At 42.3% G+C, this 55333-nt stretch carries 71 protein-coding genes, 1 rRNA gene, 1 pseudogene and 2 other annotated features (1 of these 75 cut by a window edge); all 73 genes and pseudogenes read right to left on the bottom strand.

The genetic code is table 11. From position 1 onward, the window contains the following. Positions 1-112: the beginning of a GNAT family N-acetyltransferase gene (locus tag ACP7A0_RS17910; RefSeq protein ID WP_106039700.1), read on the bottom strand. 359 nt of this gene lie to the left of the window's left edge; the window shows 112 of its 471 coding nt (coding positions 1-112); the start codon lies at positions 110-112; its stop codon lies off the left edge, out of view. Positions 113-143: 31 nt separating this feature from the next. Beyond that, the gene (locus ACP7A0_RS17905; RefSeq protein WP_106039699.1) at positions 144-890 is read right to left on the bottom strand and encodes an amidohydrolase family protein; all 747 of its coding nucleotides are present in this window, start codon (positions 888-890) and stop codon (positions 144-146) included. A 97-nt stretch (positions 891-987) separates the two neighbouring features. Continuing rightward, positions 988-1503 carry a GNAT family N-acetyltransferase gene (locus ACP7A0_RS17900; protein WP_106031901.1) on the bottom strand — a complete coding sequence of 172 codons (516 nt, stop codon included), beginning with the start codon at positions 1501-1503 and terminating at the stop codon, positions 988-990. A 199-nt stretch (positions 1504-1702) separates the two neighbouring features. Next, entirely contained in the window at positions 1703-2095 is a 393-nt protein-coding gene (gene rpsI / locus ACP7A0_RS17895; protein WP_003217273.1) for a 30S ribosomal protein S9, read from the bottom strand. A gap of 20 nt (positions 2096-2115) precedes the next feature. Beyond that, positions 2116-2553, bottom strand: a complete 438-nt coding sequence (gene rplM, locus ACP7A0_RS17890; protein ID WP_003217042.1) for a 50S ribosomal protein L13 — start codon at positions 2551-2553, stop codon at positions 2116-2118. A 166-nt stretch (positions 2554-2719) separates the two neighbouring features. Further along, positions 2720-3463, bottom strand: coding sequence for a tRNA pseudouridine(38-40) synthase TruA (truA, locus tag ACP7A0_RS17885; protein ID WP_106061949.1), 744 nt, complete (start codon positions 3461-3463; stop codon positions 2720-2722). An 11-nt stretch (positions 3464-3474) separates the two neighbouring features. Next, the gene (locus tag ACP7A0_RS17880) at positions 3475-4272 is read right to left on the bottom strand and encodes an energy-coupling factor transporter transmembrane component T family protein (RefSeq protein WP_106039697.1); all 798 of its coding nucleotides are present in this window, start codon (positions 4270-4272) and stop codon (positions 3475-3477) included. Continuing rightward, positions 4269-5138 (bottom strand): energy-coupling factor ABC transporter ATP-binding protein, encoded by an 870-nt coding sequence (locus ACP7A0_RS17875; RefSeq protein ID WP_044139648.1) that lies wholly within the window; start codon positions 5136-5138, stop codon positions 4269-4271. Before ACP7A0_RS17875 ends, ACP7A0_RS17880 begins: the two co-directional genes overlap by 4 nt. Next, entirely contained in the window at positions 5114-5956 is an 843-nt protein-coding gene (locus ACP7A0_RS17870) for an energy-coupling factor ABC transporter ATP-binding protein (RefSeq protein ID WP_106039696.1), read from the bottom strand. The genes ACP7A0_RS17875 and ACP7A0_RS17870 overlap by 25 nt, the downstream gene beginning before the upstream one ends. A 124-nt stretch (positions 5957-6080) precedes the next feature. Further along, positions 6081-6443: a 50S ribosomal protein L17 gene (gene rplQ, locus ACP7A0_RS17865; protein ID WP_003216944.1), complete on the bottom strand. Its 363-nt coding sequence runs from the start codon at positions 6441-6443 to the stop codon at positions 6081-6083. Positions 6444-6519: 76 nt separating this feature from the next. Beyond that, on the bottom strand, positions 6520-7464 hold the full coding sequence (locus ACP7A0_RS17860; protein WP_003217009.1) for a DNA-directed RNA polymerase subunit alpha: 945 nt from the start codon (positions 7462-7464) through the stop codon (positions 6520-6522). A 175-nt stretch (positions 7465-7639) separates the two neighbouring features. Further along, positions 7640-8035 (bottom strand): 30S ribosomal protein S11, encoded by a 396-nt coding sequence (gene rpsK, locus ACP7A0_RS17855; RefSeq protein WP_003217231.1) that lies wholly within the window; start codon positions 8033-8035, stop codon positions 7640-7642. 20 nt (positions 8036-8055) lie between these two features. Beyond that, complete coding sequence (rpsM, locus tag ACP7A0_RS17850) at positions 8056-8421, bottom strand: 30S ribosomal protein S13 (protein ID WP_003217023.1); 366 nt, start codon at positions 8419-8421, stop codon at positions 8056-8058. Between the two features lie 21 nt (positions 8422-8442). Next, positions 8443-8556 carry a 50S ribosomal protein L36 gene (gene rpmJ, locus ACP7A0_RS17845; RefSeq protein WP_003156543.1) on the bottom strand — a complete coding sequence of 38 codons (114 nt, stop codon included), beginning with the start codon at positions 8554-8556 and terminating at the stop codon, positions 8443-8445. A 31-nt stretch (positions 8557-8587) separates the two neighbouring features. Then, positions 8588-8806 carry a translation initiation factor IF-1 gene (infA, locus tag ACP7A0_RS17840; protein ID WP_003217190.1) on the bottom strand — a complete coding sequence of 73 codons (219 nt, stop codon included), beginning with the start codon at positions 8804-8806 and terminating at the stop codon, positions 8588-8590. Beyond that, positions 8784-9091 (bottom strand): annotated as a pseudogene (locus ACP7A0_RS17835) (KOW domain-containing RNA-binding protein). The gene infA and the pseudogene ACP7A0_RS17835 overlap by 23 nt, the downstream one beginning before the upstream one ends. A gap of 27 nt (positions 9092-9118) precedes the next feature. Next, entirely contained in the window at positions 9119-9865 is a 747-nt protein-coding gene (gene map / locus ACP7A0_RS17830; protein ID WP_375566763.1) for a type I methionyl aminopeptidase, read from the bottom strand. Further along, the gene (locus ACP7A0_RS17825; protein ID WP_034665602.1) at positions 9862-10515 is read right to left on the bottom strand and encodes an adenylate kinase; all 654 of its coding nucleotides are present in this window, start codon (positions 10513-10515) and stop codon (positions 9862-9864) included. The genes map and ACP7A0_RS17825 overlap by 4 nt, the downstream gene beginning before the upstream one ends. Positions 10516-10570: 55 nt before the next feature. Continuing rightward, a complete protein-coding gene (gene secY, locus ACP7A0_RS17820; protein ID WP_012008710.1) occupies positions 10571-11863 on the bottom strand; it encodes a preprotein translocase subunit SecY in 1293 nt (430 codons plus the stop codon). A 1-nt stretch (position 11864) separates the two neighbouring features. Next, positions 11865-12305 (bottom strand): 50S ribosomal protein L15, encoded by a 441-nt coding sequence (gene rplO / locus ACP7A0_RS17815; RefSeq protein ID WP_003216888.1) that lies wholly within the window; start codon positions 12303-12305, stop codon positions 11865-11867. Positions 12306-12335: 30 nt separating this feature from the next. Further along, a complete protein-coding gene (gene rpmD / locus ACP7A0_RS17810; protein WP_003217067.1) occupies positions 12336-12518 on the bottom strand; it encodes a 50S ribosomal protein L30 in 183 nt (60 codons plus the stop codon). 13 nt (positions 12519-12531) lie between these two features. Continuing rightward, positions 12532-13032 carry a 30S ribosomal protein S5 gene (rpsE, locus tag ACP7A0_RS17805; RefSeq protein WP_003217179.1) on the bottom strand — a complete coding sequence of 167 codons (501 nt, stop codon included), beginning with the start codon at positions 13030-13032 and terminating at the stop codon, positions 12532-12534. A gap of 24 nt (positions 13033-13056) precedes the next feature. Then, on the bottom strand, positions 13057-13419 hold the full coding sequence (gene rplR / locus ACP7A0_RS17800) for a 50S ribosomal protein L18 (protein ID WP_003216951.1): 363 nt from the start codon (positions 13417-13419) through the stop codon (positions 13057-13059). 32 nt (positions 13420-13451) lie between these two features. Then, on the bottom strand, positions 13452-13988 hold the full coding sequence (rplF, locus tag ACP7A0_RS17795; RefSeq protein ID WP_003217186.1) for a 50S ribosomal protein L6: 537 nt from the start codon (positions 13986-13988) through the stop codon (positions 13452-13454). A gap of 31 nt (positions 13989-14019) precedes the next feature. After that, positions 14020-14418 (bottom strand): 30S ribosomal protein S8, encoded by a 399-nt coding sequence (gene rpsH, locus ACP7A0_RS17790; RefSeq protein ID WP_003217040.1) that lies wholly within the window; start codon positions 14416-14418, stop codon positions 14020-14022. Positions 14419-14449: 31 nt separating this feature from the next. Further along, entirely contained in the window at positions 14450-14635 is a 186-nt protein-coding gene (rpsN, locus tag ACP7A0_RS17785) for a 30S ribosomal protein S14 (RefSeq protein WP_008356542.1), read from the bottom strand. Between the two features lie 22 nt (positions 14636-14657). Next, positions 14658-15197, bottom strand: coding sequence for a 50S ribosomal protein L5 (gene rplE, locus ACP7A0_RS17780; protein WP_003217159.1), 540 nt, complete (start codon positions 15195-15197; stop codon positions 14658-14660). Between the two features lie 25 nt (positions 15198-15222). Next, a complete protein-coding gene (gene rplX, locus ACP7A0_RS17775) occupies positions 15223-15534 on the bottom strand; it encodes a 50S ribosomal protein L24 (protein WP_003217151.1) in 312 nt (103 codons plus the stop codon). Between the two features lie 35 nt (positions 15535-15569). Next, complete coding sequence (gene rplN / locus ACP7A0_RS17770; protein ID WP_003216882.1) at positions 15570-15938, bottom strand: 50S ribosomal protein L14; 369 nt, start codon at positions 15936-15938, stop codon at positions 15570-15572. Positions 15939-15977: 39 nt separating this feature from the next. Further along, the gene (gene rpsQ, locus ACP7A0_RS17765; protein WP_003216906.1) at positions 15978-16241 is read right to left on the bottom strand and encodes a 30S ribosomal protein S17; all 264 of its coding nucleotides are present in this window, start codon (positions 16239-16241) and stop codon (positions 15978-15980) included. A 25-nt stretch (positions 16242-16266) separates the two neighbouring features. Beyond that, complete coding sequence (rpmC, locus tag ACP7A0_RS17760; protein ID WP_003217155.1) at positions 16267-16467, bottom strand: 50S ribosomal protein L29; 201 nt, start codon at positions 16465-16467, stop codon at positions 16267-16269. Then, complete coding sequence (gene rplP / locus ACP7A0_RS17755) at positions 16457-16891, bottom strand: 50S ribosomal protein L16 (protein WP_003156478.1); 435 nt, start codon at positions 16889-16891, stop codon at positions 16457-16459. Before rplP ends, rpmC begins: the two co-directional genes overlap by 11 nt. 1 nt (position 16892) lies before the next feature. Next, positions 16893-17549: a 30S ribosomal protein S3 gene (rpsC, locus tag ACP7A0_RS17750; protein WP_003217241.1), complete on the bottom strand. Its 657-nt coding sequence runs from the start codon at positions 17547-17549 to the stop codon at positions 16893-16895. A gap of 3 nt (positions 17550-17552) precedes the next feature. Then, complete coding sequence (rplV, locus tag ACP7A0_RS17745; protein ID WP_007496316.1) at positions 17553-17894, bottom strand: 50S ribosomal protein L22; 342 nt, start codon at positions 17892-17894, stop codon at positions 17553-17555. Between the two features lie 17 nt (positions 17895-17911). Beyond that, complete coding sequence (rpsS, locus tag ACP7A0_RS17740; protein ID WP_003216920.1) at positions 17912-18190, bottom strand: 30S ribosomal protein S19; 279 nt, start codon at positions 18188-18190, stop codon at positions 17912-17914. A 57-nt stretch (positions 18191-18247) separates the two neighbouring features. Next, entirely contained in the window at positions 18248-19081 is an 834-nt protein-coding gene (gene rplB, locus ACP7A0_RS17735; protein WP_007496314.1) for a 50S ribosomal protein L2, read from the bottom strand. A gap of 28 nt (positions 19082-19109) precedes the next feature. After that, entirely contained in the window at positions 19110-19397 is a 288-nt protein-coding gene (gene rplW / locus ACP7A0_RS17730; RefSeq protein ID WP_003217016.1) for a 50S ribosomal protein L23, read from the bottom strand. Then, positions 19397-20020: a 50S ribosomal protein L4 gene (rplD, locus tag ACP7A0_RS17725; RefSeq protein WP_007496312.1), complete on the bottom strand. Its 624-nt coding sequence runs from the start codon at positions 20018-20020 to the stop codon at positions 19397-19399. Before rplD ends, rplW begins: the two co-directional genes overlap by 1 nt. 27 nt (positions 20021-20047) lie before the next feature. Then, on the bottom strand, positions 20048-20677 hold the full coding sequence (gene rplC / locus ACP7A0_RS17720; protein WP_012008703.1) for a 50S ribosomal protein L3: 630 nt from the start codon (positions 20675-20677) through the stop codon (positions 20048-20050). 37 nt (positions 20678-20714) lie between these two features. Continuing rightward, positions 20715-21023 (bottom strand): 30S ribosomal protein S10, encoded by a 309-nt coding sequence (rpsJ, locus tag ACP7A0_RS17715; RefSeq protein WP_003156464.1) that lies wholly within the window; start codon positions 21021-21023, stop codon positions 20715-20717. A 218-nt stretch (positions 21024-21241) separates the two neighbouring features. Continuing rightward, entirely contained in the window at positions 21242-22201 is a 960-nt protein-coding gene (locus ACP7A0_RS17710; RefSeq protein ID WP_106039695.1) for an alpha/beta fold hydrolase, read from the bottom strand. 110 nt (positions 22202-22311) lie between these two features. Then, positions 22312-23502 carry an elongation factor Tu gene (gene tuf, locus ACP7A0_RS17705; RefSeq protein WP_034283892.1) on the bottom strand — a complete coding sequence of 397 codons (1191 nt, stop codon included), beginning with the start codon at positions 23500-23502 and terminating at the stop codon, positions 22312-22314. Positions 23503-23620: 118 nt separating this feature from the next. Further along, positions 23621-25699 (bottom strand): elongation factor G, encoded by a 2079-nt coding sequence (gene fusA, locus ACP7A0_RS17700; RefSeq protein ID WP_034665610.1) that lies wholly within the window; start codon positions 25697-25699, stop codon positions 23621-23623. 54 nt (positions 25700-25753) lie between these two features. Further along, positions 25754-26224 carry a 30S ribosomal protein S7 gene (gene rpsG, locus ACP7A0_RS17695; protein WP_003216884.1) on the bottom strand — a complete coding sequence of 157 codons (471 nt, stop codon included), beginning with the start codon at positions 26222-26224 and terminating at the stop codon, positions 25754-25756. Positions 26225-26344: 120 nt separating this feature from the next. After that, positions 26345-26764, bottom strand: coding sequence for a 30S ribosomal protein S12 (gene rpsL, locus ACP7A0_RS17690; RefSeq protein ID WP_003216962.1), 420 nt, complete (start codon positions 26762-26764; stop codon positions 26345-26347). Between the two features lie 112 nt (positions 26765-26876). Then, entirely contained in the window at positions 26877-27125 is a 249-nt protein-coding gene (locus ACP7A0_RS17685; RefSeq protein WP_034665612.1) for a 50S ribosomal protein L7ae-like protein, read from the bottom strand. Between the two features lie 145 nt (positions 27126-27270). Continuing rightward, positions 27271-30870 carry a DNA-directed RNA polymerase subunit beta' gene (rpoC, locus tag ACP7A0_RS17680; protein WP_034665614.1) on the bottom strand — a complete coding sequence of 1200 codons (3600 nt, stop codon included), beginning with the start codon at positions 30868-30870 and terminating at the stop codon, positions 27271-27273. A gap of 61 nt (positions 30871-30931) precedes the next feature. Next, positions 30932-34513 (bottom strand): DNA-directed RNA polymerase subunit beta, encoded by a 3582-nt coding sequence (gene rpoB / locus ACP7A0_RS17675; RefSeq protein WP_003217223.1) that lies wholly within the window; start codon positions 34511-34513, stop codon positions 30932-30934. A 255-nt stretch (positions 34514-34768) separates the two neighbouring features. Continuing rightward, complete coding sequence (locus ACP7A0_RS17670) at positions 34769-35374, bottom strand: class I SAM-dependent methyltransferase (protein ID WP_044139657.1); 606 nt, start codon at positions 35372-35374, stop codon at positions 34769-34771. A 96-nt stretch (positions 35375-35470) separates the two neighbouring features. Next, positions 35471-35836, bottom strand: coding sequence for a 50S ribosomal protein L7/L12 (gene rplL, locus ACP7A0_RS17665; RefSeq protein ID WP_003216952.1), 366 nt, complete (start codon positions 35834-35836; stop codon positions 35471-35473). A 41-nt stretch (positions 35837-35877) separates the two neighbouring features. Further along, on the bottom strand, positions 35878-36378 hold the full coding sequence (rplJ, locus tag ACP7A0_RS17660) for a 50S ribosomal protein L10 (RefSeq protein WP_034665618.1): 501 nt from the start codon (positions 36376-36378) through the stop codon (positions 35878-35880). A gap of 69 nt (positions 36379-36447) precedes the next feature. Then, positions 36448-36588: a sequence feature (ribosomal protein L10 leader region), on the bottom strand. 48 nt (positions 36589-36636) lie between these two features. Further along, positions 36637-37335, bottom strand: a complete 699-nt coding sequence (gene rplA, locus ACP7A0_RS17655) for a 50S ribosomal protein L1 (protein WP_034665623.1) — start codon at positions 37333-37335, stop codon at positions 36637-36639. Between the two features lie 99 nt (positions 37336-37434). After that, a complete protein-coding gene (gene rplK / locus ACP7A0_RS17650) occupies positions 37435-37860 on the bottom strand; it encodes a 50S ribosomal protein L11 (RefSeq protein ID WP_003216956.1) in 426 nt (141 codons plus the stop codon). Between the two features lie 171 nt (positions 37861-38031). Next, on the bottom strand, positions 38032-38565 hold the full coding sequence (gene nusG / locus ACP7A0_RS17645) for a transcription termination/antitermination protein NusG (RefSeq protein WP_003217197.1): 534 nt from the start codon (positions 38563-38565) through the stop codon (positions 38032-38034). 170 nt (positions 38566-38735) lie between these two features. After that, positions 38736-38912, bottom strand: a complete 177-nt coding sequence (secE, locus tag ACP7A0_RS17640) for a preprotein translocase subunit SecE (protein ID WP_003216942.1) — start codon at positions 38910-38912, stop codon at positions 38736-38738. 34 nt (positions 38913-38946) lie between these two features. Beyond that, positions 38947-39096, bottom strand: coding sequence for a 50S ribosomal protein L33 (gene rpmG / locus ACP7A0_RS17635; RefSeq protein WP_012008694.1), 150 nt, complete (start codon positions 39094-39096; stop codon positions 38947-38949). A gap of 76 nt (positions 39097-39172) precedes the next feature. Further along, positions 39173-39829, bottom strand: coding sequence for an RNA polymerase sporulation sigma factor SigH (sigH, locus tag ACP7A0_RS17630; protein ID WP_003217132.1), 657 nt, complete (start codon positions 39827-39829; stop codon positions 39173-39175). 63 nt (positions 39830-39892) lie between these two features. Continuing rightward, positions 39893-40405: a ribosome-dependent mRNA decay endonuclease Rae1/YacP gene (gene rae1, locus ACP7A0_RS17625; protein WP_034665628.1), complete on the bottom strand. Its 513-nt coding sequence runs from the start codon at positions 40403-40405 to the stop codon at positions 39893-39895. Between the two features lie 2 nt (positions 40406-40407). Further along, positions 40408-41157 carry a 23S rRNA (guanosine(2251)-2'-O)-methyltransferase RlmB gene (rlmB, locus tag ACP7A0_RS17620; RefSeq protein WP_034665632.1) on the bottom strand — a complete coding sequence of 250 codons (750 nt, stop codon included), beginning with the start codon at positions 41155-41157 and terminating at the stop codon, positions 40408-40410. Beyond that, entirely contained in the window at positions 41141-41572 is a 432-nt protein-coding gene (locus ACP7A0_RS17615; RefSeq protein WP_034665636.1) for a Mini-ribonuclease 3, read from the bottom strand. Before ACP7A0_RS17615 ends, rlmB begins: the two co-directional genes overlap by 17 nt. Before the next feature lie 3 nt (positions 41573-41575). Next, the gene (cysS, locus tag ACP7A0_RS17610; protein WP_426005896.1) at positions 41576-42976 is read right to left on the bottom strand and encodes a cysteine--tRNA ligase; all 1401 of its coding nucleotides are present in this window, start codon (positions 42974-42976) and stop codon (positions 41576-41578) included. Further along, complete coding sequence (cysE, locus tag ACP7A0_RS17605; RefSeq protein WP_012008691.1) at positions 42973-43626, bottom strand: serine O-acetyltransferase; 654 nt, start codon at positions 43624-43626, stop codon at positions 42973-42975. Before cysE ends, cysS begins: the two co-directional genes overlap by 4 nt. Before the next feature lie 81 nt (positions 43627-43707). Beyond that, positions 43708-43939, bottom strand: a binding site (T-box leader). Beyond that, positions 43939-45390 (bottom strand): glutamate--tRNA ligase, encoded by a 1452-nt coding sequence (gene gltX, locus ACP7A0_RS17600; RefSeq protein ID WP_060595375.1) that lies wholly within the window; start codon positions 45388-45390, stop codon positions 43939-43941. (Overlaps the previous feature by 1 nt.) Before the next feature lie 94 nt (positions 45391-45484). Then, on the bottom strand, positions 45485-45961 hold the full coding sequence (gene ispF / locus ACP7A0_RS17595; RefSeq protein WP_003216928.1) for a 2-C-methyl-D-erythritol 2,4-cyclodiphosphate synthase: 477 nt from the start codon (positions 45959-45961) through the stop codon (positions 45485-45487). Positions 45962-45964: 3 nt separating this feature from the next. Further along, positions 45965-46654: a 2-C-methyl-D-erythritol 4-phosphate cytidylyltransferase gene (ispD, locus tag ACP7A0_RS17590; protein ID WP_106073168.1), complete on the bottom strand. Its 690-nt coding sequence runs from the start codon at positions 46652-46654 to the stop codon at positions 45965-45967. A gap of 13 nt (positions 46655-46667) precedes the next feature. Beyond that, the gene (locus ACP7A0_RS17585) at positions 46668-47768 is read right to left on the bottom strand and encodes a PIN/TRAM domain-containing protein (RefSeq protein WP_003217214.1); all 1101 of its coding nucleotides are present in this window, start codon (positions 47766-47768) and stop codon (positions 46668-46670) included. Between the two features lie 153 nt (positions 47769-47921). Further along, on the bottom strand, positions 47922-49001 hold the full coding sequence (disA, locus tag ACP7A0_RS17580) for a DNA integrity scanning diadenylate cyclase DisA (RefSeq protein ID WP_012008686.1): 1080 nt from the start codon (positions 48999-49001) through the stop codon (positions 47922-47924). A gap of 2 nt (positions 49002-49003) precedes the next feature. Beyond that, positions 49004-50383 (bottom strand): DNA repair protein RadA, encoded by a 1380-nt coding sequence (radA, locus tag ACP7A0_RS17575; RefSeq protein WP_034620767.1) that lies wholly within the window; start codon positions 50381-50383, stop codon positions 49004-49006. Between the two features lie 93 nt (positions 50384-50476). Then, entirely contained in the window at positions 50477-52912 is a 2436-nt protein-coding gene (clpC, locus tag ACP7A0_RS17570; RefSeq protein WP_034665649.1) for an ATP-dependent protease ATP-binding subunit ClpC, read from the bottom strand. Next, the gene (locus tag ACP7A0_RS17565) at positions 52909-54000 is read right to left on the bottom strand and encodes a protein arginine kinase (RefSeq protein ID WP_034665652.1); all 1092 of its coding nucleotides are present in this window, start codon (positions 53998-54000) and stop codon (positions 52909-52911) included. The genes clpC and ACP7A0_RS17565 overlap by 4 nt, the downstream gene beginning before the upstream one ends. A gap of 4 nt (positions 54001-54004) precedes the next feature. Further along, the gene (locus ACP7A0_RS17560) at positions 54005-54562 is read right to left on the bottom strand and encodes a UvrB/UvrC motif-containing protein (RefSeq protein WP_066031441.1); all 558 of its coding nucleotides are present in this window, start codon (positions 54560-54562) and stop codon (positions 54005-54007) included. Between the two features lie 14 nt (positions 54563-54576). Continuing rightward, positions 54577-55041, bottom strand: coding sequence for a CtsR family transcriptional regulator (locus ACP7A0_RS17555; protein ID WP_003217184.1), 465 nt, complete (start codon positions 55039-55041; stop codon positions 54577-54579). A 177-nt stretch (positions 55042-55218) separates the two neighbouring features. Beyond that, positions 55219-55333 (bottom strand): 5S ribosomal RNA (rrf, locus tag ACP7A0_RS17550).

Genomic DNA, 55333 nt, shown 5'->3' with positions numbered 1-55333 from the left:
GTTGCGTGTAACGCTCTCTTTTTTGACCTAACATATCATCCGCGAGCATGAAGACGATTTTATCGAGATCATCCAGCTTGGCTTCTCTGAACGTCAGTTGACTGAACCCCATTGAACACACCTCCTATGAAATGAAGTGGAACTTATTGACCAAAATACCATTGATGCGCGTTCTTATATAAGATGTGGTCAGCTGCTTTTTCCTCAAATAGCTGTTGAATCAACTCAACATCACCGTATTCAAATGGGCGCTTTGCCCTTGTCGATGGAAGGTCTGTACCAAACATCAGTGCATCAGGATTCGTTTGATAAATTGATGTCAATGCATGTTCAACGTTTAAATCGACTCGTCCAAAACCAGTTGCTTTTACCCGAACTCCTTTATCAACCAGCTTGAGCAAATGCGGCAAGCCTTCTTCCGATAAGCCTAAATGATCAATCGAAACGGCCGGCAGCTGTTCAAGCGTAGATGAGATGTCAGGGAGATGCTTAGCGTCTATGTAGAGCTCACTATGCCATCCCGCCAGCTCATACACCCTTCTCGCAAAATAATCGAGCTTCGAAATATCCTCCGAACCGCCCCGCTTCACATTAAAACGTAATGCCTTTACCCCATGTTGACCCAAATGAACAATTTCATCATCAGTTGCTGTAAAAGGTAATTGAGTCACACCGCAAAAAGCTGAGCCCAGTTCATCTAGCGCTTTCAACAAATAGCCTTGATCAAAGCCTTGAAATGACCCTGAGACGATTGCTCCACCTAAAATCCCAAAATCAGCCGTCTCTCTCCTATAATCATTCACCACATAACTAGGCGGTGTATATCCTTGGTTTTCTTGAATGGGAAAATCAAAATCAATGATATGAAAATGTGCATCAAAGATCCTCATGCGCGCGCCCCTCTTCTGCTTATTTGATCTGATTATATCAATAGCGAAAGCCAAGAGATATTTGAAATGACGAATCACTTCATATCATGAAAACTTATCAAGTTTTCCATTCCTCTCGTAAAATGGCATAGTAAAATTCATCCCACCACTCATTTCCTTGTGGTATACACTTTTTAAAATACCCTTCTCTTCTCATCCCCATTTTCTCCATCACTCTCCACGATGGCACATTTTCAGGCTGACAAGTTGCAATGATTCGATGTAAATTCATTGTGTGAAAGCCATAATGTAGTACAGCATAAGCCGCTTCTGATGCATAGCCTTTGTTTTGATATGCAGGATTGAAGACCCACCCAATTTCATATGTGTGCTCACCAAAGTACGGATGAAACGCGATATGCCCAATGCATGTATGATCTTCTTTTAATAGGACAGCGACATACTTAGCATTTTCATGACGATTATTTTTGATAAATTCCTTCGCATCTTCTTTAGAAAATACATCTTCCGGAATATACTTCATCACTGCCGGATCAGATGTATATGCATAAACATCCTGCCAATCATCATCAGTAAATGGTCGAATGAGACACCTTTCTGTCGTTAGATTCATAGGACAACCTCCATAAATAATCTTCTTTTAAACAGAAAACTTTCTATACTCATATTTTATACGTATCCAAAAGGAAGTGACCAGTCATTATTTATTAAATAAAAAGCACAAAAAAAAGCACCAGCAGGATGCTGATGCTTTTAATATATGGTTTGTCTGTAACAAACCTTTGTAAAACGTCCATACAATATAAAATTGATTAACGTTTTGAGAACTGAGGAGCTCTACGTGCGCCTTTAAGACCGTATTTCTTACGCTCTTTCATACGAGGGTCACGAGTAAGAAGTCCAGCACGTTTAAGTGATGTACGGTACTCAGGATCTACTTCTAGAAGAGCACGAGAGATACCGTGACGAATTGCTCCAGCTTGACCAGAGAATCCACCACCGTGAACAGTTACAAGAACATCGTAGCTGTTAGCTGTTTCTGTGATGTTCAAAGGTTGTTTCACGTCTTCGATTAAAGCAGCGAATGGAATGTATTCAGTAATTTCACGATTATTAACGACGATACGGCCTTCACCTGGAACTAAGCGAACGCGCGCTACAGAACTTTTACGACGACCTGTACCGTAATATTGAACCTGTGCCAAATTGTTAACCTCCCTTATAATTAACCGCGAAGTTCGTAAACTTCAGGTTGTTGTGCTTGATGTGGATGCTCAGAACCACGGTACACATTTAATTTTTTGAACATTTGACGGCCTAATGGACCCTTTGGAAGCATACCTTTGATAGCAAGCTCCAACATTTTTTCAGGGTAGTTTGTACGCATCTCAAGAGCAGTTCTTTGTTTCAAACCACCTGGGTGCATTGTGTGACGGTAGTAAATTTTGTCCGTCAATTTCTTACCTGTTAATTCGATTTTCTCAGCATTGATGATGATGACATGATCACCTGTATCAACGTGTGGTGTATAAGTTGGTTTGTGCTTACCGCGCAAAAGTGATGCTACTTCAGTAGATAGACGACCTAGAGTCTTGCCTGCCGCATCAACAACTAGCCATTTGCGCTCAATTGTGCTTGCGTTCGCCATTGGTGTTGTACGCATGAGTTTCCCTCCTAAATAAATCAATAATTTTTCCTTGAATCAAATGCTACGTTCTATTTCAAAACACAAGATAAGTCTTCCGGGGCTTATTTGTGGGGTTGAAATACATACCATATGATATCTTATAACTTTCTGCTTCCTGTGTCAAGAACATGTTACACCTGGTTTAGTTGTCATAGAAAACTTCCCATAAATACAGTCCGTGACTAGGCGCAGTCTTGCCTGCCGCTTCGCGATTTCGGGCGGCAAGCATGGCTTTTATCTCATCAGGGTGTAATTTACCAGATCCGACTTCAAGTAACGTTCCAGCGATAATTCGCACCATGTTGTATAAAAAGCCATTTCCTCTCACGCGCATTTCAAGCCCGTCTGAGACGTTTTTCCACTCGAGGGTGTAAATCTCCCTCACCTTGTCCTGAACCTCTGTATTGGCTGCACAAAAGCTTGTGAAATCGTGTGTGCCAATAAGGTGTCCAGCAGCTTCTCTCATTTTGTCTGCATCCAACCGGTAAGGAAAGTGGCAGGCATACTGTCTCGTGAACACATTTTGGTGCGTTTCCGTTGAGACCTTATAACGGTACTCCTTCGAAACGACACTAAAACGTGCATGAAACGACTCATCCACTTCCTCAGCCTTTAGAACCGTGATGTCATCCGGCAGGAGACTATTGAGGGCAAAAGGCCATCTTTCCATCGGAATCGAGAGCGGCGTGTCGAAATGAATGACCTGCCCCTTCGCATGGACGCCGCTGTCCGTCCGACCAGAAGCCACAATCGGAACCAGTTCATCCTGTTTGTGCATTTTTGCAAGAGCAGACTCGATCTCCGTCTGAACTGTCCGCTGCCCAGGCTGCACCTGATAGCCTTTAAAATGTGTCCCATCATAGGATACGGTACATTTGACCTTCATCTAGGAATCACCTAATTTCTCAGAAGTACAAGGAGTGCTGTTAACAGGATGAACAGGAGCAGCGTGAACGTGTCTTTCATGCCCCAGACAAGCTGACGGTATTTCGTCCGTCCTTCCCCTCCGCGATAGCCTCTCGCTTCCATAGCAGTCGCTAGTTCCTCTGCACGCTTAAATGCACTGACGAAAAGCGGGACAAGTAAGGGAACGATGGCTTTCATGCGATCTTTAAGAGGTCCGCTTGTAAAATCAACACCTCTTGCCATTTGTGCCTTCATGATTTTGTCAGTCTCTTCTAGTAAGGTTGGAATAAATCGAAGAGAGATGGACATCATGAGAGCAAGCTCATGAACGGGCAGTTTGATTCTACGGAATGGGTGAAGCAGCTTTTCCATACCGTCTGTCACTTCTATAGGCGTTGTGGTTAACGTCAGAAGTGTCGTCATCATGATGAGATAGACAAAACGGAGTGAAATGAAAATCCCCTGCTTTAGACCTTCTTCATAAATATTTAAAAAACCAAAGTGAAATAGCAAGGCGCCATCCTTTGTCATGAAGATATGCAGAATGAAGGTAAACAGGACAATCCATAGGATCGGCTTCATTCCCTTGAGAATAAAGTATAGCGGCACCTGAGAAACCATCACCACAAGGAGGGTAAAGACACCTAAAAGCCCGTAAGTGATGTAATTATTAGCAAAAAAGACAATAAAGACAAAAAAGAAAATTGATAACAGCTTTGTCCTTGGATCAAGACGATGGACAAAGGATGAACCTGGCACATATTTGCCGATAATCATACTATCCATCATGATGTCGTGTCCTCCTGATAAAGAGCTGTTAAGGCTTCTGCCATTTCATCCATGGTCAGAAGCGGCCTTGGAAACGTAATACCCAGCTTTTCTTCTACAGTCTGCTGGAATTTAATCGTTTCTGGGAGGTCGAGACCAAACGAAGACATGTCTGTACGATTGGCAAACAATTCTCTCGGCGTACCTGTCGCCTTTACCGTTCCTTTATGCATCACAATCATTTGATCCGCATAATGAGCGGCGTCCTCCATACTGTGTGTAACCAGAATCGTGGTAAGGTTTGCCTTTTGATGAAGCTCATAGAACATGTCCATGATTTCCTTCCGTCCGCGTGGATCTAACCCTGCAGTCGGCTCATCCAGCACAAGCACTTCTGGCTCCATCGCTAGAACACCTGCAATCGCCACACGTCTCATTTGACCGCCGCTTAGTTCAAAGGGAGATCGAGATAATAGGGATTCAGGAAGACCGACTAGCTTCAGCATTTCCTTCGCCTTTGCTTCTGCCTTTTCCTGAGGAACACCGAAATTCATCGGACCAAAGCAGATATCCTTAAGGATCGTTTCTTCAAAGAGCTGATGCTCAGGAAACTGAAACACGATGCCTACTTTTTTCCGGAGGGACTTTAAATCCTTCTGCTTTTTATTGGCTTGTAAGACGGTATCTCCAAGCGCAATGCTCCCCTTCGTTGGTTTGAGCAAGCCATTTAAATGCTGCAGCAATGTAGACTTGCCAGAGCCCGTATGACCAATGACAGCGACATAGCTACCCTCTTGGATGGAAGCATTGACATCATACAAAGCGAGACGCTCAAACGGCGTTTTCATTTGATAACGATGCTCTAATTCTTTGATCGTAATGTCCATAGCTCTTTCACCAATCCTTCTTGTGTCAAATGGGCATTTGCAAGCGGTACACCTTGCTGCTTCAATTGTTTGCTCAACCGATAGGAGAATGGCAGATCAAGTCCAATCTGAACCAGCTGTTCGTCTAGTTCAAATACTTCCTCTGGGGTTCCCTCGGCAAATTTTTTCCCGCCATTCATGACAATGACCCGGTCTGCCTTGGCGGCCTCGTCTAAATCATGTGTGATGGAAATGACTGTGACCGTTCCTTGTTCCTTCAGTAGTCTAACAGTCTCTAACACTTCTTCACGGCCAATCGGATCAAGCATCGATGTTGCTTCATCTAAGATCATGATGTCAGGGCTTGCGGCAAGTACACCTGCAATGGCGACTCTCTGCTTTTGCCCGCCTGATAGATGGTGCGGCTCTTGATCAAGAAACTCCTGCATATTGACCTGTTTGACAGCCCAATCTACACGTTCTATCATCAATTCCCGCTCAATCCCGTTATTTTCTAAACCAAAAGCCACATCATCACGAACCGTTGAGCCAACGAATTGGTTATCTGGGTTTTGAAAGACCATTCCGACCTTTTTGCGAATATCCCAGACACTCTCTTCTTTCAGCTCAATCTCTCCAACCTTGACCGTTCCAGCATCCGGTAAAATGAGCCCATTCAGTACACGGGCAAGTGTGGATTTACCTGAACCGTTATGACCAACAATGGCGAGCCATTCATTTTGATTCACATGCAATGACACTTGATCTAAAGCGGGCTTGTCCGCATCCTTGTGATAACGAAATACAATGTCCTTTACGTCAACTAATGTCTTCCCCATCTCTACCGGACCTCCTCTCAGCTCAACCTCTTCTTTGCTTATTGTTAAAAAGCCGTAGTATCTAAAAAAGGGCATAGATCCAGTTATGAACTGTCCCGCCCTTTCTTAGATACACGCTATGTGATTAAACTAATTCAATGACAGCCATTGGTGCGCCATCGCCGCGACGAGGTCCAAGCTTCATGATACGAGTGTATCCACCTTGGCGATCTTCGTAGCGAGTTGCAACGTCAGCGAATAATTTTTGAAGTGCATCTTGGTTTGTTTCAGCGTTAGCTACTTCATTACGAATGTAAGCTGCAGCTTGACGGCGAGCATGAAGATCTCCGCGTTTGCCAAGAGTGATCATTTTTTCAACTACAGAGCGAAGTTCTTTCGCACGTGTTTCAGTTGTTTCGATGCGTTCGTTGATGATCAAATCAGTCGTTAGGTCACGAAGCATTGCTTTACGTTGTGCACTAGTGCGTCCTAGCTTTCTGTATGCCATGTGATGTCCCCTCCTTAGTTAGAGAATGCTGTATGAATAAAAAACACACGAAAATCCTAGTTCACAATGAAACTAGTCAATCGTCTTTACGAAGACCCAGTCCAAGTTCTTCTAGTTTCGCTTTCACTTCTTCAAGAGATTTACGTCCAAGGTTACGAACTTTCATCATATCCTCTTCTGTCTTGTTAGCAAGCTCTTGAACAGTGTTAATACCCGCACGCTTCAAACAGTTGTAAGAACGAACAGAAAGATCAAGCTCTTCAATTGTCATTTCAAGCACTTTTTCTTTTTGGTCTTCTTCTTTCTCAACCATGATTTCAGCATGCTGAGCTTCGTCAGTTAACCCAACGAAAATATTCAGGTGTTCAGTTAAAATCTTAGAACCTAGAGCGATCGCTTCTTTCGGTCCTGTGCTTCCATCAGTCCATACATCTAGTGTTAATTTATCATAGTTTGTGATTTGCCCGACACGGGTGTTCTCCACTTGATAAGTCACACGAGATACAGGTGTATAGATTGAGTCGATCGGAATCACACCGATTGGCTGATCGTCTCTTTTGTTTGCATCAGCAGGATTATACCCGCGACCTCTTTGTGCAGTTAAGCGAACACGGAAGCTCGCATTCTTGCCAAGAGTTGCGATGTGAAGATCTGGATTTAAGATTTCAATATCGCTGTCGTGTGTAATATCAGCAGCTGTTACAGTACCTTCATCTTGTACATCAATTTCAAGCGTCTTCTCTTCTTCAGAGTAGATTTTGAGTGCAAGCTTTTTAATGTTTAAGATAATCGTTGTAACATCTTCAACCACGCCTTCGATCGTTGAGAATTCGTGTAAGACACCATCTATCTGGATCGATGTTACAGCTGCACCAGGAAGTGAGGATAAAAGGATACGACGAAGGGAGTTCCCTAAAGTGGTACCATATCCACGCTCAAGTGGCTCTACGACAAACTTGCCATACTTGGCATCGTCGCTGATTTCAACCGTTTCGATTTTTGGTTTTTCAATTTCGATCATCTAATAAAACCCTCCTTCAAAACGTCGAAACCTCGAATAGAATCATATGAGATTCCATCCGAAATTCCTCATTGTTTAGTCCCGTATGTGCTCAGGCAACGAGTCGTGTATTCGTCTCATAAATAACTGTATCATAACCCATTATTGACAGGGACACAAAATCTATACAAACAAATTACACGCGGCGACGTTTTGGTGGACGGCATCCGTTATGAGGAACTGGAGTTACGTCTCTGATTGCAGTAACTTCAAGACCTGCAGCTTGAAGCGCACGAATTGCAGCTTCACGACCAGAACCAGGACCTTTAACAGTTACTTCAAGTGTTTTAAGACCATGTTCGATAGAACCTTTAGCCGCAGTTTCAGCAGCCATTTGTGCAGCGAAAGGAGTAGATTTACGAGAACCTCTGAATCCTAATGCACCAGCACTTGACCAAGAAATTGCGTTTCCATGAACATCAGTAATCGTTACAATCGTGTTGTTGAAAGTGGAACGGATATGAGCGATTCCAGCTTCAATATTCTTTTTCACGCGACGTTTACGCGTATTTTGTTTACGAGCAGCAGCCATTCTTTAACTACCTCCTTTACTTATTTTTTCTTGTTAGCTACAGTACGACGCGGACCTTTACGAGTACGCGCGTTGTTTTTTGTGTTTTGTCCACGAACAGGAAGTCCTCTACGATGACGGATTCCGCGGTAGCTTCCGATTTCAATTAGACGCTTAATGTTAAGTGAAACTTCACGACGAAGGTCACCTTCTACTTTAAGTTTGTCAATGATATCACGGATTTTACCAAGTTCGTCTTCAGTTAGATCGCGAACGCGAGTGTCTTCAGAAACACCTGCTTCTTTAAGGACTTGTTGCGCAGTCGTACGACCAATTCCAAAAACATATGTTAAAGAAATGACAACACGTTTATCACGTGGAATATCTACACCAGCAATACGAGCCATGATTTGGGCACCTCCTTGTTATTAGCCTTGTTTTTGTTTATGTTTTGGGTTTTCACAGATCACCATTACTTTTCCTTTTCTGCGAATCACTTTACATTTTTCACAGATAGGTTTAACAGATGGTCTCACTTTCATGTGTTTCCAACCTCCTTCTTCCGGAGTTGCTTTATTTGTAACGGTACGTAATTCTACCACGAGTTAAGTCATATGGAGATAATTCTACCGTAACTTTGTCTCCAGGTAAAATGCGAATGAAGTGCATACGGATTTTTCCTGATACATGAGCCAAAACTGTATGACCATTCTCTAGTTCAACTTTGAACATTGCATTTGGCAAAGTTTCTGCTACAGTACCTTCCACTTCAATTACATCGTCTTTCGCCATTCAAGTGTTCTCCCTTCTTCAAATCAGTAACTTGCTCTCTGACAAATGTCCAAATGAGATCATCTCAATTGTCCATCTATCACCCGACCTGTTTTGAATATACTGTTCTGAACTTCCGGAGATACGCAACCATAAAAGGTTATATGATTGATATTTTTTCTTAGGAGAATGAAATTTACGCTTTTCTCCGTCTGCGATTAGTACATGGCAGCCACCGAACATGCCGATGACACCTGTATACTGATCTTGTTCTTTCCTTTGGACTATACAGACAACCTGCCCGATTTGGGCCTGAAAGGCTTCAGTGAAGACCTAAATCTTAGTCAGTATATCAAAACCTGTATCTGTAATCGCAATCGTATGCTCAAAGTGAGCACACTTTTTCCCATCAACCGTTACAACCGTCCAGTTATCAGCCAATGTTTTCACATATCGGCTGCCTGCGTTCACCATCGGTTCGATGGCCAACACCATTCCAAGTTTTAGCCGCGGGCCTTTGTTGGGCGGACCATAATGAGGAATTTGAGGGTCCTCATGAAGATCCTGTCCGACCCCATGTCCAACATATTCTCTAACAACTGAGAAATTCTCGTTTTCTACATACGTTTGTATGGCATGGGAAATGTTCGACAGACGTTCGCCTGGCTTTGCTTCCTGTAAGCCTTTATATAGAGATTCCTCTGTGACTTCCAGTAGTCTGCGGTCTTCATCACTGATTACCCCAACTGGATAAGTCCAAGCAGAGTCACCATGATAGCCATTTAACTTTGCGCCAATATCGATACTAATGATGTCGCCATCACGTAAAACCCGTTTACCAGGAATACCGTGAACGAGTTCTTCATTCACCGAAACGCAAATGCTCCCGCGAAAACCATTATACCCTTTAAAAGATGGGATTGCACCCTGCTTTGTAATAAAACGTTCGGCAATTTGATCCAATTCTTTTGTCGAAATACCTGGTTTTATGTGTTTCTTCAGCTCTTCATGAGTCAGTGCGACAATGCGTCCAGCTTCTCTCATAATCTCAAGCTCGCGAGGAGTTTTACAGATAATCATTTATTTAATCCCCCAAGCAGGTTCTTGATATCTGCATATACATCGTTAATGTGCTTCGCACCATCAATGTTTGCAAGATATCCTTTTTCTGAATAGAAGTTCAGTAAAGGTTCAGTCTGCTTTAAGTTTACTTCAAGTCTAGTCGAAACGGTTTCTGCATTATCATCTGCACGTTGATAAAGCTCGCCTCCACACTTATCGCAAACATTTTCTTTCGCAGGTGGATTGAATACTAAATGATATGTCGCTCCGCAATTTTTGCAAATTCTTCGGCCAGTCAGACGCTCCATCAAAGCATCTTTATCGACTTTAATATTAATGACATAATCAATCGTTCTGCCAAGGTCCTTTAGAATTTCTTCTAAAGCTTCAGCCTGAGCGACTGTTCGCGGAAATCCGTCCAGAAGAAAACCTTGTTCACAATCATTTTTGCCAAGTCTTTCTCTAACAATACCGATTGTGACCTCATCAGGAACAAGCTCTCCTTTATCGATAAAGGATTTTGCTTCGAGCCCAAGTTGTGTCTCCTCTTTCATAGCAGCGCGGAACATATCTCCTGTTGAGATATGAGGGATCCCATAATCATCAACAATTCGTTCTGCCTGAGTGCCTTTACCAGCACCCGGAAGCCCCATTAAGACTAAGTTCATTTCGGATTTCCCCTTCCTTACTTAGAGAGGTTGGGCAGAAGCCCAGCCCTCTGTTTTATTTCATAAATCCACGGTAGTTTCGTTTCACTAATTGGCTTTCAAGCTGTTTCATTGTTTCAAGTGCAACACCTACAACAATGAGAAGACTTGTGCCGCCAATTTGTGCAGCGGAAGGTAATCCAGCGAATTGAATGAAAAAGATAGGAAGTATTGAAATCACGGCTAAGAAAATGGCGCCCACAAACGTGAGTCGGTACAAAATGCTCGTAATTCTATCTTGAGTCATTTTCCCTGGACGAACTCCCGGGATATAGCCACCCTGCTTTTGCAGATTTTCAGCCATTTGTTCAGGATTCACTTGGACAAAGGCATAAAAATATGTGAAAGCAACAATCAGTGCTACATAAATCGTCATACCGATTGGCTTAGTATAGTCAAAGTTGTTGGTTATCCAAGTTGTCACATTATTGGTTCCGAAGAACGATGCAACCGTCTGCGGAGTAATAATGAAAGAAACGGCAAAGATGACTGGAATCACCCCTGCTGGATTCACTTTCAATGGAAGGTGCGTTGCTTGACTAGCAGACATTTGTGCACGGCCAGTTCCTTTTGAATATTGAATCGCAATCTTTCTCACTGCCATTTGAATGTAAATAACACCGATAACAATGACAAGGATAGCAATAACAATAAGGGCTATTTTCAGGATTTGCATGAACAGCTGTCCATCTCCACCCACAAATTGCTGAGCGTACACTTGTTTTAATGTTTGAGGGATACCTGCGATGATACCGGCAAAGATAATAATCGAAATACCGTTACCAACACCGTGAGCAGTAATCTGCTCTCCTAGCCACATTAAAAATGCTGTTCCCGCAGTGAGTACGACCGCAATTAAGAGGTACGTTGAAACACCTGGGTTTTCAATCAGCATGCCTCCTGCCATATTGTTGAATCCATATGACATTCCTAACGCCTGGATAAAACCTAGAACAATTGTAAAATACCTTGTGAATTGTGCTAATTTTCGGCGGCCAACCTCTCCTTGCTTTGACCACTCAGTGAACTTCGGAACAACATCCATCTGCAAGAGCTGAATGATGATCGAAGCAGTGATATACGGCATAATCCCCATTGCAAGAATGGAGAATTGGAAAAGTGCCCCGCCCCCAAACGTGTTGAGGATCCCGAAAACACTCATTTGATCCTGTGCCTGGAGAACTTCGGCGTTCACATTAGGCACAGGGATGAAAGCACCTATACGAAAGACGATTAACATTAAAAGAGTGAATATAATCTTATTCCGTATATCTTTCACGCGCATAAAATTGGAGATTGTCTTAAACAAGTTAGATCACCTCGGCTGTACCGCCAGCAGCTTCAATAGCTTCTTTCGCAGAAGCAGAGAATTTATTGGCTTTTACAGTTAATTTTTTTTCTAATTTACCGTTGCCAAGAATTTTTACTCCTGCTTTTAACTTGCTTATTGCACCAGTCTCTAGAAGAAGTTCAGGAGTTACTTCCGTTCCTTCGTCAAAACTGTTTAATCTGTCTAAGTTGATAACCGCGTAATCTTTACGGTTGATGTTTGTAAAACCACGTTTTGGAAGACGTTGGAATAAAGGCATTTGACCACCTTCGAAACCAGGGCGTACACCGCCGCCAGAACGAGCGTTTTGACCTTTATGACCTTTACCAGAAGTTTTACCGTTACCTGATCCAATACCACGACCAACACGGTTGCGTACTTTACGTGAACCTTCTGAAGGCTTCAATTCATGAAGTTTCATTTGGGCACCTCCTTATCGATTAAAAATGTTTTATTGTTCTTTAACAGAAACTAAATGAGACACCTTGTTAATCATGCCGCGGATCGCTGCATTGTCTTCATGTACGACTGTTTGGTTTGTTTTCTTAAGACCAAGAGTACGAACAGTGACACGCTGATCTTCTGGGCGACCGATTACACTGCGTTTGAGGGTAATTTCTAATTTATTTGCCATTAATGTTCCCTCCTTATCCTAACAGGTCTTCTACAGATTTTCCACGAAGCTTCGCAACGTCTTCAGCACGTTTAAGTTCACTTAAACCCTGAAGTGTTGCGCGGATCATGTTGATCGGTGTATTAGAACCTAGAGATTTAGAAAGGATATCAGCTAGACCAGCAAGCTCAAGAACCGCACGCACTGGGCCTCCAGCGATAACTCCTGTACCTTCTGAAGCAGGCTTCAATAGAACGTTTCCTGCACCGAATCGACCGATGATTTCATGTGGAATTGTAGTTCCAACCATTGGTACTTCAATTAAATTCTTTTTCGCATCTTCAACAGCTTTGCGGATCGCTTCTGGTACTTCTTGTGCTTTACCAGTACCGAAACCTACATGACCGTTTTTGTCACCGACAACAACTAAAGCTGCAAAACGGAAACGACGTCCACCTTTAACAACTTTCGCTACGCGGTTAACCGTAACTAAGCGTTCTTCTAACTCTAATTTGCTTTGGTCAATACGACTCATTCGGATGTGTCCCTCCTTCTTTTATTAAAATTTAAGTCCAGCCTCACGAGCAGCTTCAGCTAGAGCTTTTACACGTCCATGATATAAGTATCCTCCGCGGTCAAATACCACGTTAGAGATTCCTTTTTCAACAGCACGTTTTGCAACAAGTTCGCCAACTTTAGTAGCAGCTGCAGCGTCAGAACTATTCTCGATCTTTAACTCTTTATCAAGAGTAGAAGCACTTACAAGTGTTACACCGTTAACATCATCAATTACTTGAGCGTAGATGTTCTTGTTAGAACGGAAAACGTTAAGGCGAGGTCTTTCAGCAGTACCTGAAAGTTTCGCACGAACACGAGCGTGTCTTTTAAGACGAGTAGCGTTTTTGCTAGTTTTCGTAATCATCCGAGTCACTCCTTTCTTCACATTAAGCGATCTTACTTACCAGTTTTTCCTTCTTTACGGCGAACGAATTCACCTTCGTAACGAATTCCTTTACCTTTGTAAGGCTCTGGAGAACGGACAGCGCGGATGTTAGAAGCTAGAGCTCCCACACGCTCTTTATCGATACCTTTAATGACTACTTTCGTTTGAGATGGAACTTCGACTTCAACTCCAGCCTCAGGAACGATTTCAACTGGATGAGAGTATCCAACGTTAAGAACAAGTTTGTTTCCAGATTTAGCTGCACGGTAACCGACACCGATAAGTTCTAAACCTCTTTCGAAACCTTTAGATACACCTTCAACCATGTTTGCAATTAAGCTACGTGTTGTACCATGTAAAGCACGGTGTTCTTTATGATCAGACGGACGGCTTACAGTTAAGACGCTGTCCTCAATTTTAATTTCCATATCAGGGTGAAATGTACGAGTTAGTTCACCTTTTGGTCCCTTTACTGTCACTGTGTTATCGTTGTTTGTCACAGTAACTCCTGAAGGGATCTCGATTAGTTTTTTACCTATACGAGACATACCAAGCACCTCCATTCATCTTAAACTTTTTTTACCATACGTAAGCAAGTACTTCTCCACCAGCTTGTTTAGCACGGGCTTCTTTGTCCGATAAAACACCTTGTGATGTAGAAATAATTGCGATTCCAAGTCCGTTAAGTACACGTGGTACTTCATTTGATTTCGCATATACACGTAAACCAGGTTTACTGATTCTTTTTAGACCAGTGATAACACGCTCGTTGTTTTGGCCATATTTAAGGAACATACGGATAATTCCTTGTTTGCTGTCTTCAACATATTCAACGTCACGGATAAAACCTTCACGCTTTAAGATTTCAGCAATTTCTCTTTTGATTTTTGAAGCCGGTACTTCTAGCTTCTCATGACGTACCATGTTCGCATTGCGAATACGAGTCAGCAAATCTGCAATCGGATCTGTCATAACCATTATTTAATAACCTCCTTCCCATTTATGGGGATTACCAGCTGGCTTTTTTAACGCCAGGAATTTGTCCTTTATATGCAAGTTCGCGGAAACAAATACGGCAAAGTTTAAACTTGCGAATTACTGAATGTGGACGTCCACAACGTTCGCAGCGCGTATACTCTTGAACTTTAAACTTTTGTTTGCGTTGTTGTTTCGCAATCATAGACTTTTTAGCCACGATTTCGCCTCCCTTTCATTGATTATTTCTGGAACGGCATACCTACTTGAGTTAATAACTCACGTGCTTCTTCGTCCGTATTGGCAGTCGTAACGATAACGATATCCATACCGCGGACTTTTGTTACTTTATCGTAATCAATTTCTGGGAAGATTAACTGTTCTTTAATACCAAGCGTGTAGTTTCCACGACCGTCGAAAGATTTCTTAGAAATCCCGCGGAAGTCACGTACACGTGGTAAAGATACAGAAATAAGTTTATCAAGGAAATCGTACATGCGCTCTCCGCGAAGTGTTACTTTCGCACCGATTGGCATTCCTTCACGTAGACGGAATCCAGCAATAGACTTCTTCGCACGAGTAACGACAGGTTTTTGACCAGCGATAAACGTTAATTCTTCAACAGCAGTATCGATTGCTTTAGCGTTTTGAACAGCGTCACCAACACCCATGTTGATCACGATTTTTTCGATTTTTGGCACTTGCATTACTGATTTGTATTCAAACTTAGAAACTAATGCAGGTGTAATTTCTTTTACATACTTTTCTTTAAGGCGGTTCATGAGAAAGACCTCCCTTCCTTATTTACTATTTATCTAGAACTTGCCCAGATTTTTTCGCTACACGGACTTTCTTTCCGTCCTCAACTTTATACCCAACACGTGTCACTTCACCCGTTTTAGGATCAAGCGGCATTACGTTTGATACGTGGATCGGCGCTTCTTGTTCAGAAATTCCGCCCTGAGGGTTAGCTTGGGTTGGTTTAGAGTGTTTTTTCACAAGGTTAATACCTTCTACTAAAACACGGTCATTCTTAGGGAAAGCAGCAAGGATGACTCCTTGTTTACCTTTATCTTTACCAGAGATAACCACTACTTTATCGCCCTTTTTAACATGCATTTAATCGCACCTCCTTGAGTCGCGGATTGTATTCATTAAAGTACTTCTGGTGCTAGAGAAACAATTTTCATATAGTTGTTTTCACGAAGTTCACGTGCTACTGGTCCGAAGATACGAGTTCCACGCGGGCTCTTGTCGTCACGGATAATGACACATGCATTTTCATCGAAACTGATGTAAGATCCATCGTTTCTGCGAGCTCCGCTCTTTGTACGAACGATAACTGCTTTCACAACTTCACCTTTTTTGACAACGCCTCCTGGTGTTGCTTGTTTAACCGTACAAACAATGACATCACCGATGTTAGCCGTCTTACGTCCAGAGCCACCAAGAACTTTAATCGTTAGTACTTCGCGTGCGCCAGAGTTGTCAGCTACTTTTAAACGAGTCTCCTGTTGAATCATTAATGTTACCTCCTTTCGGAAAAAGAAATCCGAACTTTATTAGATAATAACGGCTTCTTCGACAACTTCAACTAGACGAAAGCGTTTAGTCGCAGATAAAGGACGAGTTTCCATGACCTTTACGATGTCTCCGATTTTTGCTTGGTTGTTTTCATCATGTGCTTTGAACTTCTTAGAGTATCTTACACGTTTGCCATAAAGTGAATGTTTTTTGTATGTTTCAACTACAACAGTGATGGTTTTATCCATTTTGTCAGAAACAACACGACCTTGATACACTTTACGTTGGTTACGTTCGCTCATGTTTGCGGGGCCTCCCCTCTAATTATTATTTATTAGCAGCGATTTCTCTTTGACGAATCACAGTTTTCATGCGTGCGATTGATTTACGCACTTCACGAATGCGAGCAGTGTTTTCAAGCTGCCCAGTCGCTAATTGGAAACGAAGATTGAAAAGTTCTTCTTTAAGAGACTTTACTTTTTGTTCAATTTCAGCAGTGGTAAGGTCACGAATTTCATTAGCTTTCATTTGATTCACCACCAATTTCTTCACGTTTTACGAACTTCGTTTTAATTGGCAATTTGTGAGATGCAAGACGAAGAGCTTCACGAGCAACTTCTTCAGACACACCAGAAATTTCAAATAAAACTTTGCCCGGTTTTACTACAGCTACCCATCCTTCTGGAGCACCTTTACCGGAACCCATGCGGACTTCTAGAGGTTTAGCTGTGTATGGCTTAGAAGGGAAAATTTTAATCCAAACTTTACCGCCACGTTTCATGTAACGAGTCATAGCAATACGAGCAGCTTCGATTTGACGGTTTGTGATCCAAGAAGCTTCAAGAGCTTGGATACCGTACTCACCGAAATGTACTTCAGTGCCACCTTTTGCACGACCACGCATTTTCCCACGATGTTCTCTGCGATACTTCACGCGTTTTGGCAATAACATATTATTTTCCTCCTTCCGCAGTATTCTTCTTAGTTGGAAGGACTTCTCCACGATAGATCCATACTTTTACGCCAAGCTTACCATAAGTAGTGTCAGCTTCAGCAGTAGCATAGTCGATGTCAGCACGAAGTGTGTGCAACGGAACAGTACCTTCACTGTAATATTCAGAACGAGCAATATCTGCACCGCCAAGACGACCAGAAACCATTGTTTTGATTCCTTGTGCTCCAGCACGCATTGTGCGTTGGATTGTTTGTTTTTGTGCACGACGGAATGAAATACGATTTTCAAGTTGACGAGCGATGTTTTCAGCAACTAGCTGAGCATCAAGATCTGCTCTCTTGATTTCAAGAATGTTGATGTGTACACGTTTGCCAGTTAGGCTGTTAAGAGCTTTACGAAGTGCTTCAACTTCAGATCCGCCTTTACCAATTACCATACCTGGTTTAGCCGTGTGGATTGTGATATTTACGCGGTTTGCAGCACGTTCGATTTCTACTTTAGAAACAGACGCGTCAGACAAACGCTTGCTGATGAATTCACGGATTTTCAAGTCTTCATGTAAGAAGTCAGCGTAATCTTTTCCTGCGAACCATTTAGATTCCCAATCACGAATGACGCCAATACGAAGACCTACTGGATTTACCTTTTGACCCACGGATTATCCCTCCTTCTTTTCTGATACAACGATTGTAATGTGGCTAGTACGTTTGTTAATTGCGCTCGCACGACCCATAGCACGTGGACGGAATCTCTTAAGTGTTGGACCTTCGTCAACGAATGCTTGAGTAATCACTAGGCTGTTAGCGTCCAACTCGTAGTTGTGCTCAGCGTTTGCGATAGCAGATTTTAATACTTTTTCAATAATTGGTGAAGCAGCCTTAGGTGTAAGGTTTAAGATAGAAACTGCTTCTCCTACTTGCTTACCTCGGATCAGGTCCATTACTAGACGTGCTTTACGAGGAGCAATACGGACTGTTCTTGCGACAGCTTTAGCTTGCATTTAAAAGCCTCCTCTCATTAGCGTCTTGTTTTTTTATCGTCACTAGCATGACCTTTGTAAGTACGGCTTGGTGCGAATTCGCCCAATTTGTGACCTACCATATCTTCAGAAATGAAAACAGGTACATGTTTGCGTCCGTCATAGACAGCGATTGTGTGACCGATGAATTGTGGGAAAATTGTAGAACGACGAGACCAAGTTTTTACGACTTGCTTTTTGTCAGTTTCATTCAATTTCTCGACTTTAGCCATCAAATGATCATCAACAAATGGTCCTTTTTTTAAGCTGCGAGCCATTGTGGAACCTCCCTTCGTGATTGAACTACGGCCCTAAATGAACCGTAGACAACCCCGTTACTTGTTTTTACGACGACGTACAATGAATTTATCAGACTTGTTGGTTTTCTTACGAGTCTTGAATCCAAGAGTCGGTTTACCCCATGGAGACATTGGTGATTTACGTCCGATTGGAGCGCGTCCTTCACCACCACCGTGTGGGTGATCGTTAGGGTTCATTACAGAACCACGAACTGTTGGGCGTACGCCTTTCCAGCGAGAACGTCCAGCTTTACCGATGTTAATTAATTCGTGTTGCTCGTTTCCAACTTGACCGATAGTCGCACGGCAAGCAGAAAGAATCATGCGAACTTCTCCTGAGTTCAAACGTACAAGAACGTATTTACCTTCTTTACCAAGAACTTGAGCAGAAGTACCAGCAGAACGAACTAATTGTCCACCTTTACCTGGTTTTAATTCAATGTTATGCACAACTGTACCAACTGGGATGTTGATAAGTGGAAGAGCATTACCTGGTTTGATGTCAGCTTCTGGTCCAGAAGTAACTTCAGTACCAACTTGGATTCCTTTCGGAGCAAGAATGTAACGTTTCTCACCATCTGCATAGTTTACAAGAGCGATGTTCGCTGAACGGTTTGGATCATACTCGATTGTAGCAACGCGTCCAGGTATACCGTCTTTATCACGCTTAAAGTCGATGATACGGTATTGACGTTTATGACCGCCACCTTGATGACGAACAGTCAATCTACCTTGGTTGTTACGTCCGCCTTTTCTGTGAAGCGGTGCAAGCAACGATTTTTCTGGTTTGTCAGTCGTGATTTCAGCAAAATCTGAAGTAGTCATGCCACGACGACCATTACTGGTTGGTTTATACTTTTTAATCGCCATTTTGAATTTCCCTCCTTCTTTTTAAGATTTACGCTTCAAAAATTTCGATTTCTTTGCTGTCAGCAGTTAATTTCACGATCGCTTTTCTGCGACGGCTAGTCATACCAGTGTAGCGTCCAACGCGTTTAGATTTCCCTTTGTAGTTTTGAACGTTGACTTTCTCAACTTTCACTCCAAAGATTTCTTCAACAGCGTCTTTCACTTCTGTTTTGTTAGCTCTGACATCAACTTCGAACGTGTACTTCTTCTCTGTCATTAGATCAGCAGAACGTTCAGTAATGATAGGGCGCTTTAGAACATCACGAGGATCTTTCATTATGCAAGTCCCTCCTCTACTTTTTCAACCGCTGCTTTAGTGATCAGAAGTTTGTCGTGGTTGACAACGTCAAGAACGTTGATACCGTTAGCTTCAACAACTGTTACTCCAGGGATGTTACGAGCAGACAAAGCAACTGTTTCGTTTGCATCCGCAGTGACGATCAACGCTTTCTTCTCAACAGATAATCCTTTAAGGATGCCTGCGAATTCTTTCGTTTTCACTGCATCAAGAGTCAAATCTTCAAGAACGATGATGTTGTTGTCGATTACTTTAGAAGACAATACTGACTTGATAGCCAAGCGGCGAACTTTTTTAGGTAATTTATATGAATAACTGCGTGGTGTTGGACCGAATACGATACCGCCTCCGCGCCATTGTGGTGAACGAATAGAACCTTGACGAGCACGACCTGTACCCTTCTGTCTCCAAGGCTTACGACCTCCGCCACGTACTTCAGAACGAGTTTTTACTTTATGAGTTCCTTGACGTAAGGAAGCTCTTTGCATAAGAATAGCATCGAATACTACGCTTTCGTTTGGCTCGATTCCAAACACAGAAGCGTTTAATTCGATTTCACCGTTAGTAGAACCGTTTTGGTTAAATAATGCTACTTTTGGCATGACTTGTTTCCTCCTTTCCTAAGAGAGTTATTTAGATTTAACTGCACTCTTTACAGTTACTAGAGATTTTTTAGCTCCTGGTACATTTCCTTTGATCAATAGTAGATTGCGTTCTGCATCAACTTTAACGATCTCAAGGTTTTGGACAGTGATTTGCTCTCCGCCCATACGACCTGGAAGAAGTTTACCTTTGAATACTCGGTTTGGATCAACAGGTCCCATTGAACCAGGACGACGGTGGTAACGTGAACCGTGAGTCATTGGTCCGCGTGATTGTCCGTGGCGCTTGATAGCCCCTTGGAATCCTTTACCTTTTGATGTTCCTGTTACATCTACGATATCTCCATTTGCGAAAATATCAACTTTGACTTCCTGACCAACTTCATACGCATCTAACTCCGCACCGCGTAATTCTTTTACGAAGCGCTTAGGAGCAGTTTCCGCTTTAGCAACGTGGCCCTTCTCTGGTTTGTTAGAAAGCTTTTCACGTTTGTCGTCAAAACCGATTTGGATTGCTTCATAGCCATCCGTGTCAGTAGTCTTCTTTTGAAGAACAACGTTAGCAGCAGCCTCAACAACAGTTACAGGGATAAGATCACCGTTTTCTGCGAATACTTGCGTCATACCAATTTTTCTACCTAAGATTCCTTTGGTCATTAGTCACACCTCCTATAATATGTGTTTTCTATTTGAATTAAAGTTTGATTTCGATATCTACACCAGATGGTAAATCTAAACGCATAAGTGCATCAACTGTTTGTGGAGTTGGATTCACGATGTCGATTAGACGTTTGTGAGTACGCATCTCAAATTGCTCACGAGAATCTTTGTACTTATGCACCGCACGAAGGATTGTGTAAACTGATTTTTCAGTTGGAAGCGGGATTGGACCAGATACACTAGCACCAGAACGCTTAGCCGTTTCAACAATCTTCTCAGCAGATTGATCAAGAATTCTATGATCATATGCTTTTAAACGAATACGAATTTTTTGTTTTGCCATTATTTTCCCTCCTTTTCGCCTACTTACGTTAGACAGTTCTCCGTGAGAAAAACCTGATCACCTTGCCATGGCAAAGCGGCCGGGTGTGTCAGCAACCTCTCACTTCATCGCAGTCAAAGACCAACATGCACTATTGTACCAAATTGGCCTGCGTGTTGCAATAATAAATCGGATAAATTTATGATTTGCACACTTTTCATATTATACAGGGGTTCAGCCTATAAATCAAGCTTTCCCTGAAGATGATGTACAGCAGTCTTTTTTATGGTACGGATAAATTCTTCTGGTTCTTCTAGATGCGGGGAATGTGCAGATTCTTTAAAGGTGAACCATTCTTTGATTGGTGCTGTTAATTGGTCAACATATGGTTTTGATACAGCAGCTGGTGTAATCATGTCATATGCGCCAATGATAAAGTAGCAAGGTATTAATATAGTAGAAACTCGGTATTCAATGCTCTCATTCATCAATTCATCCCATAGCATGTCCTGACTAAACTTCTGTCCTTTAAGGAACTTCCACTTATCTTTCAGCTGATATTCCTTACTAAAAAGAAATCCGCGCAGCATTTGAATAAGCGGCCTCCACCTATGTGTGAGACCTACGCTGCCGAGCTCTTTATATAGAGAGAACAGAGCATGAGCTGATATTCGTTTCCACGGAGGAGGCGTCAGTAATCGCAGGCACCAAGTAAACAACCGATTCCGATGGTATTTCTCCAAAAGGAGCTCGTACGACATAATATCTTCTTTTAATACATCTACTACCTGACTAATTCCATAATAAGCATGATATAGATCTGGACGCTTATGTACTGCTTGTATGGCGATTAGTGATCCCCATGAATATCCTGCGATGTACAATTTTGATTGACCTAGATATGAAAGGACTTTCTCTGTCAGTTCAATCGTATCTTCAATAAATTGCTGAATGGTCATGGAAGTATCGGGGAGATTCTTTTGATAGGAAAGTCCCGCGCCTCGCTGATCCCAATGAACTACTGTAAAATCTTGATTAAGTTCCTCATGAAACGAGTCGATATAGCTGATTTGAGCGGAGCCGGGCCCACCGTGTAAAAATAAAAGAACAGGTTTCGCTTCATTTGTGTGATCTTCTTTGATCATAATCCATTGGTCAACCCCGCCGATTAACCATTTCTTCAAATATATCTTCGCCATTCCAGTGATCCTCTCGGTTCCAATTAGATTCTATAGCTTATAGTAGCCGTTCTGATCTGGAAAAGCAAAAAAAGAGACCCTTTTGCAAGGAGTCTCTTTTATATGTTTTATTACTTAATGATAGTTGAAACGACGCCAGAACCTACAGTACGTCCACCCTCACGGATAGAGAAACGAGTTCCTTCTTCGATAGCGATAGTAGAGATAAGTTCAACTTCCATCTCAGTGTTATCGCCAGGCATTACCATTTCAGTACCTTCTGGAAGATGTACGATACCAGTTACGTCAGTTGTACGGAAGTAGAACTGCGGACGGTAGTTAGCGAAGAATGGAGTATGACGTCCACCCTCTTCTTTAGAAAGTACATAAACTTCAGCTTTGAAACGGCTATGTGGAGTGATTGTACCTGGTTTAGCAAGTACTTGACCACGTTGGATATCTTCACGAGATACACCACGAAGTAGTGCACCGATGTTGTCACCAGCTTCAGCATAGTCAAGAAGCTTACGGAACATTTCAACACCTGTAACAGTTGTTTTACCGTTTTCTTCTTGAAGACCGATGATTTCAACTTCGTCACCGACTTTAACTTGTCCACGCTCAACACGACCAGTAGCAACTGTTCCACGACCAGTGATTGAGAATACGTCCTCAACTGGCATCATGAATGGCTTCTCAGTGTCACGCTCTGGAGTTGGGATGTACTCATCAACCGCATCCATAAGTTCAAAGATTTTTGCTTCGTAATCAGCATCACCTTCAAGAGCTTTAAGAGCAGAACCTTTGATAACAGGTACATCGTCACCAGGGAAGTCATAGTCAGAAAGAAGGTCACGAACTTCCATTTCAACAAGTTCAAGTAACTCTTCATCGTCAACCATGTCACATTTGTTAAGGAATACTACGATGTATGGTACACCTACGTTACGAGAAAGTAGGATGTGCTCACGTGTTTGTGGCATTGGACCATCAGCAGCAGATACTACTAAGATCGCGCCGTCCATTTGAGCAGCACCAGTGATCATGTTTTTAACATAGTCAGCGTGTCCTGGGCAGTCTACGTGTGCATAGTGACGAGTTTCAGTTTCATACTCAACGTGTGCTGTTGAGATTGTGATTCCACGCTCGCGCTCTTCTGGAGCACCATCGATTTGGTCATAAGCCATAGCCGTACCTTTACCAGATTTCTTATGAAGAACTGTTGAGATAGCAGCAGTTAGAGTTGTTTTACCATGGTCAACGTGTCCAATTGTACCAATGTTAGCATGCGATTTGGAACGGTCGAATTTTTCTTTAGCCATTCTAAAAATCCTCCTTAAAGGTTCATTGTATTTGGTATAGAGTGATAGAAAGTGAAGAGTTACCTCTCACTTTCTGATCTTCAATAGTAGTTATACTTTAGTTTAAAGGCAAAATCAATTATTCACCTTTATTTTTTTTGATGATTTCTTCACTGATGCTCTTAGGCACTTCTTCGTAGTGATCCATGTGCATAGTGAAAGTACCGCGTCCTTGTGTATTAGAACGGAGTGCAGTTGCATATCCGAACATTTCAGAAAGTGGAACCATTGCGCGAACAACTTGAGCGTTACCGCGAGCTTCCATACCTTCTACACGTCCACGACGAGATGTGATATCACCCATGATGTCTCCCATGTATTCTTCAGGGATAACGACTTCCACTTTCATCATTGGCTCAAGTAGAACTGGGTTACATTTGCTGACAGCATTTTTCAATGCCATAGATGCAGCAATTTTAAACGCCATTTCGTTAGAGTCAACATCGTGGTAAGATCCATCAAATAATTTTGCTTTGATGTCGATTAATGGGAATCCAGCTAATACACCATTTTCAAGTGAATCTTCAAGACCTGCTTGAATAGCTGGAATGTATTCACGAGGAACAACCCCACCGACGATTGCATTTTGGAATTCGAAGCCTGCGCCTTCTTCGTTTGGTTCGAATTCGATCCAAACGTGTCCGAACTGACCACGTCCACCAGACTGACGTACGAATTTACCTTCAACTTTTGCACCAGAACGGAATGTTTCACGGTACGCAACTTGAGGAGCTCCTACGTTAGCTTCAACCTTGAACTCACGCTTCATACGGTCAACAATGATATCAAGGTGAAGCTCACCCATACCAGAGATGATCGTTTGACCAGTTTCAGTGTTTGTTTGTGTACGGAATGTTGGATCCTCTTCAGCTAGTTTAGCTAAAGCGATACCCATTTTATCTTGGTCAGCCTTAGACTTAGGCTCGATTGCTACATCGATAACTGGCTCTGGGAATTCCATAGACTCAAGGATAACAAGACTTTTCTCGTCACAAAGAGTGTCACCAGTTGATGTATCTTTAAGACCTACAGCTGCTGCGATATCCCCTGCATATACAGTAGAGATTTCTTCACGGCTGTTTGCGTGCATTTGAAGGATACGTCCAACACGTTCACGCTTGTTCTTAGAAGAGTTCTTCACGTAAGAACCAGAATCAAGTGTTCCAGAGTATACGCGGAAGAAAGTTAGTTTCCCAACATAAGGGTCAGTCATTACTTTAAAAGCAAGGGCTGCGAATGGTGCGTCATCAGTAGACTCACGCACAACCTCTTCATTTGAATCTGGCAAGGTACCTTTGATTGCAGCAACATCAGTTGGTGCAGGAAGGTAATCAAGCACAGCGTCAAGTACAAGCTGAACACCTTTGTTTTTGAAAGCAGATCCAACAAGAACTGGATAGAATTCAACATTCAACGTTCCTTTACGGATTGCAGCTTTCAATTCAGGAATTGTAATTTCTTCACCCTCAAGGTATTTTTCCATAAGCTCTTCGTCAAGCTCAGCGACAGCTTCAATTAGGCTGTTGCGAAGCTCTTCAGCTTTGTCTTTATACTCAGCAGGGATTTCTTGTGCATCAGAGCGAGTTCCAAGGTCATCTTCGTAGAAGTATGCTACGTTTTCTACAAGGTCGATGATTCCTTCGAATTGATCTTCAGCGCCGATCGGCAATTGAATTGCATGAGCGTTCGCTTGAAGACGATCTCTTAATGTGCCTACAGAGTAAAGGAAGTCCGCACCTGTTTTATCCATTTTGTTAATGAATACGATACGAGGTACTCCGTAAGTTGTTGCTTGGCGCCAAACCGTTTCAGTTTGTGGCTCTACACCTGATTGTGCATCTAGAACAGTAACCGCACCATCAAGTACACGTAAAGAACGTTCAACTTCAACTGTGAAGTCTACGTGTCCTGGTGTATCGATGATGTTTACACGGTAACCTTTCCATTGTGCTGTAGTAGCAGCAGAAGTGATTGTAATACCACGTTCTTGCTCCTGCTCCATCCAGTCCATTTGGGAAGCTCCTTCGTGAGTTTCGCCAATTTTATGGATACGACCAGTGTAGTATAAGATACGCTCAGTCGTTGTCGTTTTACCGGCATCGATGTGAGCCATGATACCAATATTACGAGTTTTGTCTAAGGAGAACTCTCTTGCCATTGGGTAATTTCTCCTTCCTTATTAGGGAATAGTTTTTTTAGTTTGGTATAAATCCTACCAGCGGTAGTGAGCGAATGCTTTGTTCGCTTCTGCCATTTTGTGTGTATCTTCACGTTTCTTAACAGCAGCACCAGTGTTGTTAGCTGCGTCAAGGATTTCGTTAGCAAGACGCTCTTCCATCGTTTTTTCTCCACGAAGACGAGCGTAGTTTACTAACCAGCGAAGACCTAAAGTAGTACGACGGTCTGGGCGAACTTCTACAGGAACTTGGTAGTTGGCTCCACCTACACGACGTGCTTTAACTTCAAGAACTGGCATGATGTTTTTCAAGGCTTGTTCGAAAACCTCCATCGCTTCATTACCAGTACGTTCTTTGATGATATCAAATGACTTGTAGAGAATTGTTTGTGACTTTCCTCTTTTACCGTCGATCATCATTTTGTTGATCAAACGAGATACAAGTTTAGAATTGTAAATTGGATCTGGCAATACGTCTCTTTTTGCTACAGGACCTTTACGTGGCATCTGATAGCCTCCCTTCTCATTTAAAAGGATTTCTATCTGTCTCTCATCTCAATATCATTGTCAGTTGCCTGACTCCACTGATCTGATATCAACTTCTAAAAACCCTTATGTTTGTTTGTATTATTTGCTTTGTTTAGGGCGTTTTGTTCCGTATTTAGAACGTCCTTGCATACGACCGTCAACTCCGGCAGTATCAAGCGCACCACGAACGATGTGGTAACGTACACCCGGTAAGTCTTTTACACGTCCGCCACGGATAAGTACTACACTGTGCTCTTGTAGATTATGTCCGATACCAGGAATGTAAGCTGTTACCTCAATCAGGTTAGACAAACGTACACGAGCATATTTACGTAGTGCTGAGTTTGGTTTTTTCGGTGTCATTGTACCGACACGAGTACAAACCCCGCGCTTCTGTGGAGATGTTACGTTAGTGTGCTCTTTTTTGAAACTGTTGTATCCTTTGTTAAGTGCAGGAGACTTTGAGTTTTCAACTTTACTCACGCGTCCTTTGCGTATTAGCTGATTAATTGTAGGCATGTTGTTATTCCTCCCTTCGTTGCTTTTTTTATAACCCACATACCCAGGTGGTTCATCAAAAGGCAAAAAACAATGCTTTTGCATTTACACATGCAAAAACAAAACAAGTACGCTATAACATAATGGCAACAGCTGCTGCCCCAACTTCAATTCCGCAGGCTTTGCCGAGCTTTTTCATGGAATCTACCACTAAAATGTCTACACCCTTCTCTTGCGCTAGTTTTATTACACTAGCTGTTAAAGCAGGATCAGCATCTTTCGCTACGACGATTTCCTTTACTGAATCTCGTTTCAGAGCTTTTACTGTTTGCTTCGTACCAATAATAATGGATTGAGCCTGTGATACTTTATCATAAGACATCGAATATCCTCCAAAGTAACAGGTTTTATTTTGAGCACCTTGGTTATATTATCATCATGGCAGAAGGATGTCAATATCATATGACAGATTATCTTGACATCCTTCACCATTTTTTGATGATTTTATAGGAATCTCACGAGAAAGATTACTCTACAGGAACCATATCGTCAGACGGCTGCACTTGTGAAACCGGCTTAACTTTACGGTAGTTTGGCATTCCTGTTCCAGCTGGAACAAGTTTACCGATGATAACATTCTCTTTCAAGCCAAGCAGTTCATCACGTTTTCCTTTGATCGCCGCATCTGTTAGGACACGAGTCGTTTCTTGGAAGGATGCCGCAGACAAGAATGAGTCTGTTTCAAGCGATGCTTTTGTAATACCAAGAAGAACTGGACGGCCTGTTGCAGGACGTTTGCCTTCGAATAGTACTTTTTTGTTCGCTTCAGTGAATTGATGTACATCAAGAAGTGTGCCTGGTAATACATCTGTATCCCCTGCATCAGCGACACGCACTTTACGAAGCATTTGGCGAACCATTACCTCAACGTGCTTATCTCCGATTTCTACCCCTTGCATACGGTATACTTTTTGTACTTCATGAAGCAGATATTCTTGAACAGCTGTCATGTCAGTCACTTTAAGAAGTTCTTTCGGATCGATCGAACCTTCTGTCAGTACTTGACCACGAGTGACTTTGTCACCTTCAACAACTTTCAGACGCGCATTGTAAGGAGCTGTGTAAGAACGAGTTTCAACGTCGCCTTGAACCACAATTTCCTGCTGCTTGTCACGAACATCGTTAATTTCAGCAACGACACCATCAATTTCAGAAATGGTCGCTTGCCCTTTCGGATTACGCGCTTCAAATAGCTCTTGGATACGAGGTAAACCTTGTGTGATATCGTCTCCTGCTACCCCACCGGTGTGGAACGTACGCATTGTAAGCTGTGTTCCTGGCTCACCGATTGATTGAGCAGCGATGATTCCAACTGCTTCACCGACTTCAACGTCAGTACCAGTTGCAAGGTTACGGCCGTAGCATCGTTTACATACACCATGAGGCGTGTTACATGTAAATGCAGAACGGATCCATACTTCCTCAATTCCTGCTTCAACTACTTCAAGTGCTTTATCTTCATCAATTAGTTCGTTTTCGTCCACAATGACTTCGCCCGTTTCAGGATGAACAATTGGTTTTCTTGCAAAACGTCCGATCAGACGTTCTTCAAGCTTCTCAATAATTTCATTTCCTTCTCTAATGGACTTCGCCAAGATACCACGGTCTGTACCGCAATCTGTTTCACGGATGATAACATCCTGTGCAACATCGACGAGACGACGCGTGAGGTAACCTGAGTCAGCTGTTTTAAGGGCTGTATCGGCAAGACCTTTACGCGCTCCGTGAGTGGAAATAAAGTATTCCAATACGGTTAAACCTTCACGGAAACTAGATTTAATCGGAAGTTCAATGATACGTCCAGCCGGGTTGGCCATCAGACCACGCATACCAGCCAGCTGAGTGAAGTTAGATGCGTTACCACGCGCTCCAGAGTCACTCATCATGTAGATTGGGTTGACTTCATCAAGGGACTTCATCAGTTTACCTTGGATGACATCTTTAGAAGAACTCCAGATCGAAATGACTCTCTCGTAACGCTCTTCTTCAGTAATCAAACCACGTCTGAATTGCTTCAAGACGTTATCTACTTTTGCTTGTGCTTCTTCGAGGATCTTCTGCTTATCATCTAATACGACGATGTCAGACACACCAACCGTAATACCCGCTTTAGTAGAGTATTTGAAACCAAGATTTTTCATGCGATCAAGCATTTTAGATGTCTCAGTGATATGGAATCTCTTAAAGATTTCCGCAATGATTTTACCTAAAATACCTTTTTTGAACGGCGCATTGATTTCTTGTTTCTCGATCGCAGCTTTGACATCCTCACCTTTTTCAAGGAAGAAGCGGTCAGGCGTTTTTTCTTCAATATTGCTCTTTGTCGGCTCATTCATGTAAGGGAATGATTCCGGTAAGATTTCGTTAAAGATCAGTTTTCCAACTGTTGTAATCAACAATTTAGAACGCTGTTCATCAGTGAATGTCACATTCTTCAACGAGCTAGCTGCAACAGCTACACGTGTATGAAGATGCACATACCCATTTTGATAAGCTAGAAGGGCTTCGTCAGTATCTTTGAAGACCATACCTTCTCCGATAGCACCTTTACGCTCAAGTGTAAGGTAGTAGTTACCAAGCACCATATCCTGAGATGGCGTAACAACAGGTTTTCCATCTTTCGGGTTCAAAATGTTTTGAGCAGCAAGCATTAAGATACGAGCTTCAGCTTGAGCCTCAGCAGATAATGGTACGTGAACCGCCATTTGGTCACCGTCAAAGTCAGCGTTGTAGGCTGTACATACAAGTGGATGCAGACGAATTGCGCGTCCTTCCACAAGTGTAGGTTCAAACGCTTGAATACCAAGTCTGTGAAGAGTCGGTGCACGGTTTAGTAAGACTGGGTGCTCACGAATAACTGATTCTAAAACATCCCAGACTTCCGGCTGCACGCGCTCAATTTTACGCTTCGCACTCTTGATGTTGTGAGCTAAACCTTTTTCAACAAGCTCCTTCATCACGAATGGTTTGAATAATTCAAGAGCCATTTCTTTCGGAAGTCCACACTGATACATTTTCAAATGTGGTCCTACGACGATAACGGAACGTCCAGAATAGTCAACACGTTTACCGAGCAAGTTTTGACGGAAACGTCCTTGTTTCCCTTTCAGCATATGAGAAAGAGATTTCAATGGTCTATTTCCTGGTCCTGTTACTGGTCGGCCTCTACGTCCATTATCAATCAAGGCATCGACAGCTTCTTGAAGCATACGCTTCTCGTTCTGAACGATGATGCTTGGCGCGCCAAGATCTAATAAACGTTTCAGACGATTGTTACGGTTGATAACACGACGATAAAGGTCGTTTAAGTCAGAAGTAGCAAAACGTCCACCATCAAGCTGGACCATTGGACGTAATTCTGGCGGAATAACCGGAAGTACATCAAGAATCATCCATGATGGTTTGTTTCCTGAGTTACGGAAGGCTTCTAGCACTTCAAGGCGTTTAATCGCACGTGTACGACGCTGTCCTTGAGCAGTTTTCAGCTCTTCTTTCAGTGTATCTACTTCTTTTACAAGATCGATATCTTGAAGAAGTTTATTGATTGCTTCTGCACCCATAGCTGCTTGGAACGTATTACCGTATTTATCTAAATACGCACGGAATTCCTTCTCAGAAAGAAGTTGTTTCTTCTCAAGCGGTGTGTTGCCCGGATCTGTCACAACGTAAGAAGCGAAGTAAATCACTTCTTCTAACGCACGTGGTGACATATCAAGAACAAGACCCATACGGCTTGGGATACCTTTGAAATACCAAATGTGGGAAACTGGGGCAGCCAGTTCGATATGCCCCATTCTCTCACGACGGACTTTTGCCCGTGTTACTTCTACACCACAACGGTCACATACAACACCCTTATAACGAACGCGTTTATACTTTCCACAATGACATTCCCAGTCTTTTTGCGGTCCGAAGATACGTTCACAAAAGAGACCATCTTTTTCAGGTTTCAGTGTACGATAGTTAATCGTTTCAGGCTTTTTCACTTCACCAAAAGACCAAGAACGGATTTTATCAGGTGATGCGAGACCGATGTTCATATACTCAAAATTGTTCACATCTAGCAAGGGGCCTACCTCCCTTTTAATCTTCGGGTTATACCCTAGTCACTTGCTCTAATCGTTTCTGCTATTCTTTTGTGACTGCGTCACGTTCAAGATCGACAGGTGCGAGGTCTGCAGCATCTTCGTCATTAGATAACGCTAATCCGTCTGCTTTCTTCGTTTCCTCATCGTCTTCTAAATCTCTCATTTCTATCTCTTCTTCATCGCCAGATAGGATTTTGACATCCATACCTAAACTTTGAAGTTCTTTAATTAACACTTTGAATGATTCAGGGACACCTGGTTCAGGGACGTTATCCCCTTTGACGATGGCCTCGTATGTTTTCACACGACCTACAACGTCATCCGATTTAACTGTTAAGATCTCTTGAAGTGTGTATGCTGCACCGTAAGCTTCAAGCGCCCATACTTCCATCTCTCCGAAACGCTGACCACCAAACTGTGCTTTACCGCCAAGTGGCTGCTGCGTAACAAGTGAGTATGGTCCAGTTGAACGAGCGTGAAGTTTATCGTCAACCATGTGAGCCAGTTTGATCATGTACATGATTCCGACTGATACACGGTTATCGAATGGTTCACCAGTTCGACCGTCATAAAGGACTGTTTTCGCATCACGGGACATACCTGCTTCTTCAAGCGTTTCCCAAACATCTTCCTCGCGCGCACCATCAAATACTGGTGACGCAATGTGGATGCCAAGGTAACGTGCAGCCATACCCATATGAAGCTCAAGTACCTGACCGATGTTCATACGAGATGGTACCCCTAGAGGGTTTAACATGATATCAATCGGTGTTCCATCTGGAAGATACGGCATATCTTCTTCTGGAAGGATTTTAGAGATAACCCCTTTGTTACCATGTCGTCCGGCCATTTTGTCACCTTCAGAAATTTTACGCTTCTGAACGATGTATACGCGGACTAACTGGTTTACACCTGGAGGTAATTCATCTCCATCTTCACGGTTAAAGACTTTGACGTCGTGGATAATTCCGCCGCCGCCGTGTGGAACACGTAGAGACGTATCACGCACTTCACGAGCCTTTTCACCGAAGATTGCATGTAATAGACGTTCTTCAGCTGTTAGTTCTGTTACACCTTTAGGCGTTACTTTCCCTACAAGAAGGTCTCCGTCTTTTACTTCTGCACCAATACGGATGATTCCGCGCTCGTCAAGGTTGCGTAAAGCATCTTCCCCAACGTTTGGAATATCACGAGTGATTTCTTCCGGTCCAAGCTTTGTATCACGAGCTTCTGATTCATATTCTTCAATATGAATAGACGTGTAGACGTCATCTTTTACAAGGCGCTCACTCATGATGATCGCATCCTCGTAGTTATAACCGTCCCAAGTCATGAAGCCGACCATGACGTTACGTCCTAGAGCCAATTCACCTTTTTCCATTGAAGGACCGTCTGCAAGGATTTCTCCTTTTACGACTTCATCTCCAACACTTACGATTGGACGCTGGTTGTAGCAAGTCCCTTGGTTAGAGCGGACAAATTTCAGCAAGCTGTATTTGTCTAGATTTCCTTTGACTTGTTGTCCGTCAACGTCTTCATAGCGACGAACCCAAATATTTTTCGCTTCAACACGTTCTACAACACCAGGGTAGCGGCAGATAACAGCAGCACCAGAGTCTTTCCCTGATACATACTCCATACCTGTACCAACAATCGGTGATTCCGGCTGCATCAAAGGCACAGCCTGACGTTGCATGTTCGCTCCCATTAGAGCACGGTTAGAGTCATCGTTTTCTAAGAATGGGATACATGCTGTCGCTGCAGAAACAACCTGCTTTGGCGAAACGTCCATGTAGTCAACGCGGTTTCGAGGAACAACTGTGTTTTCCCCTCTGAAACGAGCAATGATATTATCATCGATAAACGAACCATCTTCACCTAATATAGCATTCGCTTGTGCTACAACGTAGTTATCCTCTTCATCAGCAGTTAAGTAATCGATTCTCGGTGTCACTTTACCTGTTTCAGGGTCAACCCGGCGGTAAGGTGTTTCAATAAAGCCGAAGCGATTCACTTTTGCAAATGAAGATAGAGAGTTGATCAAACCGATGTTTGGACCCTCTGGTGTTTCAATCGGACACATACGGCCATAGTGAGAGTAGTGAACGTCACGAACTTCCATTCCTGCACGCTCACGTGTCAAACCACCCGGTCCAAGCGCCGACAGACGACGTTTGTGCGTCAATTCAGCAAGCGGGTTTGTTTGATCCATGAACTGAGAAAGCTGAGAGCTACCAAAGAACTCTTTGATAGAAGCGATCACAGGACGGATGTTGATCAGTTGCTGAGGTGTGATCGTGTTTGTGTCTTGGATCGACATTCTTTCACGAACAACACGCTCCATTCTGCTTAAACCAATACGGAATTGGTTTTGCAGAAGCTCACCTACAGAACGCAGGCGACGGTTACCAAGGTGATCGATATCATCTGTGTCACCTACACCATGAAGAAGGTTGAAGAAGTAACTGATCGATGCAATGATGTCAGAAGGCGTGATGTTTTTCACAGCTTCCTCTACGTATGCATTCCCGATCACGTTGATCACTTGCTCGCCTTCTTGATCAGACGGTGCATAAATCTTAATAGATTGAAGTTCTACTTCATCTTCTACTACGCCACCATTTGGATAAAGCTTTCTAAATCCGATGCCGTTTTCTAAGTATGGAAGAACTTTATCAAGAACTCTTCTGTCTAAAATTTGACCTTTTTCTGCTAGAATTTCACCTGTTTCAGGGTCAACTAACGTTTCAGCCAATTTTTGATTGAACAGTCTATTTTTAATATGAAGCTTTTTATTAATCTTGTAGCGTCCAACATTAGCTAGGTCATATCTCTTCGGATCGAAGAAGCGAGAGTCTAGCAGGCTTTTCGCATTTTCAACAGTTGGCGGCTCTCCAGGACGGAGGCGCTCGTAGATTTCGAGAAGTGCTTTATCCGCATTCTCTGTATTGTCTTTTTCCAGCGTGTTGCGTAAGTATTCATTCTCGCCAATGAGGTCAAGAATCTCTTGATCAGAGCTGAAGCCGAGAGCACGCAAAAGAACCGTAACCGGCAACTTACGTGTGCGATCGATGCGTACATAGACTACATCCTTCGCATCAGTTTCGTATTCTAACCATGCGCCACGGTTTGGAATGACAGTCGCAGTAAAACCTTTTTTACCGTTTTTGTCTACTTTACCACTGAAATATACACTTGGAGAACGCACTAACTGAGAAACGATTACACGTTCCGCACCGTTAATGATAAAAGTACCTGTGTCTGTCATGATTGGGAAATCACCCATGAACACATCTTGGTCTTTTACTTCTCCAGTTTCTTTGTTAATTAAACGAACTTTTACTCTTAGTGGAGCAGAGTAAGTTACATCACGTTCTTTTGATTCTGCTACAGGATACTTAGGATCCCCTAGGCTGTAATCAATGAATTCAAGAGAAAGGTTACCAGTAAAATCCTCAATTGGGGATATATCTTGAAACATCTCTCTAAGACCCTCATCAAGAAACCACTGATAAGAAGAGGTTTGAATTTCAATGAGATTTGGTAATTCTAACACTTCGCTTATGCGTGCGTAGCTTCTGCGCTGGCGGTGTCGTCCATACTGAACTAGTTGACCTGTCAACTGATTCACCCCTCAAATCATGCGTATTATATGTGTAAAAAGTATTTCAGCCTTTCAAATGTCAGTAAAGAAATACTTTTACAAGACAAAAGAAAAAAGGGTTTCTAAAATAAGAAAACCACATCCAAAAACAAATACCGATTTTATTAGTTTTCCCAAGTATGCATAATTTATACAAAATAGTTGTTTTTTAAGCCTATCAAGCAAAATATACACATTGGCATTTTATAATGTTAACACAGCTAGGAAACTGCGTCAAACTTTTTTAGCTTTGATAATATAGTAGCCCTTTTTTTTCAATACAACCTCGACTTCTCCAAAGAGCTGTTCTAATTTTTCAATCGCAGATGGTCCGCCCTGCTTTTTCTGAATAACCACCCACAACTCACCTTCCGGCAATAAATGATCAGCACTTTTTTCAAAGATCGCATGTACAACTTTCTTCCCTGCCCGTATTGGGGGATTGGTCAGTATAGAGGCAAAAGCAGCTGATGAATGAACATTCGAGAACAAATCACTTTGATAGATGCGGACATTATCAATGCGATTATGTTTAGCGTTTTCCTTTGAAAGTTCGACTGCTCTTTCGTTCACATCAATCATATGAATGGTGCGGCTCGTCATTTCGTTTGCTAACGATAAGCCAATCGGTCCATAACCGCAACCGACATCTAAGACATCGCCATCCACGTCAGGTTCTTCAAAAGCTTCAATTAAAAGCCTTGAACCAAAGTCGACTTCTTTCTTAGAAAACACTCCACTGTCACTTGTAAAAGTAAAGGTACGGTTTCTCAAGGTGAAGTCCCATGTCTGTTTATTGCTTTTCACTGATGGCTTTTCCGTATAATAGTGGTCACTCATGATGAATGGACCTCCTCTGGATTCAATCGTTTCAGGAGAATAGAAAAGAAAAAGCCCGCCAGTAAAAGCGAGCTTTCCCAAAAGATTAGGCGAAGATTACTTAACTTCTACAGAAGCGCCAACTTCTTCAAGCTTAGCTTTAAGTTCTTCAGCTTCTTCTTTAGCAATACCTTCTTTAAGTGGTTTTGGAGTGTTGTCAACAAGTTCTTTAGCTTCTTTCAAGCCAAGACCAGTGATTTCACGAACCACTTTGATAACTTTGATTTTTTGGTCTCCAGCACCAGCAAGTACTAGATCAAAATCAGTTTTCTCTTCAGCAGCGGCACCACCAGCTGCAGCTACAGCTACAGGAGCAGCAGCAGTTACGCCAAATTCTTCTTCGATTGCTTTTACTAAGTCGTTTAACTCAAGTACAGTTGCTTCTTTAACTGAAGCAATGATTTCTTCGATATTTAAAGCCATTTGTAATTCCTCCATTTTAAGTTTTTTACGTTAAGTACGCATTAAGCGCCTTGTTCTTCTTTTTGTTCTGCAACTGCTTTAGTAGCAAGAGCAAGGTTACGAACTGGAGCTTGAAGAACGCTAAGCAACATAGAAAGTAAGCCTTCGCGAGACGGAAGTTCCGCAAGAGCCTTCACTTCTTCTACAGTCGCTACGTTTCCTTCGATGACACCAGCTTTGATTTCTAAAGCTTCGTGGCTTTTCGCAAATTCGTTGATGATTTTCGCAGGTGCGATAACATCTTCGTTACTGAATGCGATAGCGTTTGGACCTGTTAAGAAATCGTTTAAACCCGTTAGTTCAACTTGTTCAACTGCACGGCGAGTCAAAGTATTTTTGTAAACTTTGAATTCTACGCCAGCATCACGAAGCTGTTTACGAAGTTCAGTCACTTCAGAAACTGAAAGACCACGGTAATCTACAATTACAGTAGACATACTGTCTTTAAATTTAGAAGTAATTTCATCAACGACAACTTTTTTAGTATCGATTGCATTGCTCATGGTTACACCTCCTGTACATTCTTTGTGTAACACTTATACCGATCAGGCCATCACGTTCCTAACGAACGGTTCTCCATATAAAAAGCCTCCATTAAGACATGGAGGCTGTATATACAAGCATACGTTAACGTAAGACTGTGACATATACACCTCGGCGGGTTAATTAAGCCATAAGGCCCCTGCTGTCTACGGTATAAATGGACATATTCTATTTTACAACATTTTGATATTATCAAAACGATTGTGATAAGTCAAGATTTATTTTGCAGAGAAAGAAGATGGATCCACTTTCACGCCAGGGCCCATAGTAGTTGTAACAGAAACGTTTTTCACGTATACACCTTTAGCCGCTGCAGGTTTTGCTTTAAGGATTGTATCATAGATTGTTGCAAAGTTCTCAACAAGCTTTTCGTCCTCGAAAGAAACCTTTCCGATTGGCGCGTGGATGTTACCAGCTTTATCAACGCGGTATTCTACTTTACCAGCTTTGATTTCATTGATTGCTTTTTCTACTTCGAATGTAACAGTTCCTGTTTTAGGGTTTGGCATAAGACCTTTTGGTCCAAGTACACGACCGATCTTACCAACTTCACCCATCATGTCAGGTGTTGCAACGATTACATCGAATTCGAACCAGCCTTGTTGGATTTTAGTGATGTAATCAGAATCTCCAACGTAGTCTGCTCCAGCAGCTTCTGCTTCTTTTGCTTTTTCGCCTTTAGCGAACACAAGAACGCGTTGAGTTTTACCAGTTCCGTTAGGAAGTACAACTGCACCGCGGATTTGTTGATCGTTTTTACGAGGGTCTACGCCCAAACGAAAAGCAACTTCTACAGTCGCATCAAATTTCGCTGTATTTGCTTTTTTTGTAAGAGAAACAGCTTCAGCTACATCATACGCTTTAGTACGTTCGATCAGCTTAGCAGCTTCTACATACTTTTTACCTTTTTTAGCCATTATAAAAATCCTCCTTATGTGGTTTTAGCGGAATAACCTCCCACGAATAAGGGTTGCGAACTTGTCAAAACCAAACTCGCAACCCAACAAGACAATAAATTAATCTTCGATGACAATACCCATACTGCGTGCAGTACCTTCAACCATGCGCATAGCTGATTCAACGCTAGCAGCGTTTAAGTCAGGCATTTTTGTTTCCGCGATTTCGCGTACTTTATCACGCTTAACAGTTGCCACTTTATTACGGTTAGGTTCACCAGAACCAGACTCAATACCAGCTGCTTTTTTAAGTAAAACTGCAGCAGGTGGAGTTTTAGTAATAAATGTAAATGAACGGTCTTCAAAAACCGAAATTTCAACAGGAATGATAAGACCAGCTTGGTCAGCTGTACGAGCATTAAACTCCTTACAGAATCCCATGATATTAACACCGGCTTGACCTAGTGCAGGTCCAACTGGTGGAGCTGGGTTAGCTTTTCCAGCAGGAATTTGCAATTTAACAACTTTAACTACTTTTTTAGCCACGAGACACACCTCCTTAAAGTCCGTGATGTGGTAATAGGGGAATCCCCCTCCCACTCAACAACTTCATTCTTTATATGAATGACGAAATAACTAGCTAGCGATCTTGAGCGAACTCAAGACGTACCTTTGCTATATTACCACTTCTATACACTCATTTCAAGCTCTTTTGAATTACAATTTATCGATCTGCGTGAACTCAAGTTCCACGGGTGTTTCTCTACCAAACATATTAACGAATACTTTGACTTTGCTTTTATCGTAATCAATCTCTTCGATAGAGCCTGTGAAGTTAGCAAATGGTCCGTCGATTACCTTGACTGTTTCTTTTAATTCAAAGTCGATTTCTGTTTTGCGTTCTTCAAGACCCATTCTCTTCAGAATGGTTTCGGCTTCGCCTGGCAGCAGCGCTGTCGGCTTTGAGCCTGATCCAGCTGATCCAACGAATCCTGTGACACCTGGTGTATTACGAACAACATACCAAGAGTCGTCAGTCATCACGATTTCCACTAGGACATAGCCAGGGAATACTTTCTTTTTGACGACTTTTTTCTTACCATTTTTAATATCTGTTTCTTCTTCTTCTGGTACGACAACGCGGAAGATTTTATCCTGCATGCCCATTGATTCAACACGCTTTTCCAAATTCGCTTTTACTTTGTTTTCATAGCCAGAGTACGTATGCACAACATACCAATTCTTTTCCATTTCGTTCAGGACTATTCAGTCCTTCCCTCCCCACATTTCGTAATGTCTATTTGACGAATCTCGAGTACCGGTAAATATTTTCAAGCAATTGAAAAAACCCGTAAAACGGGTTTTTTGGCAAGTCATATTATGATCTATTATAGCACGTTCAGCAGACCATTATTCAAGTATTAATGAATTAATTCGATTAATTGTGAGATTCCTATATCAAGAAAAGAGAAAAAGATTGCAAAGAATACGACTGTTAAAATAACCGTGATTGTGTAGCGAATCATTTCGTTTTTCTTTGGCCAGCTGACCTTTTTCATTTCTTTCCCGACACTTTTTAAGAAACTGATAATACGCATGTAAAAGACCTCCACAGATTAAAGAACGCAAATCTTACTTCGTTTCTAAATGTGTTTTATGTGAATTACAAGTCTTGCAATATTTCTTAACTTCTAATCTTTCAGCTGCTGAAGCATCACTTTTCATTGTCGTATAATTGCGGCTTCCGCAGTCTTTACAGGCTAGAGTAATCTTTTTCCTCATATTTACACCTATTTTCTCGACATCATTTCCTTAGTACCTTATCACAGTGTCGAAAAAGCTGTCAATATAGGTTTGATTAGAGACTAATCTCGCGAAGCTCTAAATATTTCTCTAATTTTCTCTTTACTCTTTGGAGTGCGTTATCAATTGATTTCACATGACGGTTTAAATCTTCAGAAATCTCTTGATAGGATCTGCCATCAAGGTAAAGCACAAGTACCTTTCTTTCCAGCTCACTTAGTAGTTCCCCCATTTTCATTTCAATATCATCAAATTCTTCTTTGCTAATGATTAAATCTTCTGGGTTAAGCGCTTTAGCACCGGAAATGACGTCCAACAATGTTCTGTCTGATTCTTCATCATATATTGGCTTGTCTAATGATACATAGGAATTTAACGGGATATGTTTTTGGCGAGTAGCTGTTTTAATTGCGGTGATAATTTGGCGGGTAATACATAATTCTGCAAAAGCCTTAAATGAAGTAAGCTTGTCCTCTCTGAAATCGCGGATAGACTTATAAAGTCCGATCATCCCCTCTTGGACAATGTCCTCTCGATCCGCTCCAATCAAGAAATAAGATCTTGCTTTTGCACGTACAAAATTGCGGTATTTCGTTATTAAGTAATCTAGCGCATCACTATCTCCGACATGAACCCTTTCAATGACTTGTTCATCTTCCAACTGGCAAAATTGCTCTCTGATGGATTTATCCTTGCTGTTGTTTAGATTCACTTCGATCCCCCCGACCGCACCTAGATAGAAATATTATACATTAATGGTTAAAATATCGTCAAGCTATTCCAGATTCCCACGCCGCCATTTTTCAAACGTTTTCAATACATCTTCTGACAATTCAATCTTGGATACTGGTTTATCAGAAGTAATCTTTTTGACTCTCGTCTCTATCTTTCGTTCGATCACTTCAATCTCTCTCAAAAGCTCTCGAGCCGACTTCCGAAGAGCTCCTTGTCCAAAAATTGCCCATTGTTCTGTGAAGTCTGAGGTCGCCACATGAATTTGCGTCCGAACATTATTCAAATCCTGGGCCAGCTTTTCAATCCGCTCATCAGCTGTTTCATTCTCTCTCGTAAAGATGACCTCTACTCGGTGGTTGATCCGCTTTTTTTCGATTCCTTTGACCATATGGGCATCGAATACGACAATGACTCGATACCCTGTGTATGCTTGATATTCTGCTAAATTTTGAATCAGCACGTCTCTGGCTTCTTCAAAGCTGTTTTCCTTTAAGTGCTGCAGCCGAGGCCATGCACCTATCATGTTGTATCCATCGACTAAGAGGATGTCCATCTCTATTCTCCTAACGGATAACGTTTTCGATACACTTCATACATCAATAGACTAGCGGCAACTGATGCGTTTAACGAAGTGACCTTCCCGGCCATAGGCAACTTAATCAGAAAATCACACTTTTCCTTGATCAATCGGCCAATCCCTTTTCCTTCACTGCCAATCACAAGAGCAAGCGGCATCGTACCATCAAATTGTCTGTAATCCTGTTTGGCAGACGCATCTGTTCCCGCGACCCAGATTCCTCTTTCTTTCATCTCATCAAGAGCTCTTGAAAGATTGGTGACCTTGGCAACAGGAATATGTTCAATTGCCCCAGTAGATGCTTTGGCAACGGTTGTCGTTAAGCCGACCGCTCTCCTTTTCGGAATGACAATCCCGTGTGCACCTACAGCATCTGCTGTACGCATAATGGATCCTAAATTATGAGGATCTTCAATTTCATCTAAAATAAGAAAAAACGGCTGTTCATTCCGCTTTTCGGCGATTTGATACAGGTCGTCCAATTCCGCATATTCATATGCTGCTACTTGTGCAACTATTCCCTGGTGCTGACCTGTTACCATTTGATCAAGCTTTTTCCTCGGAACATACTGAATGGTGATATTTTGTTTTTTAGCGAGTTCAATGACCTGCTGGGCTTGTCCTTTTACAGTGTTTTCTGCCATCCAGAGCTTGTATAACTCCCGATCTGACTTCAGTGTTTCAATCACTGCATTTTTCCCAATCACATAATCATGTTGCTGACTCATTTGTCTTCCTCCCTGACGTTCCGATTTCAATCGCCTGACTAATCAGCTCTTCTAAGCGTTCGTCCTGCTTTTCAATAAATAAATAACCCATGAGCGCTTCAAGCGCCGTACTATAACGATACGTTTGAACGTCTGTGTTTTTAGGCACTGTGCCTGATTTTGCATTTCTTCCTCTTTTCAGCACTGCTTCTTCTGCTTCAGTGAAAAAGCCTTGCTGCTGAAGCGTAAATAAAATAGCTGCCTGAGATTTAGCTGAAACAATCTTGCTTGCTCGTTTGTGCAGCTCATTTGGTTTTGTCGCCCCCGTTTGGAGGAGGTGATGCCTCACATAGACTTCAAAAATGGCATCACCCATATAAGCAAGCGCAAGTCCGTTCAACTGTTTACCGTCTTTCAGCTTTTCAAAATTCAACATGACCTATTCTCCTCTTTTCCAGCGAGTACCTTGAGGAGTGTCCTCCAATACAATATTCATGCTCTTTAACTGGTCACGAATTTGATCAGATAGCGCAAAGTCACGATTTCTTCTAGCCTCATTGCGTTTTTCAATTAACGCTTCTACTTCTTCGTCAAGCGTGAGCTTTTCTTCTAATGAGAAGCCAAGAACAGACGTGATTTCTTGGAATAAGCCGATAAATGCCTTGATCACTTCCTCCGAAGTATGATCATTTTCCATATAATAATTCGCCTGTTTCGCAAGTTCGAATAAAACAGAAATTGCATTTGCCGTATTAAAGTCATCATTCATTTCAGAAATAAATGTCGCACGCTGCTCCTCAACCTTCGCCAGCCATTCAGCATTGTCTTCTGTGATATTCGTGCTGCTCTCGAGGCGATGATGTAAATTAGCATACGACGTTTTGAGTCGGTTAAACGCACTCTTTGTACTCTCTAGTAAATCCATTGAGTAGTTAATTGGATGACGGTAGTGAACCGACAACATAAAGAAGCGTAGCACATCAGGATCTTGTTCTTTCACAATGTCATGCACGAGCACAAAGTTGCCAAGTGATTTTGACATTTTTTCATTCTCAATATTAATATATCCGTTATGCATCCAATACTTCGCAAAAGGTTTCCCTGTCAAAGCCTCGGATTGAGCGATTTCATTTTCATGGTGAGGGAAGGTTAAATCCTGTCCGCCAGCATGAATGTCGATCGTATCACCTAAATATTTTTTAACCATGGCCGAGCATTCGATGTGCCAGCCTGGGCGTCCTTCGCCCCACGGGCTATCCCATGATATTTCTTGATCCTTTGCAGCCTTCCATAAAGCAAAGTCCAGTGCATCTCGTTTCTTCTCACCTACACGAATACGAGCACCTGTCTTCAGTTCATCAATCGACTGGTGAGAAAGCTTTCCGTAGCCTTCAAATGAGCGTGTGCTGTAATACACGTCGCCATCCGCTTCATAGGCGTAGCCTTTTTCAATCAATGTCGCAATAAATGCAATGATATCATCCATATTTTCCGTCACTCGCGGGTGAAGGTCAGCTTTTTTGCAGCCTAGTGCACTGACGTCTTCAAAGTAGGCTTGGATAAAGCGGTCAGCAATCGTCGGAACATCTTCTCCGAGTTCATTGGCTGCTTTGATGAGTTTATCATCCACATCTGTAAAGTTTGATACAAAGTTCACATCATAGCCGCTGTATTCTAAATACTTACGTACAGTGTCATAAACAATAGCAGGTCTGGCATTCCCGATATGAATGTAGTTATAAACGGTTGGTCCGCACACATACATCTTGACCTTTCCTGGTTCAAGCGGGACAAATTCTTCTTTGTTACGTGTCAATGTATTATAAATATTGATTGTCATGATTGTTCTTCCTTTCTGCTCAATGAAGCCAGCTCACCTTTTAGCTTTTCCATTTCTCGTTCCAATTCTTTGAAACGATCGGAAATTGGATCTGGCAAATCTTGATGATTGAGATCACGATTGATTTTCTTTCCATTTTGAACGACGACTCGCCCAGGTATACCGACAACGGTGGAATGGTCTGGTACGTCCTTTAACACGACTGACCCCGCACCAATCTTGGCCCCTTTTCCGACTGTAATGGAACCAAGCACCTTTGCACCTGTCGCAATGAGGGCATCGTCTAAAATGGTCGGGTGCCGCTTTCCCTTTTCTTTCCCTGTTCCCCCTAGTGTCACGCCTTGGAAAACAGTGACGTTGTCTCCAATTTCACATGTTTCCCCAATCACCACTCCCATGCCGTGGTCAATGAAGAAGCGCCTGCCAATGGTTGCCGCAGGGTGAATTTCCACCCCTGTGAAAAACCGGCTGACCTGAGAAATGATCCGCGCAAGAAAGTACAGCTTACGCTTATAAAATGCGTGCGCGATACGATGAGCCCAAATCGCATGAAGCCCTGAATAGGTTAGCACTACTTCAATATAGCTTCTAGCAGCAGGATCTTGATCAAACACAGTATCAATATCTTCTTTCAGCATTTTGAAAAACACATGCTCCCCCCGTTCTTCCCCATCAATCTCTCTTAGGACTTGCTCTCTTTTTTGGACAAATAAAAAACGCCTCTGCCAAATGACAGAGACGTTTTGAAAACGCGGTTCCACTCTGTTTAGAAAGCCCTCATTTTGCAGCCTTCTCAACTTAATCCCATAACGGAGGGTACCGCCCTTGCATACTAACGTACTCGTGTTCCTCAAGGGTCTTGAGGGTGCATTTCCAACGTCTGCCCATAAGTCTCTTTCAGCCGGTGAAGACTCTTTCTGTGATGGACGAAAACATTGTACTTCTCCCTCGCAACGATTTCCTTATATTTGTTTAATGCGGTTTAATACCGTTTCTTTACCTAGTAGTTCAATACTTTGCGGAAGTTCTGGGCCATGCGTTTGTCCTGTGACAGCCACACGAATTGGCATGAATAGTTTCTTGCCTTTATGCCCTGTTTCTTTTTGTACCGCTTTAATAGCAGCCTTGATTTCATCAGGTGTGAAAGACTCAAGCCGTTCAAGCTGACCAGCAAAAGATGCCATGACTTCTGGTACTTGCTCCTCTGCTAAAACTTCCTTTGCCTCTTGATTATACTCAATTTGCTCCTTAAAGAACAACTCTGTTAACTCAACAATTTCTGCTCCATAGCTTAATTGTTCGTGATACAGAGAAATAAGCTTGCGCACCCACGTGTTTTCTTCTTCTGTCAGCTGCTCGCTTACCTTGCCTGCCTTTTGAAGATGCGGAAGTGTTAACGCAACAACCTGATCAAGATCAAGTGCCTTCACGTATTGGTTATTTACCCATTTTAGTTTATGCATATCGAATAGAGCTGGTGACTTAGAAAGTCGGTTTACATCGAAAATGTCGATGAATTGCTCTTTTGTAAACAGTTCTTCTTCGCCCACCGGAGACCATCCAAGTAGTGCAATGAAGTTGAACAGGGCTTCTGGTAAATAGCCCAAGTTTTTATATTGCTCGATGAATTGAATAATGGATTCATCACGCTTACTTAATTTTTTGCGGTTCTCGTTCACAATCAGCGTCATATGTCCGAATAGCGGAACATCCCAGCCAAATGCGTTGAAGATCATGATTTGTTTAGGCGTATTCGAAATGTGATCCTCTCCGCGGAGAATGTGAGTCATTTTCATCAAATGATCATCCACTGCTACAGCGAAGTTATAAGTTGGCGTGCCGTCTTTCTTCACAATGACAAAATCACCGATGCCGTCTGTCTCAAATGAAATATCGCCTTTGACCATGTCGTCAAATTTGATGATTTCTCCTTTTGGCACTCGGAAGCGGATACTTGGCTCTCTTCCTTCAGCGATCAGCTTGTCCTCTTCTTCTTTTGATAAATGGCTGCATTTACCAGAATATCGAGGCATTTCACTGCGGGCGATTTGTGCTTCACGCTCTTCCTCTAGCTCTTCAGCCGTACAATAGCACTTATACGCCAAGTCTTTCTCTAGCAGCTCATCATAATATTTTTTGTAAATCTCATTACGCTCTGATTGTCTGTAAGGACCATAGCCGCCATCTTTATCAATGCTCTCATCCCAATCAATACCGAGCCATTGCAGGTGGCGAAGCTGGCTTTCTTCTCCGCCTTCTACATTACGCTTTTGATCCGTATCTTCGATTCGAATAATAAATTTGCCGCCTTGACTGCGTGCGAACAAATAGTTGAAAAGAGCCGTTCTAGCATTCCCAATATGTAAATGACCAGTTGGACTCGGTGCATAACGAACACGCACTTCATTTCCCATGAGTTTAACTTCCTTTCATCTGCATCATGTTGTCTGACACCAATTTTTTATAAACGTATTTTATCATCAAATCCCATTCTCATCAAAATGGATTTCACTTTTTCTGAAGAAGCACTGTTGCCTGAGAGGCAATTCCTTCGCCTCTTCCTGTAAATCCAAGTTTCTCTGTCGTTGTTGCTTTCACATTCACCTGTGTGACATCTGCCTCAAGCGCTTCTGCAATCTTCTCACACATTGGTTGAATGTAAGGTGCCATTTTGGGCTTTTGCGCCATGATGGTGCAATCAATATTCACAAGTGTGTAGCCTTTTTCCTTTACTAGTGCCCACACATGCTGCAGTAATTTAAAAGAATCCGCATCCTTAAACTCAGGATCTGTGTCTGGGAAATGTCTGCCGATATCTCCTTCAGCAATCGCACCTAGGCAGGCATCTGCCACTGTGTGAAGCAGTACATCAGCGTCTGAATGCCCAAGCAGCCCCTTTTCATATGGGATGGTGACCCCGCCGATAATCAAAGGTCTTCCCTCTGTTAATTGATGTACATCAAAGCCTTGTCCTATTCTCAACATGATCTAGTACCCTCTTTCCGCATCCATAATTGCCTTGGCAACCAATAAATCATCCGGTGTCGTAAGCTTAATATTGGTGTAATCTCCTTGGACAATATACACGTTTTCACCATGTAATTGTTCCACAAGACTGGCGTCGTCTGTTCCAAGAAAGCCGGTCCGCTCCGCATATTCATGCGCCTCTTTTAAAATAGAATGACGAAAAGCTTGTGGGGTCTGGACTGCCCACAAGCTCTGACGTTCAATGGTTTGTTCCACTTTGCCTTCTTGAACGCGCTTGATTGTGTCTTTCACTGGTACCGCTACAACTGCGGAGCCTTTTTCAATCGCTGCTTTAACGAGCAAGTCAATCTGTGTATGCTTAATAAAAGGCCTTGCCCCATCATGAACAAGCACGATGTCTGCATCTTTCACAGCCTTTAATCCTTCGTATACACTTTGCTGACGTTCTTCACCGCCAGTGACAAGTGAAACAGGCGTTTGAAAAGCGTGTACCTTGAGTAGCCTTTCAAAGTCTTGACGCTCCTCTTCATTGATCGCTAGGATCATGCGTTTGCATTGCGAATGATCGTCAAACACCTTTAGTGTATGAATAATGACCGGCATTCTTTTCAGCTCAATAAAAAGCTTATTGCGGCCGGCCTTCATTCGTTTCCCCTGCCCCGCAGCCGGAATAACTACTTCATAATACATGTTCGTTCTCCCTTTAGAGCGCCTTCTCCAGAAGTTTTGGCTTCGCAAAAATCATTCTTCCAGCAGCAGTCTGCAGCACACTTGTGACGAGCACATCGATGTCTTTTCCAATGTAATTGCGTCCTTCTTCGACCACAATCATCGTACCGTCATCTAAGTAAGCAACACCTTGGTTATGCTCTTTCCCATCTTTAATGACCTGTACCTTCATTTCTTCCCCAGGTAGCACAACCGGTTTCACCGCATTGGCTAGATCATTGATGTTTAACACTGCTACTTTTTGAAGTTCGCATACTTTATTTAAATTAAAATCATTTGTCACAACAACACCTGAAGTTAATTTAGCGAGCTTCACAAGCTTGCTATCAACCTCTTGAATGTCTTCAAAGTCACCTTCGTAAATTTCAACTTTGATATCTAATTCTTTTTGAATACGATTTAAAATATCAAGACCTCTTCGGCCTCTATTTCTCTTTAATACATCAGAAGAGTCTGCAATATGCTGTAATTCCTCGAGCACAAATTGAGGAATGACCATGACACCTTCTAAGAATCCAGTTTGACAAATATCTGCGATTCTTCCATCAATGATAACACTTGTGTCTAAAATTTTCAGCTTTTTATCTTCTATTTCAGGTTCATCATCAGCTGCTCCTTTTTTCTTGGTGACCTTTGCAGATCGGGAGAACAGCCCCATCATTTCATCCTTCTTCTTAAACCCTACCTGAAATCCAAGGTATCCTAAAAAGAAAGCCAGGAAAATCGGAATAATGGTACCAAAAATATGATATGGGATATTGTTTAGCGGGATCACGTTTACAATAAGATATGCTAGAATAAGTCCAAATACTAATCCGAAACTTCCAGATATAAGATCAGGAAGAGGCGCCTTTAATAGAGAATCCTCGATCCATTTCACCCAATTAACCACATAGCCTGTGCACCATTTGCCGATGATAAAGAACACAGCGGCTCCTATTAGTGCTGAAGAGTAAGCATTTGTTATGAAAGGTATGTCCTTTACATTTAACAGCAGAAATAACTCTGGAATGATAAAAATCCCTACAACTGCACCAAAAATGATAAAAAACGCCTGAACGATTCTTTTTAACATACCTTCACCTCCTTTATTTTTCATCTGTCAATCCACCCTCACCTGACATTGATATATGTTTAAGTTTCCTATCATAATCAACAGAAAACAAAAGCATCATTAATATACCCATATTCATCCATTTTTAACCGTGTTTAAGAAAAATTTCTCTCCTTATAGCTGGCGGTCGATATAATGTTTTTCTTGCAGTCTTTTTAATCCTTTTTTTATCTTTTTCGCTCTTACTTCTCCAATTCCTTCTACTTCATCCAAATCTTGTACATCCGCTTCCATAATTCGATCTAACACACCGAACGCTTCAACCACGTTTTCGACGATTGGCATAGGCAGTCTAGGGATTTTGTGAAGCAATCTGTAGCCTCTTGTGTACACATATTCGTCAATATTTGTAGAAGCTGGATAGCCAAGTAACTTGTACAGAATGGAGTCATCTAAAAGCTCAAAGCTAGACATATCTTGGAGCTGTTTAAGCAGAACATATGGATCTTTAATCTTTTCTTTCACGTAATCTTTAATAAATAAAGCCGCTTCCTGCTCCATATCTGTAATCAGTTCATTGACTTGCAGACGGATCAAATGTCCTTCTGTTCCGAGCTCTTTGATATACATATTGATTTCATTTTTGATTCTAAGCACCATCTCGTAACGATGCAGCACGGATAATACATCACCAAAGGTCACAAGCTCTTCAAATTCTAGGGCGCTTAGCGCAGAAATGGCGTGATCTAAAATGGTTTTATATTTCTCAAGTGTTTGTATGGCTTGGTTGGCCTTCGTTAAAATAAAGCCAATATCTTTCAGCGTATAACGACGATTCCCTTGGTATAAGGTAATGACGTTCCTCCGTTCAGAAATCGCAATGATTAAGCAGCCTGTCTGCTTCGCTACACGTTCAGCAGTACGGTGCCTCATGCCCGTTTCCGATGAATGGATGGTTGCATCTGGCATCAGCTGTGTATTCGCATACAAGATCTTTTGACCAGAATCGCTTAAAATAATGGCTCCATCCATCTTAGCCAATTCATATAAGTGTGCTGGGGAGAAGGCAGAGTTAATATGAAACCCTCCATCTACAACACTCTTGACTTTGTCGTTATAACCAACAACAATGAGCCCGCCAGTATTGGCCCTCAGGACATTTTCGATCCCAGCCCGAAGAGGTGTCCCTGGTGCCACAAACTGTACGATATCTAAGAGATCGAGTTCTCTCGCTCCTTTTTTCTCTTTTTCCATTTCTATGATCCCCCTAGTGAAATTCGAAGTGCCTCCGCTACATTTTCTACACCGACTAACTCAATCCCTCTCGGCTTTTTCCATCCATCTATATTCGCCTGAGGAATAAACATTCGCTTAAATCCTAGTTTCGCAGCTTCCTGCACACGCTGTTCAATTCTTGATACTCTTCTGACTTCTCCCGTCAGACCGACCTCTCCTATAAAGCAATCCGCTTGATGCGGCGCTGCGTCTTTAAAGCTTGAAGCAATACTGACGGCAATGGCCAAGTCAATCGCTGGTTCGTCAAGCTTCACACCGCCTGCGACCTTTAAATACGCATCTTGGTTTTGCAGCAGCAGTCCGACACGTTTTTCTAAAACCGCCATGAGCAATGACACACGATTATGATCAAGGCCTGTAGCCATTCTCCGTGGATTTCCAAAGCTTGTCGGTGAAATTAATGCTTGTATCTCGACAAGAACAGGTCTTGTTCCTTCCATTGAGGCAACAACACACGATCCAGATACACCTGCCGAACGTTCTTCTAAGAAAATTTCGGATGGGTTTAATACTTCCGTGAGTCCTTCCTCTCTCATTTCAAAAATCCCTAGTTCATTCGTCGAGCCAAATCGGTTTTTCACCGCACGTAAGATACGAAACGTATGATGACGCTCGCCTTCAAAATAAAGAACCGTGTCCACCATATGCTCTAAAAGGCGTGGACCTGCGATCGAGCCTTCTTTGGTCACGTGACCAACGATAAATATTGGAATACCATTTGTCTTGGCAATTTTCATCAGCTGTGCTGTACATTCTCTCACTTGAGATACAGACCCAGGAGCTGACGTAATATCGCTTTGATAAACGGTTTGAATCGAATCCACCACGACAAAAGCGGGTTTCATCTCTTGTATAGCAGACGTTATATACTCCATATCGGTTTCAGCCAAAACATGTAAAGAGGTGCTTTTTATGCCGAGGCGGTCCGCTCTTAGCTTCGTTTGTTTAATGGACTCCTCACCAGATATGTATAATACATTCTGATTTTTGTCTGAGAGCTGTGCTGATACTTGTAATAATAATGTGGACTTCCCAATCCCAGGATCTCCGCCAATGAGAACAAGAGAGCCTTTGACAATTCCACTTCCTAATACTCGGTTAAATTCTTCTAAATTCGTTTTGATTCGGGGTTCATCTGATGTTTCAATTGCAGATATAGGTGAAGGTTTTTGAATGGTTTGAACAGAATGATTAAAAGCGCTTCGACGGTTTGCCGGCTCTTTGCGAACGACCTCTTCTGTCATACTGTTCCACGTGCCGCAGCCTGGACATTTCCCCATCCATTTGGCTGACTCATAACCGCACGATTGGCATATAAATTTTGATTTTGTCTTAGCCATAGATTGAAGAATACAACTCCTTATACTGATCAGAAAATAAGTAAAGGGAGGCATACACTTTACTGGTATGCCTCACACTTTTTTCTTACTATATTAGTTCGTAGCAGCCGTCGTTTTTACGACAATTTCTCCATCTTCCACATCTAATACGATATGTTGACCTTTTTCAATATTACCCTTCAGAAGCTCCTCAGAAAGTCGATCCTCCACATGCTTTTGAATCGCTCTTCTTAACGGGCGCGCACCGTACTCAAGATCTACACCTTCGTCGGCAATCTTCGCTTTTGCTGCTTCCGTCAATTCGATTGAAAGGTCTTGTTCTTTTAATCGTTTCGTCAATTGATCAGACATGAGAGACACGATCTCTTTTAGATGTTTCTTTTCAAGTGAATGGAAGACAATGATTTCATCAATACGGTTGATGAATTCTGGTCTAAATGCACGCTTCAACTCGCCCATCACTTTGCCTTTCATATCCTTGTAATTTTGTCCTTCATCCTGCACATTAAAGCCAACATATTTATTTCGCTTCAATTCACTAGCTCCAACGTTGGATGTCATGATCAAAATCGTATTTCTAAAGTCAACGGTACGCCCTTTAGAATCAGTCAGACGACCATCTTCTAACACTTGTAGCAAAATGTTGAATACATCTGGATGTGCCTTTTCAATCTCGTCTAAAAGCACAACAGAATAAGGTTTTCTTCTCACTTTTTCAGTCAGTTGACCGCCTTCTTCATAGCCAACATAGCCTGGAGGTGACCCAACAAGTCTAGATGTAGAGTGTTTTTCCATGTATTCAGACATATCAATACGGATCATCGCTTCTTCATCACCGAAAATAGACTCTGCGAGTGCTCTTGCAAGCTCCGTTTTACCAACCCCTGTTGGGCCTAAGAAGATAAAGGAGCCGATTGGACGTTTTGGATCTTTTAGGCCAGCACGCGCACGTCTCACAGCTTTTGCTACAGCGACAACCGCTTCATCCTGCCCGATCACACGAGAATGGAGCAATTGTTCCATATTGAGAAGCTTATCTGTTTCTGTTTGTGCAATTTTTGAAACAGGCACTCCCGTCCAGCTAGAGACAACCATTGCGATATCATCCACTGATACCTCTGAATTCTCCTGTCCTTGCTTTTCTTTCCAAGATTTCTTTGTGACTTCTACTTTTTCACGCAAACGCTGTTCCGTATCGCGAAGAGAAGCTGCTTTTTCAAATTCCTGACTTTGAACAGCAGCATCCTTTTCCTTGCGTACTTCATCGAGCTTTTGCTCTAGTTCTTTTAGGTTAGGCGGTGTTGTGAAAGAACGTAAGCGGACTTTCGAACCTGCCTCATCAATTAAATCAATCGCCTTATCTGGAAGGAAACGATCAGAAATATAACGGTCAGACAGCTTCACCGCCGCCTCAATCGCTTCATCCGTAATGGACACACGGTGATGTGCCTCATAACGATCTCTAAGTCCTCTTAAGATTTGAATACTTTCATCAACAGATGGCTGATCCACTTGAATTGGCTGGAAACGTCGTTCAAGCGCAGCATCCTTTTCAATATATTTACGGTACTCATCTAACGTTGTCGCCCCGATACATTGAAGCTCTCCACGTGCTAAGGATGGTTTGAGAATATTAGATGCGTCAATCGCACCCTCTGCTCCACCAGCACCAATGAGTGTATGAAGCTCATCAATGAAGAGAATGATATTTCCTGCCTGACGAATTTCGTCCATGACTTTTTTCAAACGATCCTCAAATTCACCACGATATTTCGTTCCCGCTACAACGGTTCCCATATCAAGTGTCATCACTCGTTTATCGCGCAGGATTTCAGGCACTTCATTATGAATAATTTGCTGCGCAAGACCTTCAGCGATGGCTGTTTTACCAACACCAGGCTCACCAATCAGCACAGGGTTATTTTTTGTTCTTCTGCTTAGGACCTCAATGACACGCTGAATTTCTTTGCTTCGTCCAATGACAGGGTCCAAACTGTCTTCTTTCGCAATAGCTGTTAAATCCCTTGCCAAGCTATCTAATGTTGGTGTATTTGCATTGCTGTTAGAGCCAGCGGCAGATGCACCTGTTTCATTGCTGCCAAGCAGCTGCAGAACTTGCTGACGTGCTTTATTTAAGCTCACTCCGAGGTTATTTAAAACGCGGGCAGCTACACCCTCTCCCTCGCGAATAAGACCTAATAGAATATGTTCTGTCCCTACATAGGAATGACCTAGCTTTCTTGCTTCATCCATTGAAAGCTCAGTGACCTTCTTCGCTCTAGGCGTATAATGAGGAATAGCTTGAGACACCTCTTGCCCTCTTCCAATCAAGCTTTCGACTTCTTTTTGGATTTTATCTGAAACAAGGCCCAGTGCTTCTAACGCTTTTGCGGCGATGCCCTCACCCTCACGTACTAGACCAAGTAAAATGTGCTCAGTACCAATGTTCTTATGGCCTAGGCGAATGGCTTCTTCTTGTGCAAGTGCTAATACCTTTTGAGCTCTTTCAGTGAATCTTCCAAACATCATATCGTTTCATCCTCCTGTCCATTCCTATGCATTTCTAAACGCAGCCTTTCTCTAATAATCGCTGCTCGTTTTATATCTCGTTCATTTGGCTCCAAAGCTCCTCCTGAGTACTGTTGAAGAAAGCCTGGCTGAGTCAAAATCATGAGTTCATTCAGTATATTACTTGAAAGCCCCTTAATGATACCTAAATCAATTCCAAGCCGCACATCTGACAAACACTTTGCTGTTTCCTTTGATTCAATCATACGACAATTGGACAATATCCCTAAGGAACGGTACACTCTGTCCTCAAGTTCAATTTGAGATGTTTGATATAACGCCTTTCGTGCAGATCGCTCTTGTTCAATGAGCTGAGCGGTCACACTATTTAAGTCGTCTACAATATCTTCTTCTGATTGACCAAGTGTCATTTGATTTGAAATTTGAAAGATGTTCCCTATTGCTTCGCTACCTTCACCATAAATTCCTCTGACTACAAGACCTAATTGATTAATGGCCGGAATAATCCGATTCATTTGTCTTGTGAGGGCTAAAGCTGGTAAATGCATCATGACCGATGCCCTAATACCTGTACCTACATTCGTTGGACAGCTTGTTAAGTATCCCCGCTTTTCAGAAAACGCATAATCCACTTGCTCTTCAATCCAGTCATCTATCTGATTAGCCGCTTTTAATGCATTGGCTAGTTGGAAACCTGGGAATAAGCATTGGATTCGAATATGGTCTTCTTCATTCAGCATCACACTGATTTCCTCATTTTCAGAAAGCAAACAACCGCCAAATCTTGATTCTGCTAAGTTTGGGCTGATCAAATGCTTTTCAACAAGTACTCTCTTTGCTAAAGGCTGCGTTTCATTCATACGAATCAGAACAAAGTTTCCGATGTCCTTCACTTCCTGGCTAGCAAACTTTTGCTCGAATTGCTGGAGGACAGCTTCAGCCTCTTCTTGAGAAAACTGAGTTGGGAAACGAACATGCTCTAGGTTGCGTGCTAGCCGGATTCGACTGCTTAGAACAATGTCACTTTCTGGTCCTTTTTGTTTCATCCATTGACTTAAAGCGTCTTGAATAAAATGCTGGAGCGACATGTTGTTAATCTCCCTCCCTCTGCTGAGATTGTTCATGCTCTAATGCACGAATTTGATCTCGAACTTCCGCTGCCTTTTCAAACTCTTCTTGTTCAATTAACTGTTTCAGCTCTTGCTGCATCATCTCAAGTTTCCGGCGGACATGAAGACTGCCGGCAATCCGTTTAGGCACTTTTCCATTATGGACTGTATTTCCACTATGGACTTTCCGTAAAACAGGGTTCAGATACTGATCAAATGAACGATAGCATTCTGCACAGCCAAAACGGCCTGTTTTTCTGAATTGTTGAAAGGTTAAGCCACACTTAGGACATTGATCCACTTCTCTCGCTTCTTGAAAAATAGAAGATCCCTTATTAGCACTTGTGGTAAAGCTAGGATCAATATTCAATAAACCTGATAATAAGTTGTGAATCGAGAAACCTTGGTTTCCACTCATAGCATATGAATCACTGTTTTCTTTTGCACATTGTTCACATATGTGCATTTCTTGTTTTTCTCCATTTATAACTTTCGTAAAGTGAAAAGTGGCTGGTCTCTCATTGCATTCTTGACAAATCAATCTTTTCACCCGCTTTACTTTAATTTCAAAGCATTTAACATCGCTTTCATCATCCGAGCTCTCAATTCATCTCGTTCAGGTAAATCAATGTGCAAAACAGAACGGTCCATGACACTGATCATCATCTTAGCTTCTCTTTCAGATAAAATGTTATTTTCTACAAGACGCATGATGATATGATCAGAGGCAGCCTGTGATAAACGATGATATATTTGGGAAATAATGTTGTTCAATAAGTCGACTTCATCATTCATTTTGACTTTAATGATGCGGATATAGCCACCGCCGCCACGCTTACTTTCAACGATATAGCCTCTCTCGCTCGTAAAGCGTGTATTGATAACATAGTTAATTTGTGAAGGTACGCATTGAAACTTATCTGCAATTTCATTGCGCTTAATTTCTAATATTTCTCGACCATTCTGATCCAAGACTTCCTTCAAATACTGCTCGATGATATCAGAAATATTTTGTGCCACTCCGCCTCCTCCTCCATTGACTTTGACTATATTTGACTTTAACCTTACTATAAATTTTTTCGATCGATTTTTCAAGATAATCGCTCAACTAAGAATATTATTTCCACATTTATATGGTGTCAAACCTCTCAAAAACACAAAAAAGACCAGTTCCGTATGGAACTGATCCTTAGAAAAGCTTGGCGGCGTCCTACTCTCACAGGGGGAAACCCCCAACTACCATCGGCGCTGAAGAGCTTAACTTCCGTGTTCGGTATGGGAACGGGTGTGACCTCTTCGCTATCGCCACCAA

This window comes from Bacillus sp. DWP3-1 (genome assembly GCF_049896565.1).
Classification (GTDB): domain Bacteria; phylum Bacillota; class Bacilli; order Bacillales; family Bacillaceae; genus Bacillus.
This window is presented reverse-complemented; position numbering and strand designations above follow the sequence as displayed.

Excerpts from the sequence above, each read along its gene's own strand:
- ACP7A0_RS17905 (WP_106039699.1), bottom strand. The coding sequence starts at position 890 with ATGAGGATCTTTGATGCACATTTTCATATCATTGATTTTGATTTTCCC.
- ACP7A0_RS17900 (WP_106031901.1), bottom strand. The coding sequence starts at position 1,503 with ATGAATCTAACGACAGAAAGGTGTCTCATTCGACCATTTACTGATGAT.
- rplM (WP_003217042.1), bottom strand. The coding sequence starts at position 2,553 with ATGCGTACAACACCAATGGCGAACGCAAGCACAATTGAGCGCAAATGG.
- truA (WP_106061949.1), bottom strand. The coding sequence starts at position 3,463 with ATGAAGGTCAAATGTACCGTATCCTATGATGGGACACATTTTAAAGGC.
- ACP7A0_RS17880 (WP_106039697.1), bottom strand. The coding sequence starts at position 4,272 with ATGATGGATAGTATGATTATCGGCAAATATGTGCCAGGTTCATCCTTT.
- ACP7A0_RS17875 (WP_044139648.1), bottom strand. The coding sequence starts at position 5,138 with ATGGACATTACGATCAAAGAATTAGAGCATCGTTATCAAATGAAAACG.
- ACP7A0_RS17870 (WP_106039696.1), bottom strand. The coding sequence starts at position 5,956 with ATGGGGAAGACATTAGTTGACGTAAAGGACATTGTATTTCGTTATCAC.
- rplQ (WP_003216944.1), bottom strand. The coding sequence starts at position 6,443 with ATGGCATACAGAAAGCTAGGACGCACTAGTGCACAACGTAAAGCAATG.
- ACP7A0_RS17860 (WP_003217009.1), bottom strand. The coding sequence starts at position 7,464 with ATGATCGAAATTGAAAAACCAAAAATCGAAACGGTTGAAATCAGCGAC.
- rpsK (WP_003217231.1), bottom strand. The coding sequence starts at position 8,035 with ATGGCTGCTGCTCGTAAACAAAATACGCGTAAACGTCGCGTGAAAAAG.
- rpsM (WP_003217023.1), bottom strand. The coding sequence starts at position 8,421 with ATGGCTCGTATTGCTGGTGTAGATATTCCACGTGATAAACGTGTTGTC.
- rpmJ (WP_003156543.1), bottom strand. The coding sequence starts at position 8,556 with ATGAAAGTGAGACCATCTGTTAAACCTATCTGTGAAAAATGTAAAGTG.
- infA (WP_003217190.1), bottom strand. The coding sequence starts at position 8,806 with ATGGCGAAAGACGATGTAATTGAAGTGGAAGGTACTGTAGCAGAAACT.
- map (WP_375566763.1), bottom strand. The coding sequence starts at position 9,865 with ATGATTATCTGTAAAACTCCTCGCGAGCTTGAGATTATGAGAGAAGCT.
- ACP7A0_RS17825 (WP_034665602.1), bottom strand. The coding sequence starts at position 10,515 with ATGAACTTAGTCTTAATGGGGCTTCCGGGTGCTGGTAAAGGCACTCAG.
- rplO (WP_003216888.1), bottom strand. The coding sequence starts at position 12,305 with ATGAAACTTCATGAATTGAAGCCTTCAGAAGGTTCACGTAAAGTACGC.
- rpmD (WP_003217067.1), bottom strand. The coding sequence starts at position 12,518 with ATGGCAAATAAATTAGAAATTACCCTCAAACGCAGTGTAATCGGTCGC.
- rpsE (WP_003217179.1), bottom strand. The coding sequence starts at position 13,032 with ATGAGTCGTATTGACCAAAGCAAATTAGAGTTAGAAGAACGCTTAGTT.
- rplR (WP_003216951.1), bottom strand. The coding sequence starts at position 13,419 with ATGATTACGAAAACTAGCAAAAACGCTACTCGTCTTAAAAGACACGCT.
- rplF (WP_003217186.1), bottom strand. The coding sequence starts at position 13,988 with ATGTCTCGTATAGGTAAAAAACTAATCGAGATCCCTTCAGGAGTTACT.
- rpsH (WP_003217040.1), bottom strand. The coding sequence starts at position 14,418 with ATGGTTATGACAGATCCGATTGCAGATTTGCTGACTCGTATTCGCAAT.
- rplE (WP_003217159.1), bottom strand. The coding sequence starts at position 15,197 with ATGAACCGCCTTAAAGAAAAGTATGTAAAAGAAATTACACCTGCATTA.
- rplX (WP_003217151.1), bottom strand. The coding sequence starts at position 15,534 with ATGCATGTTAAAAAGGGCGATAAAGTAGTGGTTATCTCTGGTAAAGAT.
- rplN (WP_003216882.1), bottom strand. The coding sequence starts at position 15,938 with ATGATTCAACAGGAGACTCGTTTAAAAGTAGCTGACAACTCTGGCGCA.
- rpsQ (WP_003216906.1), bottom strand. The coding sequence starts at position 16,241 with ATGAGCGAACGTAACCAACGTAAAGTGTATCAAGGTCGTGTTGTTTCT.
- rpmC (WP_003217155.1), bottom strand. The coding sequence starts at position 16,467 with ATGAAAGCTAATGAAATTCGTGACCTTACCACTGCTGAAATTGAACAA.
- rplP (WP_003156478.1), bottom strand. The coding sequence starts at position 16,891 with ATGTTATTGCCAAAACGCGTGAAGTATCGCAGAGAACATCGTGGGAAA.
- rplV (WP_007496316.1), bottom strand. The coding sequence starts at position 17,894 with ATGCAAGCTAAAGCTGTCGCAAGAACAGTCCGTATTGCTCCTCGTAAA.
- rpsS (WP_003216920.1), bottom strand. The coding sequence starts at position 18,190 with ATGGCTCGCAGCTTAAAAAAAGGACCATTTGTTGATGATCATTTGATG.
- rplB (WP_007496314.1), bottom strand. The coding sequence starts at position 19,081 with ATGGCGATTAAAAAGTATAAACCAACCAGTAATGGTCGTCGTGGCATG.
- rplW (WP_003217016.1), bottom strand. The coding sequence starts at position 19,397 with ATGAAAGATCCTCGTGATGTTCTAAAGCGCCCTATCATTACTGAACGT.
- rplD (WP_007496312.1), bottom strand. The coding sequence starts at position 20,020 with ATGCCAAAAGTAGCATTATTTAACCAAAACGGTTCTACTAACGGTGAA.
- rplC (WP_012008703.1), bottom strand. The coding sequence starts at position 20,677 with ATGACCAAAGGAATCTTAGGTAGAAAAATTGGTATGACGCAAGTATTC.
- rpsJ (WP_003156464.1), bottom strand. The coding sequence starts at position 21,023 with ATGGCAAAACAAAAAATTCGTATTCGTTTAAAAGCATATGATCATAGA.
- ACP7A0_RS17710 (WP_106039695.1), bottom strand. The coding sequence starts at position 22,201 with ATGGCGAAGATATATTTGAAGAAATGGTTAATCGGCGGGGTTGACCAA.
- tuf (WP_034283892.1), bottom strand. The coding sequence starts at position 23,502 with ATGGCTAAAGAAAAATTCGACCGTTCCAAATCGCATGCTAACATTGGT.
- fusA (WP_034665610.1), bottom strand. The coding sequence starts at position 25,699 with ATGGCAAGAGAGTTCTCCTTAGACAAAACTCGTAATATTGGTATCATG.
- rpsG (WP_003216884.1), bottom strand. The coding sequence starts at position 26,224 with ATGCCACGTAAAGGTCCTGTAGCAAAAAGAGACGTATTGCCAGATCCA.
- rpsL (WP_003216962.1), bottom strand. The coding sequence starts at position 26,764 with ATGCCTACAATTAATCAGCTAATACGCAAAGGACGCGTGAGTAAAGTT.
- ACP7A0_RS17685 (WP_034665612.1), bottom strand. The coding sequence starts at position 27,125 with ATGTCTTATGATAAAGTATCACAGGCTCAATCCATTATTATTGGTACG.
- ACP7A0_RS17670 (WP_044139657.1), bottom strand. The coding sequence starts at position 35,374 with ATGAGTGACCACTATTATACGGAAAAGCCATCAGTGAAAAGCAATAAA.
- rplL (WP_003216952.1), bottom strand. The coding sequence starts at position 35,836 with ATGGCTTTAAATATCGAAGAAATCATTGCTTCAGTTAAAGAAGCAACT.
- rplJ (WP_034665618.1), bottom strand. The coding sequence starts at position 36,378 with ATGAGCAATGCAATCGATACTAAAAAAGTTGTCGTTGATGAAATTACT.
- rplA (WP_034665623.1), bottom strand. The coding sequence starts at position 37,335 with ATGGCTAAAAAAGGTAAAAAGTATGTAGAAGCTGCTAAGCTGATCGAA.
- nusG (WP_003217197.1), bottom strand. The coding sequence starts at position 38,565 with ATGGAAAAGAATTGGTATGTTGTGCATACGTACTCTGGCTATGAAAAC.
- secE (WP_003216942.1), bottom strand. The coding sequence starts at position 38,912 with ATGCGTATTATCAGTTTCTTAAAAAGTGTCGGGAAAGAAATGAAAAAG.
- rpmG (WP_012008694.1), bottom strand. The coding sequence starts at position 39,096 with ATGAGGAAAAAGATTACTCTAGCCTGTAAAGACTGCGGAAGCCGCAAT.
- rae1 (WP_034665628.1), bottom strand. The coding sequence starts at position 40,405 with ATGGACATCCTCTTAGTCGATGGATACAACATGATAGGTGCATGGCCT.
- rlmB (WP_034665632.1), bottom strand. The coding sequence starts at position 41,157 with ATGAGTCAGCAACATGATTATGTGATTGGGAAAAATGCAGTGATTGAA.
- ACP7A0_RS17615 (WP_034665636.1), bottom strand. The coding sequence starts at position 41,572 with ATGTTGAATTTTGAAAAGCTGAAAGACGGTAAACAGTTGAACGGACTT.
- cysS (WP_426005896.1), bottom strand. The coding sequence starts at position 42,976 with ATGACAATCAATATTTATAATACATTGACACGTAACAAAGAAGAATTT.
- gltX (WP_060595375.1), bottom strand. The coding sequence starts at position 45,390 with ATGGGAAATGAAGTGCGTGTTCGTTATGCACCGAGTCCAACTGGTCAT.
- ispF (WP_003216928.1), bottom strand. The coding sequence starts at position 45,961 with ATGTTGAGAATAGGACAAGGCTTTGATGTACATCAATTAACAGAGGGA.
- ispD (WP_106073168.1), bottom strand. The coding sequence starts at position 46,654 with ATGTATTATGAAGTAGTTATTCCGGCTGCGGGGCAGGGGAAACGAATG.
- ACP7A0_RS17585 (WP_003217214.1), bottom strand. The coding sequence starts at position 47,768 with ATGTTAAAAAGAATCGTTCAGGCGTTTTTTATCATTTTTGGTGCAGTT.
- disA (WP_012008686.1), bottom strand. The coding sequence starts at position 49,001 with ATGGAAAAAGAGAAAAAAGGAGCGAGAGAACTCGATCTCTTAGATATC.
- radA (WP_034620767.1), bottom strand. The coding sequence starts at position 50,383 with ATGGCTAAGACAAAATCAAAATTTATATGCCAATCGTGCGGTTATGAG.
- clpC (WP_034665649.1), bottom strand. The coding sequence starts at position 52,912 with ATGATGTTTGGAAGATTCACTGAAAGAGCTCAAAAGGTATTAGCACTT.
- ACP7A0_RS17565 (WP_034665652.1), bottom strand. The coding sequence starts at position 54,000 with ATGTCGCTCCAGCATTTTATTCAAGACGCTTTAAGTCAATGGATGAAA.